At 69.8% G+C, this 57,671-nt stretch carries 44 protein-coding genes and 8 pseudogenes (1 of these 52 running past the window's edge); 15 read left to right on the top strand and 37 right to left on the bottom strand.

Translation table 11 applies throughout. The features are described from left to right. Positions 1 to 165: pseudogene (locus tag ACYVLT_RS26100) on the top strand (IS630 family transposase); its annotated part reaches 1,131 nt to the left of the window's first position; the annotation flags it as partial. Positions 166 to 403: 238 nt separating this feature from the next. Here the strand turns inward: ACYVLT_RS26100 and ACYVLT_RS26095 are convergent. The 7 genes and pseudogenes from ACYVLT_RS26095 to ACYVLT_RS26065 form a co-directional block, all read right to left on the bottom strand. After that, positions 404 to 751 carry a transposase gene (locus tag ACYVLT_RS26095; RefSeq protein ID WP_461122841.1) on the bottom strand — a complete coding sequence of 116 codons (348 nt, stop codon included), beginning with the start codon at positions 749 to 751 and terminating at the stop codon, positions 404 to 406. 463 nt (positions 752 to 1,214) lie between these two features. Next, positions 1,215 to 1,685 carry a hypothetical protein gene (locus tag ACYVLT_RS26090; protein ID WP_461122867.1) on the bottom strand — a complete coding sequence of 157 codons (471 nt, stop codon included), beginning with the start codon at positions 1,683 to 1,685 and terminating at the stop codon, positions 1,215 to 1,217. Positions 1,686 to 1,691: 6 nt separating this feature from the next. After that, positions 1,692 to 1,934: pseudogene (locus ACYVLT_RS26085) on the bottom strand (recombinase zinc beta ribbon domain-containing protein); the annotation flags it as partial. 94 nt (positions 1,935 to 2,028) lie between these two features. Continuing rightward, complete coding sequence (locus ACYVLT_RS26080; RefSeq protein ID WP_461122840.1) at positions 2,029 to 2,526, bottom strand: integrase core domain-containing protein; 498 nt, start codon at positions 2,524 to 2,526, stop codon at positions 2,029 to 2,031. A gap of 150 nt (positions 2,527 to 2,676) precedes the next feature. Continuing rightward, positions 2,677 to 3,126 carry a helix-turn-helix domain-containing protein gene (locus ACYVLT_RS26075; protein WP_461122839.1) on the bottom strand — a complete coding sequence of 150 codons (450 nt, stop codon included), beginning with the start codon at positions 3,124 to 3,126 and terminating at the stop codon, positions 2,677 to 2,679. A 131-nt stretch (positions 3,127 to 3,257) separates the two neighbouring features. Further along, positions 3,258 to 3,389, bottom strand: coding sequence for a hypothetical protein (locus ACYVLT_RS26070; protein ID WP_461122838.1), 132 nt, complete (start codon positions 3,387 to 3,389; stop codon positions 3,258 to 3,260). A 62-nt stretch (positions 3,390 to 3,451) separates the two neighbouring features. Then, on the bottom strand, positions 3,452 to 4,333 hold the full coding sequence (locus ACYVLT_RS26065) for a lipase family protein (protein WP_461122837.1): 882 nt from the start codon (positions 4,331 to 4,333) through the stop codon (positions 3,452 to 3,454). A gap of 438 nt (positions 4,334 to 4,771) precedes the next feature. On the opposite strand from ACYVLT_RS26065, the gene ACYVLT_RS26060 reads away from it, so the two are divergent. The 3 genes from ACYVLT_RS26060 (at position 4,772) to ACYVLT_RS26050 (ending at position 10,796) form a co-directional block, all read left to right on the top strand. Further along, a complete protein-coding gene (locus tag ACYVLT_RS26060; protein WP_461122836.1) occupies positions 4,772 to 9,019 on the top strand; it encodes a hypothetical protein in 4,248 nt (1,415 codons plus the stop codon). A 505-nt stretch (positions 9,020 to 9,524) separates the two neighbouring features. After that, positions 9,525 to 9,944 (top strand): hypothetical protein, encoded by a 420-nt coding sequence (locus ACYVLT_RS26055; RefSeq protein WP_461122835.1) that lies wholly within the window; start codon positions 9,525 to 9,527, stop codon positions 9,942 to 9,944. Between the two features lie 49 nt (positions 9,945 to 9,993). Then, positions 9,994 to 10,796 (top strand): IS5 family transposase gene (locus tag ACYVLT_RS26050; protein WP_461122834.1). Its coding sequence is split into 2 segments (ribosomal slippage): positions 9,994 to 10,339 and positions 10,339 to 10,796, totalling 804 coding nucleotides; the frame shifts between segments, so codons are not numbered across the junction. A gap of 70 nt (positions 10,797 to 10,866) precedes the next feature. Here the strand turns inward: ACYVLT_RS26050 and ACYVLT_RS26045 are convergent. From ACYVLT_RS26045 to ACYVLT_RS26035, 3 genes are all read right to left on the bottom strand, one after another. Beyond that, positions 10,867 to 11,475: an antibiotic biosynthesis monooxygenase gene (locus ACYVLT_RS26045; protein ID WP_461122833.1), complete on the bottom strand. Its 609-nt coding sequence runs from the start codon at positions 11,473 to 11,475 to the stop codon at positions 10,867 to 10,869. A 150-nt stretch (positions 11,476 to 11,625) separates the two neighbouring features. Then, the gene (locus tag ACYVLT_RS26040; protein ID WP_461122832.1) at positions 11,626 to 12,021 is read right to left on the bottom strand and encodes a hypothetical protein; all 396 of its coding nucleotides are present in this window, start codon (positions 12,019 to 12,021) and stop codon (positions 11,626 to 11,628) included. 31 nt (positions 12,022 to 12,052) lie between these two features. Further along, positions 12,053 to 12,505, bottom strand: a complete 453-nt coding sequence (locus ACYVLT_RS26035) for a hypothetical protein (protein ID WP_461122831.1) — start codon at positions 12,503 to 12,505, stop codon at positions 12,053 to 12,055. A gap of 413 nt (positions 12,506 to 12,918) precedes the next feature. Here ACYVLT_RS26035 and ACYVLT_RS26030 point away from each other — a divergent pair, with 413 nt between their 5' ends. Beyond that, positions 12,919 to 16,623: an nSTAND1 domain-containing NTPase gene (locus tag ACYVLT_RS26030; RefSeq protein ID WP_461122830.1), complete on the top strand. Its 3,705-nt coding sequence runs from the start codon at positions 12,919 to 12,921 to the stop codon at positions 16,621 to 16,623. 248 nt (positions 16,624 to 16,871) lie between these two features. Here the strand turns inward: ACYVLT_RS26030 and ACYVLT_RS26025 are convergent, their stop codons facing one another. From ACYVLT_RS26025 to ACYVLT_RS26015, 3 genes are all read right to left on the bottom strand, one after another. Further along, positions 16,872 to 17,582 carry a hypothetical protein gene (locus ACYVLT_RS26025; protein ID WP_461122829.1) on the bottom strand — a complete coding sequence of 237 codons (711 nt, stop codon included), beginning with the start codon at positions 17,580 to 17,582 and terminating at the stop codon, positions 16,872 to 16,874. A gap of 180 nt (positions 17,583 to 17,762) precedes the next feature. After that, positions 17,763 to 18,014, bottom strand: coding sequence for a hypothetical protein (locus ACYVLT_RS26020; protein ID WP_461122828.1), 252 nt, complete (start codon positions 18,012 to 18,014; stop codon positions 17,763 to 17,765). A gap of 141 nt (positions 18,015 to 18,155) precedes the next feature. Then, positions 18,156 to 18,734: a hypothetical protein gene (locus ACYVLT_RS26015; RefSeq protein WP_461122827.1), complete on the bottom strand. Its 579-nt coding sequence runs from the start codon at positions 18,732 to 18,734 to the stop codon at positions 18,156 to 18,158. A gap of 1,036 nt (positions 18,735 to 19,770) precedes the next feature. On the opposite strand from ACYVLT_RS26015, the pseudogene ACYVLT_RS26010 reads away from it, so the two are divergent. Further along, positions 19,771 to 20,545, top strand: a pseudogene (locus tag ACYVLT_RS26010) (IS5 family transposase); the annotation flags it as partial. A gap of 24 nt (positions 20,546 to 20,569) precedes the next feature. On the opposite strand, the gene ACYVLT_RS26005 reads toward ACYVLT_RS26010, so the two are convergent. From ACYVLT_RS26005 to ACYVLT_RS25980, 6 genes are all read right to left on the bottom strand, one after another. Then, positions 20,570 to 21,244, bottom strand: coding sequence for an adenosylcobinamide amidohydrolase (locus ACYVLT_RS26005; RefSeq protein WP_461122826.1), 675 nt, complete (start codon positions 21,242 to 21,244; stop codon positions 20,570 to 20,572). 32 nt (positions 21,245 to 21,276) lie between these two features. Continuing rightward, positions 21,277 to 22,326: a phytanoyl-CoA dioxygenase family protein gene (locus ACYVLT_RS26000; protein WP_461122825.1), complete on the bottom strand. Its 1,050-nt coding sequence runs from the start codon at positions 22,324 to 22,326 to the stop codon at positions 21,277 to 21,279. Positions 22,327 to 22,347: 21 nt separating this feature from the next. Then, the gene (locus ACYVLT_RS25995; RefSeq protein WP_461122824.1) at positions 22,348 to 23,130 is read right to left on the bottom strand and encodes an ABC transporter ATP-binding protein; all 783 of its coding nucleotides are present in this window, start codon (positions 23,128 to 23,130) and stop codon (positions 22,348 to 22,350) included. Beyond that, positions 23,127 to 24,182 (bottom strand): FecCD family ABC transporter permease, encoded by a 1,056-nt coding sequence (locus ACYVLT_RS25990; RefSeq protein WP_461122864.1) that lies wholly within the window; start codon positions 24,180 to 24,182, stop codon positions 23,127 to 23,129. The genes ACYVLT_RS25995 and ACYVLT_RS25990 overlap by 4 nt, the downstream gene beginning before the upstream one ends. Positions 24,183 to 24,246: 64 nt before the next feature. After that, the gene (locus ACYVLT_RS25985) at positions 24,247 to 25,161 is read right to left on the bottom strand and encodes an ABC transporter substrate-binding protein (protein WP_461122823.1); all 915 of its coding nucleotides are present in this window, start codon (positions 25,159 to 25,161) and stop codon (positions 24,247 to 24,249) included. A gap of 119 nt (positions 25,162 to 25,280) precedes the next feature. After that, positions 25,281 to 26,189 (bottom strand): ABC transporter ATP-binding protein, encoded by a 909-nt coding sequence (locus ACYVLT_RS25980; protein ID WP_461122822.1) that lies wholly within the window; start codon positions 26,187 to 26,189, stop codon positions 25,281 to 25,283. Positions 26,190 to 26,218: 29 nt separating this feature from the next. Here ACYVLT_RS25980 and ACYVLT_RS25975 point away from each other — a divergent pair, with 29 nt between their 5' ends. Continuing rightward, entirely contained in the window at positions 26,219 to 26,980 is a 762-nt protein-coding gene (locus ACYVLT_RS25975) for an ABC transporter permease (protein ID WP_461122821.1), read from the top strand. Between the two features lie 12 nt (positions 26,981 to 26,992). Here the strand turns inward: ACYVLT_RS25975 and ACYVLT_RS25970 are convergent, their stop codons facing one another. From ACYVLT_RS25970 to ACYVLT_RS25960, 3 genes are all read right to left on the bottom strand, one after another. Continuing rightward, positions 26,993 to 28,411, bottom strand: a complete 1,419-nt coding sequence (locus ACYVLT_RS25970; RefSeq protein ID WP_461122820.1) for a B12-binding domain-containing radical SAM protein — start codon at positions 28,409 to 28,411, stop codon at positions 26,993 to 26,995. 431 nt (positions 28,412 to 28,842) lie between these two features. After that, positions 28,843 to 29,961: a hypothetical protein gene (locus ACYVLT_RS25965; protein WP_461122819.1), complete on the bottom strand. Its 1,119-nt coding sequence runs from the start codon at positions 29,959 to 29,961 to the stop codon at positions 28,843 to 28,845. A 103-nt stretch (positions 29,962 to 30,064) separates the two neighbouring features. Beyond that, entirely contained in the window at positions 30,065 to 30,802 is a 738-nt protein-coding gene (locus ACYVLT_RS25960; RefSeq protein ID WP_461122818.1) for an SIR2 family protein, read from the bottom strand. Between the two features lie 324 nt (positions 30,803 to 31,126). On the opposite strand from ACYVLT_RS25960, the gene ACYVLT_RS25955 reads away from it, so the two are divergent. Continuing rightward, entirely contained in the window at positions 31,127 to 31,675 is a 549-nt protein-coding gene (locus ACYVLT_RS25955) for an ABC-three component system protein (RefSeq protein WP_461122817.1), read from the top strand. Positions 31,676 to 32,119: 444 nt separating this feature from the next. Then, positions 32,120 to 34,372, top strand: a complete 2,253-nt coding sequence (locus ACYVLT_RS25950) for an RCC1 domain-containing protein (RefSeq protein WP_461122816.1) — start codon at positions 32,120 to 32,122, stop codon at positions 34,370 to 34,372. A 112-nt stretch (positions 34,373 to 34,484) separates the two neighbouring features. Here the strand turns inward: ACYVLT_RS25950 and ACYVLT_RS25945 are convergent. Continuing rightward, positions 34,485 to 34,721 (bottom strand): annotated as a pseudogene (locus tag ACYVLT_RS25945) (IS630 family transposase); the annotation flags it as partial. 81 nt (positions 34,722 to 34,802) lie between these two features. On the opposite strand from ACYVLT_RS25945, the pseudogene ACYVLT_RS25940 reads away from it, so the two are divergent. Beyond that, positions 34,803 to 35,952 (top strand): annotated as a pseudogene (locus ACYVLT_RS25940) (IS3 family transposase). A 247-nt stretch (positions 35,953 to 36,199) separates the two neighbouring features. On the opposite strand, the gene ACYVLT_RS25935 reads toward ACYVLT_RS25940, so the two are convergent. The 10 genes and pseudogenes from ACYVLT_RS25935 to ACYVLT_RS25890 form a co-directional block, all read right to left on the bottom strand. Continuing rightward, complete coding sequence (locus ACYVLT_RS25935) at positions 36,200 to 38,431, bottom strand: WD40 repeat domain-containing protein (RefSeq protein WP_461122863.1); 2,232 nt, start codon at positions 38,429 to 38,431, stop codon at positions 36,200 to 36,202. Positions 38,432 to 38,479: 48 nt separating this feature from the next. Then, positions 38,480 to 38,713, bottom strand: a pseudogene (locus tag ACYVLT_RS25930) (nSTAND1 domain-containing NTPase); the annotation flags it as partial. A 379-nt stretch (positions 38,714 to 39,092) separates the two neighbouring features. Continuing rightward, positions 39,093 to 40,166: an MSMEG_0565 family glycosyltransferase gene (locus ACYVLT_RS25925; protein ID WP_461122815.1), complete on the bottom strand. Its 1,074-nt coding sequence runs from the start codon at positions 40,164 to 40,166 to the stop codon at positions 39,093 to 39,095. Further along, positions 40,163 to 40,987: a carbon-nitrogen hydrolase family protein gene (locus ACYVLT_RS25920; RefSeq protein ID WP_461122814.1), complete on the bottom strand. Its 825-nt coding sequence runs from the start codon at positions 40,985 to 40,987 to the stop codon at positions 40,163 to 40,165. Before ACYVLT_RS25920 ends, ACYVLT_RS25925 begins: the two co-directional genes overlap by 4 nt. Positions 40,988 to 40,994: 7 nt before the next feature. Continuing rightward, positions 40,995 to 41,840 carry a carbon-nitrogen hydrolase family protein gene (locus tag ACYVLT_RS25915; protein ID WP_461122813.1) on the bottom strand — a complete coding sequence of 282 codons (846 nt, stop codon included), beginning with the start codon at positions 41,838 to 41,840 and terminating at the stop codon, positions 40,995 to 40,997. Next, entirely contained in the window at positions 41,837 to 43,243 is a 1,407-nt protein-coding gene (locus ACYVLT_RS25910; protein WP_461122812.1) for an MSMEG_0567/sll0787 family protein, read from the bottom strand. Before ACYVLT_RS25910 ends, ACYVLT_RS25915 begins: the two co-directional genes overlap by 4 nt. Next, positions 43,240 to 44,313 (bottom strand): MSMEG_0568 family radical SAM protein, encoded by a 1,074-nt coding sequence (locus ACYVLT_RS25905; RefSeq protein WP_461122811.1) that lies wholly within the window; start codon positions 44,311 to 44,313, stop codon positions 43,240 to 43,242. The genes ACYVLT_RS25910 and ACYVLT_RS25905 overlap by 4 nt, the downstream gene beginning before the upstream one ends. Before the next feature lie 10 nt (positions 44,314 to 44,323). After that, entirely contained in the window at positions 44,324 to 44,836 is a 513-nt protein-coding gene (locus ACYVLT_RS25900; protein WP_461122810.1) for an MSMEG_0572/Sll0783 family nitrogen starvation response protein, read from the bottom strand. Positions 44,837 to 44,848: 12 nt separating this feature from the next. Continuing rightward, positions 44,849 to 45,664 (bottom strand): amidohydrolase family protein, encoded by an 816-nt coding sequence (locus tag ACYVLT_RS25895; RefSeq protein WP_461122809.1) that lies wholly within the window; start codon positions 45,662 to 45,664, stop codon positions 44,849 to 44,851. Between the two features lie 13 nt (positions 45,665 to 45,677). Then, complete coding sequence (locus tag ACYVLT_RS25890) at positions 45,678 to 47,012, bottom strand: MSMEG_0569 family flavin-dependent oxidoreductase (RefSeq protein ID WP_461122808.1); 1,335 nt, start codon at positions 47,010 to 47,012, stop codon at positions 45,678 to 45,680. A 667-nt stretch (positions 47,013 to 47,679) separates the two neighbouring features. Between ACYVLT_RS25890 and ACYVLT_RS25885 the strand changes: the two are divergent. Further along, positions 47,680 to 47,751 (top strand): annotated as a pseudogene (locus ACYVLT_RS25885) (hypothetical protein); the annotation flags it as partial. Positions 47,752 to 47,811: 60 nt separating this feature from the next. Here the strand turns inward: ACYVLT_RS25885 and ACYVLT_RS25880 are convergent. After that, positions 47,812 to 50,010 (bottom strand): ATP-binding protein, encoded by a 2,199-nt coding sequence (locus ACYVLT_RS25880; RefSeq protein ID WP_461122807.1) that lies wholly within the window; start codon positions 50,008 to 50,010, stop codon positions 47,812 to 47,814. Positions 50,011 to 50,284: 274 nt separating this feature from the next. On the opposite strand from ACYVLT_RS25880, the gene ACYVLT_RS25875 reads away from it, so the two are divergent. After that, a complete protein-coding gene (locus ACYVLT_RS25875; RefSeq protein ID WP_461122806.1) occupies positions 50,285 to 50,761 on the top strand; it encodes a hypothetical protein in 477 nt (158 codons plus the stop codon). A gap of 589 nt (positions 50,762 to 51,350) precedes the next feature. After that, positions 51,351 to 51,773: an integrase core domain-containing protein gene (locus ACYVLT_RS25870; protein ID WP_461122805.1), complete on the top strand. Its 423-nt coding sequence runs from the start codon at positions 51,351 to 51,353 to the stop codon at positions 51,771 to 51,773. Between the two features lie 210 nt (positions 51,774 to 51,983). Here ACYVLT_RS25870 and ACYVLT_RS25865 read toward each other — a convergent pair whose 3' ends face one another. Then, positions 51,984 to 54,668: an RICIN domain-containing protein gene (locus ACYVLT_RS25865; protein WP_461122804.1), complete on the bottom strand. Its 2,685-nt coding sequence runs from the start codon at positions 54,666 to 54,668 to the stop codon at positions 51,984 to 51,986. 108 nt (positions 54,669 to 54,776) lie between these two features. After that, the gene (locus tag ACYVLT_RS25860; RefSeq protein ID WP_461122803.1) at positions 54,777 to 54,926 is read right to left on the bottom strand and encodes a hypothetical protein; all 150 of its coding nucleotides are present in this window, start codon (positions 54,924 to 54,926) and stop codon (positions 54,777 to 54,779) included. A gap of 324 nt (positions 54,927 to 55,250) precedes the next feature. Here ACYVLT_RS25860 and ACYVLT_RS25855 point away from each other — a divergent pair, with 324 nt between their 5' ends. Continuing rightward, complete coding sequence (locus tag ACYVLT_RS25855) at positions 55,251 to 55,535, top strand: hypothetical protein (protein ID WP_461122802.1); 285 nt, start codon at positions 55,251 to 55,253, stop codon at positions 55,533 to 55,535. A 72-nt stretch (positions 55,536 to 55,607) separates the two neighbouring features. Here ACYVLT_RS25855 and ACYVLT_RS25850 read toward each other — a convergent pair whose 3' ends face one another. After that, complete coding sequence (locus ACYVLT_RS25850) at positions 55,608 to 57,164, bottom strand: DUF5605 domain-containing protein (protein WP_461122801.1); 1,557 nt, start codon at positions 57,162 to 57,164, stop codon at positions 55,608 to 55,610. A gap of 203 nt (positions 57,165 to 57,367) precedes the next feature. Between ACYVLT_RS25850 and ACYVLT_RS25845 the strand changes: the two are divergent. Further along, positions 57,368 to 57,671 (top strand): annotated as a pseudogene (locus ACYVLT_RS25845) (helix-turn-helix domain-containing protein); the annotation flags it as partial.

Genomic DNA, 57,671 nt, shown 5'->3' with positions numbered 1-57,671 from the left:
CGGTGGTTCGGCCTGCTGACCGACAAACTCATCCGCCGCGGTGTGCACACCTCCGTGACCGCCCTGGAAAACGACATCACGGCATGGATCGACACCTGGAACGACAACCCGCGCCCCTTCACCTGGACCAAGACCGCCGACGAGATCCTCAACTCCCTCGCAAAGGTCACCGACCACCAGAAAACCCGCAAAACTAAAGCCTTGGATCTCCGGCGCACGACACTAGGTCATCGTCGACTTGCCCTGTCGTGGCACGTGGAGGCGACGAGGTGCGGTGAGGGCTTCGCTTCTTCACCGAGCCGTAGGGCCGTCCGTCGATCGTGCTACTCGCTTTGTGGATGTCGTCGGCCTACGCCAGGCAGTCGACCATGGCTGAGCTTCCCCCGATAACCCGAGGCGGGTTTTACCTGGCTGCGGTCGGTGCCGTCGGGATGGTAGCTGGCTGGGTCTGGGCGGCGTGCCAGGCGGCTTCGTACTCGTCGGGGCTGAGCCAGCCGAGGTCCTTCTGGATGCGCTCGGTGTTGTAGAACCCCTCGATATAGCGGAACAGGTCGTTCTCGGCCTCGTCGCGGGTGCGCCAGGAGCGGCGGTAGACCAACTCGATCTTCAGCGTGGAGAAGAAGTTCTCCATCAGGGCATTATCGTAGGAGTCGTCGACCGACCCCATGGAAGGCAGGACCCCGTTGTCCGCCAACCGTTCCGCGAAGCGGAACGCCGTGTAGGTCCTGGATTCAATTGGTCGTCGCAACACCGGATTGTCGGAGCGAGGATAGCTGATCGTTGAGGCTTCCGTAGAGAACCGGCTGCCGTTCGGACGAACACGCCGCCCTCGACGGAGCAGGCGGGGTGAGACCTCGTGACCGCTCCTGCTCCGCCGACCCCATCGCCGACGTCCAGGCTTGCCGAGGTTCGGCTGACCGGCGCGGCGGTGCTCATCGGCGACACTTCCGCGGCAACGACGCGTCGACCGAAAGGCACTTTTGTCCGACACGCGGTGTTGCCGTAGAAGCCCATCGCATCAAGAAGGCAACAGGCCAGTGACGCCACCATGTCAGGCCACCACCCATTGTGGACGGTGTGACACTGGAAGATCGTGTGTGCCAGGTTCTACGTGTGACACGTCCCCACAACGGGACGGGCGCCAACAAGATCATCGTGGTGACGAGGCGCGGGGATTCGACCCCCCGGTGGGGATGCATCCCACGCGTGGGGATTCAAGTCCCCCCTCGGACACGAGTACTATTCACATTGCCCACTGGCTTGATGATCACATCAGCCACGTGGGCATTGTTTTTGTAGCGGACTTGCAGGTCAAGTGCCCTGTAGAGGTCAGCCAGGCTCTCCACCTTGGCATCGTTGAGCACCGCTCGGACGTTACCCAGAGAGTCGATCATGGCGTGTACGTCTGCGGCCGTCAGAGTCTGCGGCGGTGGAGTGCCCTCCAGTTCAGCCTTGGCCGCCGCCCGCATGGCCTGAGCCTCATTCATGGGCTCTACCAACGCCATCGGGTCGATTCCCGCCTTGATCGCCGCTTGGAACCGGCTCAGTTCCTGTTCCGCCTTGGCCAACCGCTTCCGCGCCACCTCGTGGTTCGTGGGGGTCTCAGTCCCCTGTGAGGCAACCAATGCAGCCACGGTCCGGTCAACGTTCTTCGGCGCGAACAGCTGGCCGAGCCACTTGTTCACCGCCTCCTGAAGAACGTCCTCGCGGAGGTAGATCGTCGGTGGGTGGGTGCCCAGGTAGGGCGAACCGGTCGGAAGAGTCCTTGCAGGGCAGCGGTAGTACATGCCGCGTGCCCGCGGGCTTGCTTCCATCTTCCGTTCGCACACCGTGCACCGCACCCGACCACGGAACGCGTACGTCCGTTTCGTCGGCCGCTCCGAGCGTTCCGTCTTCCGGGCCGTCGCCAGCCCTGTGCCTGCCGAAAACCTCATCCATGCAGGTAGAAGACGCACGAAGCCCGATAACTCGAAGCGCTCGCGGGCACGGTTGTCATCCTGTCCTTGCCGAAAATGTCGTCCGTGCAGGTCAGGCGGCGTGGTGGTATTCGTTGAGGATGCCGCCCAGTCGTTGCCGTCGGCGGATGTCGAGTCGGGTGACCGCTGCTTGATCGGTGGCTGGCTGTGGTAGCGCATGTAGTGGTCGGGCGTTGGCGATGCCCTGGTGGGGTCGGTGGGTGTTGTAGAACCGCTCGTACTCGCGCAGGGCTTGGAGTAGGTGCGGTTGGTTCCAGATCAGCGTTCGGTCGAGGAGTTCACGGCGGCAACTGTGGATCCAGCGCTCCACGATCGCGTTCATCCGCGGAATGCGGACGCCGCTGAGGACGACCTGGACACCGGCGTCGGCGAGGACGGCGTCGAACAACGCCGGGAACTTGCCGTCCCGATCGCGGATCAGGAACCCTGCGGTGCTGCCCGCGTCTTCGAGGTCCATGACGAGGTTCCTGGCGGCTTGGGTGACCCAGGCTGCGGTCGGGTGTGCGGTGGCGCCGAGCACGCGGATCCGGCGGCTGGCGTGCTCGATCACGGCGAGTACATGTAGGCGGGCTCCGCTCAACGTGCGGGTCTCGAAGAAGTCGCAGGCCAGTAGCGCCTCGGCCTGTGAGCGGAGGAAGGCCGACCAGGTCGTCGAGGTGCGCTCGAGAGCCGGGGCTACCCCGGCGTCTTTGAGGATCTGTTAGACGGTGGAGGCGGCGACTGTGATGCCGAGAACGAGCAGCTCGCCATGGATGCGGCGGTAGCCCCAGCCGGGATTCTCGTGTGCCAGGCGCAGCACCAGGAGTCGGATCGAGCGGATGGTTCGTGGGCGGCCGGGACGCTTGGGACGGGATCTGGCTGCATGACGGCGGGCAAGGAGGTCTCGGTGCCGGCGCAGGACTGTTTCCGGGCGCACCAGTAATCGGAGCCGACGAAGCGTGCCGACCGGGAGTCGGTGCAGCAGTGCCGCGAGGAACGCGCGGTCGCCGGGGGAGAGCCGCGGCCGGGTCTGGCCCAGTTGGCGTTCCAGGACGGTGATCTGGTGCCGTAGCGCCAGGATCTCCGTGTCTTTATCCCGGTCGCTCATGGGCAGCAGTCGCAGTAGCGCGAACGCGTTGGTCATGCCCAGGTAGGCCAGTCGGAGCAGCACAGCCGGTCATCATGCCGCGTCAGCCGAGGGCGCTGCGGGCCTGCAGCCGCACCCAGGAGCACCTCGACCGCTCACGCTACGCACGGCTTCAACCTGCATGGATGGAGTTGTCGGCAGACACACCCTCAGGATTACGGTGGTTCTGAGTCGAGGGTGACGCCGGTCTGGGCGAGGGCCAGTGCGGCGGCGAACCGCTGGATCCGCAGCGGCGAGTCCGCCGCCTGGTAGAAATTCGTGGCCTGCACAGCCGCTGCCAGCGACAACTCCTCGAAGATTCACATCGCGGCTGTAGTGTCAAGGAGTTCTGCGCGACAACAGAGTTGCGTCATCGCAACCCGTCGAAAATCGCCGCGCCCGTGACCTTGTCGGTCAAATAAGGCACAACCGAATGCGCATTCGCGCCGTTGTGTACCAGCGTGTTACGGACCCGCTCCCCGAACTGCGGACGCAGGTCCTTGATCAGCGCTACGACGTCCTTCTTGTCGGCCACGTTCGTCCACATCAAGTCCTCGCTGCCGGGCCACGCCCCCGTTCCACCGGTGGGAGCCGGGTCGAGGCGGTCGAACACGAGGTTCGCGATGCCCAAAGGCGATCCCAACGTGACCAGGGCTCGCACCCCGTGGCCCGGCGTCGCGCAGAGCGCCTCGTAGGCCACCACCGTTCCCAAGGAGTGTGCCACCACCACCCGAGTCTCCTCGCCGAGGGCGCCGAGCACCCGTGCCCGCACGGCGGCCCGCACCTCGGGTTCGGTGAGGTAGCGGGCGACTTGCTTGAGGTCGAACACCAATGCTCGTAGCGCCACGTCGGCGAAGAACCGACTGTTCGACAGCTGCGTCAACGCCCGCTGCACCCATCCGGGCGTGGACGCCAGCGTGTCACCGTCTGGAGGAGCGACGCGCTCGTCCGCTTCGGCGGCTGCGGCCCACCACGCCGCAAGTAACTCCTGTTCCAAGCCCGGCGCCACGTCACCCGGACCGAGCATCGGGTCACCCACGCCCAGGAGCGACCCTCCAGGTCGGAACACATCCCCGTAGAACGCCATCGCCAAACTGGGTACCACGCCGCCGGGGTGAACCGCCGATTCACCGCTCACGGTCGCGGCGTAACGAGTGATTCCGTCCAGCAGAGCCGGTTCCCAGGACGTCAGCAGCGACCGCTCGCCCAGACTCTGTTGCCCGATACCGTGAACACACACCACTGACGCCACACAGCACCTCAGACCTTCGGCAAGTACGGGATCACATGGCATCGTGCAGGCCTGTTCCACCTGCGCCGTGCAGTTACCAGAGTCGATTTTCCGAACTGACGAGCTCCCGGACACAAAATATGACGATCGCTCGGGTAGTGTCCTGGCCGGTCGGCCGCAGCCAAAGTACCAGCGCTCGGTGGAGTCGGGACAGACGTTGGTAAGCTGGAGTAGCTGTGCATCGTGACCCTGATGCGCCGAGCCGCTCTCGGACCTCTGTCCAGCGAGGCGTCGAACTGATAGAGGTAGTTGGTGCCTTGCGAGGGTAGGTAACCGCCGTGAATAACGACTCGCCACCGGAGTCGGCGAACCGATGTGAGGTTTCCCGGTGCGCGACGGTATAAGGGCCTGCACGCCCGTTCCTTGCATGCCCTGTCCTGCGGTCGAGCGTGGTGTGCCGTGAATCCGCAGGATCCGCTGTACGCCGAGGGCAGACGCCTGCTGGTGGCGACAGCGGTCACACGGCACCGGCACCACCAACTGTGGGACCGGCCGACCTTGACCGCGGCCCGTCGAGACGTCATAGACCTGTTCACCACCCGCCTCGGATACCGGCACCTGTCGGATCTCGGTGTTGACCCGACCAGGGACGAACTCGCGGCAGGGTTGCGGGACGTGTGCTCCCCGAGGGCTCCCGATTCGCTCAACGAGCGGGACATGCTGGCCGTCTACATCACGTGTCACGGGCATGTGCTGGAAGAGACCGGCGAGCACGTTCTGATCACGTCTGACACCCATCCGGACGATCTCGGCGACGCGTTGTCCACCGCGGACCTCACGGCGAAGCTCCTCCGCGGCACCCGGGTGCGGCGGCTGCTGCTCATGCTCGACACCTGCCATTCCGGTCGAGGCGGCAACGAGATCGCGGCCCGGGCACTGAGCCTGCTGACTGACACCTGGGGACGAGAACCTGGGGCGGGAATGGTGGTGATCGCCTCTTCGCAGCCGAACGAGGAAGCCGTGGCCGGGATGTTCCCGAGGCTGCTGCGCGACGCCATCGACGCGGTGGCTGTGGCGGGCCACGGCCCTGCGACCCTGGACACTCAGGTCCTCGTCGAGCAGATGAACAAGCACGTGAACCGACCAGGGCACCAGCGGATCGGGATCGCGAAGGTCGGGATGACCGGTGCGGAACCGCCGTTCCTGGTCAATCCGCGGCACGATAACGAACTCGACGGCGTCGACCTGGTGGCTCAGAGGGTGGCCGAGTGGCGTGCCACAGCCGACAAACAGGAGATCGCATTCCGGGATGACGTGCTGCGCCGTGCTATGGGCAGCCACGACGCACCTGACGGGGGGTGGTGGTTCACCGGGCGTCGTGATGCTCTCCGCGACCTATCCGCCTGGCTGAACCTCCCTGACGCGTCCGAACCGTTGCGGGTGGTCACGGGCGCACCCGGATCAGGCAAGTCCGCTGTCCTCGGCATGCTGGCCGCGCTGTCCGACCCCGACCGGCGTCCATCGGTGCCTGTCGGAACCCTGGGCCTTCCGGTCGAGTCGCTGCCCTCTCGCGGAGCGGTCGACGTGCGGCTCACTGCCCGCGGCCTGACGTCCGGGCAGGTCCTGCACGCCGTGGCGTCGGCCGCCCGTGTGCACGCCTCGACAACAGATGAGCTGCTGAAGGCTCTGACAAGCCGGACGGTGCCGTTCACCGTCTTGTTGGACGGCTTGGACGAAGCCGCCGCACCCCTGGACCTCGCGAGTGGGCTGCTGGCCTCGCTCATCAAGTCCGCCCAGGGTCGGATCCGCTTCCTTGTGGGAACCCGCCCGCACCTCCTACCCGTTCTGGTCACCGACTTGAGCCGCGCCGACGAGCGGCTGGTGACCGACCTGGACGCACCCCGGTACGCCGACCGCCCCGCGCTGACCGCGTACGCCATCCGGAACCTGCTCGGTGCCACCGTCGACAGCGCCTACCGGGAGCTGCCACGCCGCCACCTCGTCAAGGTGGCGGAGGCCGTCGCCGAAGCGGCCGGGACGTCGTTCCTCGTCGCCCGGATCACCGCTACAACCCTCTCCACCCAGCCTCCGGTCGCCGACCCCGGCGACCGCGTATGGCAGGCGTCCCTGCCGAGCCTGCCCGGCGACGCCATGCGCCGCGACTTGGAAGCCCGCCTCGGCGCCGATGTCCTACGCGCCCGAGACCTCCTCGTCCCCTTGGCCTATGCCGAAGGCCAAGGCCTGCCGTGGGAGGACATCTGGGCTTCCCTGGCCACCCGCATCTCCGGGCGCGACTACACCGACGACGACATCGTGTGGCTACGCCACAATGCGGGCTCCTACATCGTGGAGAACACCGATCACGACCGCTCCGCCTACCGGCTCTACCACCAAGCCCTCGCCGAGCACCTCCGCGAGGACACCGACGCGCACCGCGTTCACGATGCCTTCACCACCGTCCTGCGCGAGCGCATCCCCCTCAGCCCCGAAGCCCGGATGGACTGGACGCGTGCCAGTCCTTACGCACTCACACACCTGGCGACGCACGCCGCGGCGGCCGGGCGGATCGACGAACTCGTTCTCGACGCCGAGTACCTCGTACACGCCGACCCGGACACGCTCCTGCCGGTGCTCCACCACACGGTCACCCCGACCGCGACCTCCGTCAGCGCCGTCTACCGAACGACGCTGCACCGCTCGCTCACCCAGGCACAACGCCGACTCGTGCTGTCGGTCGACGCGCTCCGGTTCGGCGACAGCACCCTGTCTCGGACGTTCGGACGTACCCACCCCTGGCGCCCGCGATGGGCAACCGGACACCAGACCAGCACCCACTTGCGGGCCACCCTCACCGGGCACACCGGTTCGGTCCGGGCCGTGGCCTGTTTCGACATGGATGGCCGCAGCCATGCCGTCACCGCCGGCAACGACCGGACGATCCGGGTGTGGGACCTCGCCGACGGCGTGTTGCGCTCGGTCGTCCCCTACCCGACCAGACCTGTCCACGCGATCGCCTGCATCGCTGTCGACGGCCGGCCCCATGCGGTCATCGTCGGCAACGACAGAGACATCGCCGTCTGGGACCTGGCCGACAACGCCCTGCGCGCGACCCTCACCAGCTATCGCAAGCCGGTTCTCGCTGTGGCGTGCACCATCGTCGACGGACTCCCGCACGCGCTCACCGCCACCGGCGGCATGCACATCCAGATCTGGAACCTGACCGACGGATCGCTCCGCAGGACTATCAACGACGCGGCGCTCCTGGCCCGGTCGCTCGCGGTCCTCACGGTGGACGGCCGCCCGCACGTCGTCACGACCGGGCGCGGAAACAGCGTCCAACTCTGGCGCCTCACCGACGGCGAACTGGTCAGCTACGCCGAAGTCGGTGGCCCGTCCCCGGTGCAGACCGTCACCTCCACCGTCGTTGACGGCCGCCCGCGTGTCGTCCTCTGCACCGCTGACCACACCGTATATTCGTGGGACCTCGCTTCCGCCGATGTCCAGCGCGAGTCGGGTGTCCAGTCCGCATCCCTGGTGAAGTCGGCGTCCAGCGTCATCATCAACCGGCAGCCTCACCTCATCACCAGCGGCACCGACCACACCGTCAGTGTCTGGAACTCCCAAACCTCTCGCAGTCACCCCCAAGCCACCTTGACCGGCCACACCGGAACCGTCCGCGCGGTCGACTGCACCACGATCGATGGTCACCCGCACGCTGTGACCGCGGGAGACGACGGCACCGCACGGCTCTGGAACCTGACGCTCCCCATCACCCCGTCCAGCCCGAGGAGCCCGGCCAAAGCCGGGTCGGACGTGACAGCCTTCGCCCCTGTACCCGTCGACGGACAGAACATGCTGGTGGTCAGCCGCCAAGACGGGACGTTCGGAATGCGGCACCTCGCCGACGGCACCACGCGGTCCTGGCCACCCGGTCACACCGGTCCTGCCGGTCAGATCCGCGCCCTAGCGGTCACCTCGATCAACGGACAACCGCACGCGATTGTGGCCAGCGGCGACGCGAAAGCCACCGCGTGGAACCTCACGAACGGCAGTTGGCACCTCACCCTTGCCGGGCAGGCCGCTCCCCTGCGGGCACTCGCCTGCACCACTCTCGACGGCCACCCGCACGTTCTCACCGGTGGCGACGACAGAAAGATTCGGCTATGGAACCTGACGGACCGGATGTGCCGGGCTGTGCTCTCCGGTCACACAAAACCGGTCCACGCCATTACCTGCACGACGATCGACGGCCGACCGCATGCCGTCACCGGCTCCGACGACCGCACCGTGCGCGTCTGGGACCTGCACGGCAATTCCCCCGGACAAGTGCTCGGCCAACTTCCAGGACCGGTCCGAGCCGTGTCGTGCACGCTCGTCCACGGCCAGCCGCATGTCCTAGCGGCCGGTGCCGACCGGACCATCCATGTGTGGAACCTCGCCGACCAGACCCTGTCCGCGACGCTTGCCGGTCACACCAAAGCCGTACGCGCCATCGCCTGCACCGTCATCGACGGCACACCTCATGCCATCACGGCCGGCAACGATAACACCGTACGGGTGTGGAACCTCCACGACCACACCGGCGAAGTCCTCCTCCAACAGAACGGCCTCCGCAACGTTCAGGTCGGCCCCGCCGGCGAAATCGTCATCAGCGCGGGATGGGACCTAACCGTGCTCGAGGCAGCCACACGCGAGCTTGACCACTGACGACGGCGCCGGGAGGACGGTAAATCGCTCCTCTGTCTGACAAGCGGAGATTGGATGGCGTCGATGCGCAGGGCGCGGTAGACGACCTCGGAGAGGCGCCGTTGAGCACGCGGAGGACTTCAAATCCGCCCGGTCGGCGAACATGGACGCCCGTGAGCGGGCCGAGTCGACCGCGAGGATATTCCGTGCTGGCACGGTGACTTCGAGGTCGGTGACTGGCGGTAGCTCGAGGCCGCGCGTATCGGGAACTGAGAGGCCGGTGAGGCGGTGTTGGGCAGACCCGCGGCATGGCGGGGCCCTGACCGCTTTCGGTCAGTGTTCGAGCCACCGACATCTGTGCCCAGTCCTGTGCTCGGGTGTCGGTGATCGAGGAGATGGTGTCGATTTGGGTGGTCGAGGTGTCCGGTTTTCGCCAGTGCCGTGACAACCTCGCGCAACGCCTGGTCACGGCGGTCGTTCGGCAGTGACTGGGCCGTCGTGATGGCACGGTGATGGAGTCCGAGGCGTGTCCACACCGCAGGTGTGGGCCGGTGGGCACGTGGGCGTTGCGATCGATGAGGTGGTCCCAATGCACAGCCAGCCGGATGACCGGGCACAGCTCGGTGGCGCCCGCGGTGGCAGTGGCGTGGGCGTGCGGGGTGCTGATGATCCGTCCGAGGGCGATGCGGTCTCCGCCGGTGAGTGGCAGCAGGCGGTCATGACGGCGTCTGTCGGTGCCCAGGGCTGTAGCGCAGTCGAGGTCGCCGGTGTTCAGCAGCATGGTGTGGTAGCCGCGCAGCAAGTACTCCGGAGTGTCGGCCGGCCAGCCACGATGCCGGTGGCGGTCCGCCCAGGCGCGGATGCCATCGCGATGGGCGGCCAGCTGCGTCGGGCCGAGCATGTCGACGGCGGTGACCTGGAGCTGTTAGTGATCAGTTCAGAATGAGTCGGCGTGTCTTCTTTGCCTGCAACACAGGGTGTTCCAAGATCTTCCCGTGCGTGAGGAGGTCTTGACCGACGAGCTGTGGGCGCGTCTGGAACCGCTGATCCCGGTGCGTCCGAGGCGTTTCCGTCATCCCGGCCGCAAGCGCGCGGACGATCGCGCCGCGTTGGAGGGCATTCTGTACGCGGTGCGTACCGGTATCGGCTGGAACCGGCTGCCCACCGCCCTGTTCGGCGCCTCGGGCGCTACCTGCTGGCGACGGCTGACCGAGTGGCACGAGGCCGGCGTCTGGCAGCAGCTGCACGAACGCCTGCTCGCCGAGCTGCGGGCGGCCGGTCTGCTGGACCTGTCCGCGGCGCTGGTCGACTCTACCCACCTGCGCGCTCTCAAAGGGGGGACCACACGGGGCCGAGCCCGGTCGACCGACGCAAGCCCGGCTCCAAGCACCACCTGATCACCGACGCCACCGGCATCCCGCTCGCCGTCACGCTCACCGGCGGCAACCGCAACGACGTCACCCAACTGATCCCGCTCATCGACGCCACCCCACCGATCCGCGGCGTGGTCGGCAAACCACGACGTCGACCTCGCCGGCTCTACGCCGACCGAGGCTACGACCACGACAAGTACCGTCGCCTGGTCCGAGCCCGCGGCATCACACCAGTCATCGCCCGACGCGGCGTCGACCACGGCTCCGGCCCGGGCAAGGTCCGCTGGCCGGTCGAACGCACCTTCGCCTGGATCAAAGGCTTCCGACGACTCCGCGTCCGCACCGAACGACGGGCCGATGTCCACCAGGCCATCCTCAGCTTGGCCTGCTCGATCATCTGCCTCCGCAAACTCATTCTGAACTGATCACTAAGCCGCCGCAACCACCACGGCCACAAGGAGCGCCGTGGCGCCGGTGAACACGATTAGGCCAGGCCTAGTCGGCGCGCAGCGCACCGTGCAGCCGGTAGAACCGGCCGCGGGTGGGGCGGACGCCGGGTGTTTCGAGGCTGATGCGGTAGATCTCGTCCAGTTTGGCGTTGTCCATCGCTCGGGCGTGGGCTTCTGGTGACGTCCACTCCGCGTAGTTCAGCACGCGCGTGCCGTCCGCGCTGGGGTGGAAGTGGGAGGACAGGGCGCCGGGGAACGGCTCGATGCCGGAGACGGCGTCGACCAGGGCATCGACGATGTGGTGCTGCCGTTCCGGGCCGTCCACGTCGAAGCCGGCGGTGATCACACAACCGGGCACCTCGCGGCCCTTGTTGTCGTCCAGGCTGCGGAACACCCGGTAGCGGACGCCGTCGGCCAGGTGCCAGTCCGCGTCGTCGGTCCACTGCGAGTAGGCGAGCAGCGCCTCGCCTTCGAGGCTGGTGAGCACGTTCAGCGACGGCAGTCCCCTCGGCCACGGCGCGCTCGACCACTCGGCCAGCACCGACTCGGCCGCCTCGCGCTGCCGCTCGGCGCTTCCCGCGTACACCGGGTTGATCACGACCACCCCGGCATCGGGTCGGGCGACATCGGGCAGGCGGTGCGTGACGTCGGTCAAGGTCCACCTCCGGGGTATCGGAACACGGACGGATCGCATTGTGGGCACCGGCCCGGTGTTGATCAACCGACTTGCCGACGGCCGCTTGGCGGGCGCACACGGGTGAACCGCCCCGGCCGGGGCCTGTCGCGGCCCCGGCCGGCGGCGGGCTCACATCAGGGGGTAGACCCAGACGGGCGAGTCGACCGAGCACTTGAACTCCAGGCTGGTCAACCAGGACGGGGTGTAGGTGATGTCCGCCCACGTGGTGAACGTGTTGTACCAGTACTGCGGGACGCCGTCCTGGAACCAGCGCCACTCGACGAAGACGCCGGGGTTCACCACGTAGCGCTCGGCGTGCGGGATGCCGAACGGGTGCACCCACAGCCTGACCTGGGTCCACTGGCCCGCGTAGCAGCGCGAGCTGTGCACGGGGTCGGGCATCTCCGCCTGGGTGCGGGTCCCGGTCGTGCCCGCCGTGGAGGGCTGCGCGATCGCCAGACCGAGCCCGAAGACCAGGGCGAGTGACAGGAACAGGACGCTCAGGCGTTTTCCGGGTGATTTCACGGGTTGTCCTTTCGTTGCGGAGGTGACGGGATCAGCGGAATCGGCACACGGCGGATTCGGCGCCGAAGAAAAGGCCGTTCGGGTCGTTCGGCGGAGAGCTGCCGAGCAACCGCGCCGTCGCGCAGGTGCCGACGGACGCGTTGTCGAGCCACGCGTGCGTTTCCCACTGGCGGTCGCCGTTCATGACCTGAGCCGGGAACACACCCGATTCACCGCGGTTGGTTTCCCACACCACACCGGCCTGAACGGGGTCGAGCGGGCCCCCGAAGTGCGTGTAACGGGTGCGGATGCTGTTGTAGTTGCCGAAGATGTCGTGGTCGAGTTTCACGCAGAAGACGTCCCGGCCCAGGCGGTCCACCGGAACGCAGTGGTATTCGTCGGCCGGCGCGCGGCGTTCGGCGGCCCGCGCGTTGTCCTCGCGTGCCTGCGCCCTGATGTCCGGCGTCACGCAGACGTCGTCGCCTTCGAACGCTTCCCGCCACACGAAACCTTCGACGCACGTGTGCGGCCCGAACGGGCCGTTCCTCCAACGACTCGGGGCCGCCGCGTTGTCCGCCCAGGTCCGGTCCCGCGTCGCGGGCGTCACGCACACGTGGTCGGAGGGCTTCGCCTCCCGCCACACGAAGCCGTGGGCGCACGAGTCCACACCCCACTGCACATCGGCGTGCGCGGGCAGGCCGAGCCCGAGCAGCACCGAGCAGAGCACTACGACCAGAGCCGCCGCTCGTCGAACGGATCTTTTCACGGATTCCTCCCATCGGTCACCGGAACGCGTCGACCGCAGGAATGCGGTCGGTGCGGCGCCCCGCTCCTCGCATCGTGTTGCGGATTGGTCGGTTCCGGTGATTTCCCGGATACGGGATGCCGGGCGCACACGGCGCTGCCACGATGGCCGGCGTGGACGGAAGAACGGTCGACCCGGACCGGGCCGCGGACCAGGCCGAGTTCCGGGGTCTGCTGCGCGAGCTGATGCAGGTGTCGGGACACGGTTCACTGAACCAGTTGCAGATCGCCGCGCAACGCAATGGCGTGCACCTGCCGGTGTCGACCGCGGACCGGGCGCTCAACGCGGACCGGTTGCCCACGGCCGACTTCGTCCGACGATTCGTGCGCGCCTGCGGGCGTGACCCGGAACCGTGGATCGCGGCCCGGGAGAAGATCGCGGACCGGAAATACGCAAGGACACCGCGGCCGGCGCCGGGAACGACCACCGTCCCGTGCCCCTATCCGGGCCTTTCGGCGTTCGACGTGGACCAGGAGAAATGGTTCCACGGTCGGGAGGCCGTCATCACGGAACTGCTCCGGCAGCTCACGTTCCGGCTTTCCGGCGGCGGCCCGTTGGCGGTCGTGGCGCCCTCGGGGACCGGGAAGTCGTCACTGCTGCGCGCCGGGCTCGTGCCCGCGGTGGCGCGAGGCGCTTTCCCCGGCTCCGAGGACTGGCCGGCCGTGGTGTGCACACCCACCGCCCACCCCGCGGCGGAACTCGCGCGCCGCCTCTCCGACGTGACCGCCGAGCGCTACCTGCTCGTGGTCGACCAGTTCGAGGAGACCTTCACGCTGTGCGCGGACCACGGCGAGCGGGCCGCGTTCGTCGCCGACCTGTGCGCACGCGCGGACGCGGGCGCGGTCGTCGTGCTGGGGCTGCGCGCCGACTTCTACGGCCACTGCGCCGGGTACCCCGAACTCGTGCGGTCGGTGCGCGGCGGACAGGTCCTGCTCGGCGCCATGACCGCCGACGAGTTGCGCGACGCCATCGGCAGACCGGCCGACGCGGCGGGTCTGCGGCTCGAACCCGGGCTCGCCGACGTCCTGCTGGCCGATCTCGGGGTGCGGGACGGCGTCGGGTACGAGCCGGGCGCGCTGCCGCTGCTTGCCCACGCCTTGTTCGTCACCTGGCAGCACCGGCGGGAACGGGTGTTGACCATCGAGGGCTACCGGCGCGCCGGTGGCATCGACGGCGCGATCGCCACCACCGCCGAACACGCCTACCTGGGTCTGGACGAACCGGGCCGCGACATCGCGCGCCGGCTCCTGCTGCGCCTGGTCGTCGTGGGGGACGGCAGCGACGACACTCGCCGCGGCGTCGACCGCGAAGCCCTGGTGTCCGAGACCGCCGACCCCGAACTCGCGTCGGCCGTGGTGGAGACGCTCACCCGTGCGCGGCTGCTCACCCAGGACGAACGGGTCGTGGAGATGACGCACGAGGCGCTGCTGCGCTGCTGGCCGCGGCTGCGGACGTGGATCGACGACGGCCGGGCGGCGCTCGTGGTGCGGCAACGGCTCGCCGACGCCGCCGACGCCTGGCGGCGGGAAGGGCGGCCGCCGGACAGCCTCCACCGAGGGCCTCGGCTCGCGGCCGTGCGCGAGTGGGTCGACCCCGGCGATCCCGACCTGCCGGTGTCGTCGCGGGAGTTCCTGGCCGCCTCCGTCGAGCACGAGCAGGCCGAACGCGCCGCCGTCCGCCGCCGCACCCGCCGGCTGCGGCAGTTCGCCGGTGCGCTCGCCGCGCTGGTCGTACTCGCCGCGACGGCCACGGTCTTCGCGGTGCGTTCGGAGCAGGATGCCACTCGGCAGCGCAACGAGGCGCTGGCCCGCGGCGCGGCGGCCGAGGCCACCGCCATCCGCGCGGCCAACCCCGCGCTCGCCGCCCAACTCGGCCTGGCCGCATACCGGGTCGCGGCCGGCCCGGAGTCCCGCGGCAGCCTGCTGAGCACTTCCGCGAACCCCTACGCGGCGAGGATCACCGGCCACCGGAACTTCGTCTTCGACGTCCGGTTCAGCCCGGACGGCGCGACGCTGGCCACCGCGAGCGGTGACCGGACGGTGCGGCTGTGGGACGCGCGCGACCCGTTCCGACCCGTCGAGACGGCGGTGCTCGACGGTCACGAGGACAACGTGCTGGGCACCGCGTTCACGCCGGACGGCACGCTGCTGCTCACCTGCGGCGCCGATCGGACGGTGCGGCTGTGGGACGTGGCGACCCGCCGGTCGCTCGCGGTGCTCGCCGGTCACACCGAGGCCGTGCGCGACATCGCGATCAGCCCGGACGGCCGGGTCGTCGCGTCGGCGTCCTACGACGGAACGGTCCGGTTGTGGGACCTGTCGTCCCGTGCCGGGATCGCAGTGCTGACCGGCCACGCGGGCGGCGTGGGCGCGGTCGCGTTCAGCCCGGACGCCACCCTCCTCGCGACCGGCGGCAACGACGGTTTGGTCCGGCTGTGGGACGTCGCCACCCGCCGTGAGACCGCCGTGCTGACCGACCACGGCGCACCGGTGCTGTCGGTCGCGTTCAGCCCGGACGGGCGGACGCTGGCCAGCGGCGCGTTCGACAACACGGTGCGGCTCTGGAACGTCACGGGACGGCCCACGGCGGTGCTCGACGGTCACGCCAACGGTGTGATCGCGCTGGCTTTCAGCCCGGACGGCACCACCCTGGCCACCGGCGGCTACGACATGTCGATCCGCCTGTGGCACCTGGCGGACGGCTCACCGCTGCTGACGCTGACCGGGCACAGCGAAACGGTGTACTCGCTGGCGTTCAGCCCCGACGGCCGCACCCTGGCCAGCAGCAGCCGGGACAACACGGCGAAACTGTGGGCGTTAGGCGGAGCGATGCTGACCGGGCCGGTCACCGGGTTCCTGTCGGTGGCGCACCGCCCGGACGGCCGGGTGCTGGCCAGCGGGGGCATCAAGGACATCGGGCTGTGGGACGTCGGCGACCCCCGGCGGCCCCGGCTGCTCGGTGTCGGACGCGGTCACACCGACGGGGTGCACGGCCTGGCCTTCAGCGCGGACGGCCGCACGCTGGCGACCTCCAGCCTGGACTACACCGCACGGCTGTGGGACGTCGCGGATCCCGCCGCGCCACGCGAAATCGCCGTGCTGAGGGGGCACACCGACAACGTGACGTCGGTGGCGTTGAGCCCGGACGGCCGGACGTTGGCGACCGCCGGCGCGGACGCGAGCCTGCGCCTGTGGGACGTGCCCACGCGGCGGGAACTGGCGGCGGTCCCGCTGACCGCCGACGTCACGTCCGTCGTGTTCACCCCGGACGGGCGCCGGCTGGTCAGCGGAGGGGACGACCGACTGGTGCGGCTGTGGGACGTCACCGATCCCGGCCGGCCCCGGGAAGAGGCCGTGTTCACCGGGCACACCGACGGCGTGCGGGCGGTGGCCGTGACCTCGGACGGCTCGCTGGTGGCGAGCGGGGGCTACGACCGCACCGCTCGGGTGTGGGACCTGGCTTCGGGGCGGGAGACCGCCGTGTTCACCGGGCACACCGACCGGGTGGTGGGGGTGGCGTTCAGCCCGGACGGCCGCACCCTGGCGACCGCCGCGTTCGACCGGACCGCACGACTGTGGGACGTGCCGACCCGGACCCCTTCGGCCGTCCTGTCCGGTCACGCCGAGCGCCTGTTCGCGGTGGCGTTCAGCCCGGACGGGCGCACGGTAGCCACGGCGGGCGCGGATCGCACGGCCCGGCTGTGGGACGTGGACCCGGTGTCGGCCGCCGCACTGACCTGCGCCCGTGCCCACCCGAGGCTGACGGAGGAGGAGTGGCGCAGGTTCTTCCCGGACCTGCGGTTCGAACAGCCGTGCTGACCGGGACGAGCGGTGATGACGCGACGCACGTACCGTTGCTAGGGGATCTGCGATTCGAACAGGGTGCGATCAGTGTGACGGAAAGGTGGTATCGGGCGACTGACGCAAATTGCTGTCCGACCGGCGAAGCGAGGGCCACCTGGCGACTGGTCAATGGTGGACTGGCCCCCGATCCGCCCGTGCAGATTTCGTGACAGTATTCCGATTGTTATGTTATGTTGTGCTTGCTGGAACTGCCGTCCGGTAGGTCAGGTGACGTGGTGCTCGTTGGGAATGCCGCCCGGTAGCTGCGGTCGGCAGCTGGTTTCGCTTGGTTGTGGGCACGAGCCCGCCCCGAGACCGGCTTCGCCACTGACTCGCCCATCCGAAGCTGGACCGATTACCCGACCAAGGTTGCGTGACGCAGTACCAGTAATTTCAGAACCAGTTCTGCGCATTTTCTGACGGCTGGGAACTTTTGCCGTGACGTCGTTTTTCAGGGCGATCACGGAGGTGTGCACGCTGCGGCGGATGAGTTTGTCGGTCAGAAGGCCGAACCATTCGTCATCGACACCGTCAGGGCGGCGTTCATCGCGACGGCGCCGTTGTGCTTGCCGAAAAAGCGATCCGCACAGGTCAGGCGGCGTGGTGGTACTCGCTGAGGATGCCACCGAGTCGCTGCCGTCAGCGGATGTCGAGTTGGGCGCCCTCTGTTTGATCGGCGGCGGTTGTGACAGCGCGCGTAGTGGTCGACGGAACTGCGCGCGTCTTCGAGGTCCATAGCGAGGTTCTTCGCGGCCTGGGCGACCCAGGAGGCCGCCCAAGGTGACTGTCTCGAAGAAGTCGCAGGCCAGCAGTGTGGCGGTCTGGGAGCGGAGGAAGTTCGACCAGGTCGTCGAGGTGCGCTGAGCCGCCGGATCGATCCCGGCGTCCTTAAGGATCTGCCCCACGGTGGACGCGGCGACCTTGATGCCGAGCACGAGCAGTTCTCCGTGGATACGCCGGTAGCCCCAGGCGGGGTTCTCCCGGTCGGTGCAGCAGTGCCGTGAGGAATGCCCGGTCGCCGGGAGAGAACCGCAGGCGGGCGTTGCCCAGTTGGCGTTCCAGGACGGTGATTTGGTGGCGCAGCGCCAGGATCTCCACGTCCTTGTCACGATCACTCATGGCAGGGTGCCCGGCGTGACCGGACAGACCGCCTGCCAGTGTCGACGATCCACCAACCCGGACAGGGCCGCGAGCCAGAGCCGATCGGCGGGCTCGTAGCGGACCCGACCTGCGAGGTGCCGACGGAGCACGGCGTTCTCGTGGCGCAGCACGAGCAGTTCGGCGTCCTTCGACACCTCGCTGCGGAGGAGCACCGACGGGATGGACAGCAGCTTCCGGGTCACCTTGTACAGCAGGGACACGATCACCCGGCCATGCTCCCAAAGACGGTGGTGCCCTCGCTCTACCAGCGGCGATGACTTTTCGAGCGGCACAAACCGCAACGACAACCGATCGACCACGGACAAAGATCATGGCAGAGAGCTATCAAACCCACATGAGACATGGTCTTAATAGCGCCACGCAAAGATGTTCGGCACGTTCGTCCGGACGGGGCATGGAAACAACACAATTTCGTAGTAAGATCCGACCACATGGGTGTTGTACGGTCGGAGGCACAAGAGGGTATTCGCCAGTTGGTAGACCACCCAGCCGTTCTGGCCCCACACGCTCCAGTACTGATCATTGTTATCGACATCGCAGGTGTCAATTGCGGCCCACCCGTGGATGTTCGTCAGGCAGTACACCCTGGGATAGCTGGACTCACTCAGCATGATCATGCCTGCCATCGGCCCGGTCGGCTGGACGGACCACAACCACCGCTGGCGGCTATCACTGTTGTTGCAGCTCACGAGCAACACTTTGCTGAGCGTCTCATCGCCGGCAGTGGCACTCATACACCAGCCCGGGTTACCCACGTTTTCGTAGCGCACGATTCCGTCCGCGCGTGCCGGCGTGGCACTCAGAACGACGCTCGCGATCACAACGGCGATCGCGAGGCCGAGCCTGCCGAGCTTTTCTGCCCCGTTCATAAAATCTCCTTGGGTCAGCACCTCTTGGTGAACACGAATCGCCTCCAGCAACCGCACCGCCGAGTCGGCGAGGCTCCTCGTAGGTCCGAGGAGGGGCGTACGTGACCCGGAATTCGCCAGCTTCGACCACCGAGCCGACCGCCGCCGAGTTCACTTCGTCGGTCCCGGCACACGCGACCTCCTCGGCCGCAGAAGGATCTGGTGGCCGGACGAACATCCGCTGAGGCCAGGAGCCGAACTCGGCCTCGTGCAGGGTGACGATCACGTAATCGGCTGATCCCAGCAGTTCGACAACCGCGCCGCGGAGAGACGTGCCGTCGTCGCCGGAGGTGTAGATCGTCACCTCACAGACGGAGCCAGGGTTGTCGGGTTGTTCCGGCTCGGGCGTTACCACGGGGGACACCTCTTGGTTCGACCGACGGCTGGTGCGGCCCTCCAGCGTTGCACCGCACCATCGGGATACAGGTCAGCATCGGCGGAATTCACCCGACCGCACCCTCTCCAGTCGGACCAGCCGACCTGGAGCAGCCAGCACGAATATGCGACACCGGAATACGCGGCTGTACCAGTCTCTCTGGATGGTCACGGCTGGCAACCCAGAGGAAGTCCAGGTCGGCGGAGGGCACCCACCGCCGCCTGCGCAACAGTGTGGCCAGCGCCACGCAGCCACGAACGATGCCCGTGCCTGTCCGCTCCGCCCGCCCGAACCCGCACCGGCGGCCCGATCCGTGCCCGTTTCGAGTGCCCGAATGCCCGATTGGGTCAGTTCGACCTCAGTCGCAGGACGCGGATGCGGAAGTCCGTGGCCGCCGCCAGGGCTCCCAAACAGTGCCCGATGACAGCCTCACGCGCCTCCCCACCCGCAGCGGCGCGACAATCGGTGATCAACGTCGCCGATCTGTCGTCGACATGGGCCAAGTCCACCGAGTCCGGCAAAGCAGCCTTCCTGGACTGCCACGCCTCTACCACGTGCGGGTCGACGAGACCGAGGATCCCGCCACACTCGCCAGCACTTTCGAAGAACCGCTGGTCGACCTCGACACCCCCGCCGGTCGAACGTCCCGACCGATCCCTGCCGCTCGGCTTGACCCAGTTGTGTGCACTCCCAGTCGTCGATCCCCTCCCGCAACTCACCGGTGTGTTGGCGGAGCCGTTGATCCCGAGGTTCAGGGCGCGTCCACAGGGTGGCGGGACGGCACCCGTGGACGATCGGGCGGTGTTCACCGCGATCGTCTACGCGTTGACCAGTGGGTGCGGGTGGCGGGAGTTGCCGCCGTCGTTCGGTGTCACTGTGCCGACCGCGCACCGCCGGTTCACCGAGTGGACGAAGGCGGCGTTGTGGCCGCGGCTGCACCAGGCATCCTGGACGAACTCGGCTCGCGTGGGGAGATCGACTGGTCGCGGGCGATCCTGGACGCCGCCGCAGTCCGGGCGAAAAAAGGGGCGATATGACCGGTCCGAACCCGGTCGATCGCGGCAAACCCGGCTCGAAGATCCACGTCGTGTCCGACCGGGCCGGTTTGCCGTTGGCGGTCGGGGTGTCGGCGGCCAACCTGCACGACAGCCAGGCGCTCAAGCCCATGCTGACGGCCATCCCGCGCATCCGCTCGCGGCGAGGCCCGCGCCGTTTCCGCCCTGCGAAGCTGCACGCCGACAAGGCCTACGACATCGACCACCTCCGCCGGTGGTTACGACACCGCGGCATTGTCCCGCGCATCGCCCGCAAGGGCGTCGACTCCTCCGACCGGCTTGGTCGCCACCGTTGGGTTGTGGAACGCACGATCTCCTGGCTGACCGGCTACCGGCGCCTGACCATCCGCTACGAACGCCACACCGACAACTACTGCGCCTTCGCCACTCTCGCCGCACGCCGCGGTCGTGGGTCGTGGCGGTCACGACGGTGTGCCGGACGGGAACGGGAATTCCGTGTCCGGTCGGGTAGTCCGCGGTACCGACCGACCGGGATCGGTCGGCGGAGTGGACCAGGTCATCGGCGAGGTGCGCAGACCCGCCCGCACCGCCGCGTGCACGGCGCGCGCCAGCCGTGCGCCCAGAACGGAACGCGGGCCACCGTACTCCTCCACCGGCCCCGTCGTCGGGCACAGCAGCACCGTGGCGTCAGTGGGCGTCCCGGTGCCCGGCACGCCGGCCTCCACCAGCGCTTGGACCTTGGCCTCCGCGGCCGTGGCCACGGCGTTGACCAGCGCCGCCGGCGTCAACCGCTCGGGGAACCACCCCACCACGTTGATCGTGCCCGGCCGCCACGCCAGTGTCCCGTCGCCCGCCGCCCAGGTCGGGTGGGCGCCGATGCCGGTGGTCGCGGTGACCGCCACCCCGCGGTCGGTTCTGGTCACCTCCTGGCGAACGTCCAAGGCGGTCAGCACGCCGGTGCCGTTCCCGACCAGACCGCACGCGGCGGCGAGGTCGAGCACGTCGGCGGCCGGGTCGTCGCGGTCGTAGTCCTGCGGCACGGTGGCGTTGAGCACCCACTCACGCTCGCCGATGCCGCCGCCGTGCACCGCGGACGAGATCGCCAGCCACGGCCGGTCGGTGCGCCACAGCAGCACCGGTCGGCCGTTAACCTGGCGGTGTTCCGGCTTCACGCGGCCCCGCCCGCGTCCCGGTCGAGCGCGGACAGCAGCGCGGCGGCCTCGGCCGCGACCGCCGGGTCGGCGCTGTGCGCGGCGGTGATCCGCAGCGCCCGGGCGGCGCGGGGGTCGTGGTTGCGGCCCGCGGCGATCGCCTCGCGTTCCCGGACCGAGTCGGCGCGCCGGTCGTAGTCGACGACGTCGAGCGGCAGTTCGTGCCAGTAGCGGGCCAGCGGGTCGTCCACCCCGCCGCCCGGCCAGGTCCGGTAGACCTCGTCCCACGAGTGGCCGACGTCCAGCTCGAGCGAGTCGCGGCACACCGGTTCGCGCAGCGGCTGGTATCGGCAGTCGGCGGACAGCCGGAGTCCCTGACCGGTGTTCCGGCCGCCGCCGTGCACGGTGTGCGCGGTGAACACCAGCACGTCACCCGGCCACATCGGGCCGCTGCGGACCGCGTCGACGGCGGTGTCGATCTCCCAGCCGACGATCGTGCCGGCGGACAACCGCAGTGGCAGGACGCCGTCGCGGTGGGATCCCGGTACGACCGCCAGCCCGCCCGACCGGGCCGAGACCGGGGCCAACGGGGTCCACGCGGTGAGCGTGCGCGCCGAGCCCTGCACACCGGGGTGGTCCTGGTGCCAGCCGCTCACGAACGAGCCCCCGGCGGCTTCCGGTGGCACGAGGCGCGGCACCTTGCGCGGGTGCGGGAAGACCGGTTCGCCCAGCAGGCCCTCCACCACGCCCAGCAGGGCGGGTGAGTGCATGAGGGCGTGGAACTCGCGGCGGTTCCACATCGCGCGCCGGGTGGCCTCGCGGTCCGGTTCGCCGCAGCGTGCCATCGCCTCGACGTCGACCGCCGGCAGACCGTCCTCGGCCGCTTCCGCGGCGTTCAGCCACCCGGCCGCCGCGGCGGTGGCGAGTACGAGGTCGCGCACGCGCTCCACCTCTGCTGCCGGCAGCACGCCGCGCAGGAGGAGGTAACCGTCCTCGGCCAGCCGGTCGGCCAGGCGCGGTGCGTCGTCGAGCAGGGGCGTGGAGTCGGTGTAGTCGTGGTGTTCCACAGCGGCCTCCTGTGCCTTCGGTCAGTCGCGGGAGCGGATCGGCACCACCAGCGGTCCGTCCTCGGCGTCGATGACCCGGACCCGCGCCTGGTAATGGGTGGCGATCATCGATTCGGTGATCACTTCGCGCGGCGTACCGGCCGCCACCACCCGACCGTTGACCAGCAGCACGACCCGGTCGGCGTACACGCCTGCGATCGACAGGTCGTGCATGGTCGTCAGCACGGTCAGCTCGTGGTCGCGGCGCAGGGTGTCCACGAGGTCGAGGACCTCCTGCTGGTGGCCGATGTCCAGGGCGCTGGTCGGTTCGTCGAGCAGGAGCAGCCGCGCCTCCTGAGCGAGGGCGCGGGCCAGGAACACACGTTGCAGCTCGCCGCCGGACAGCGTCGGCAGTGCGCGGTCGGCGAAGTCCAGTAGTTCCAGCCGGACCAGGACGTCGCGCACCACGTCGAGGTCGGCGGCCGACTCGCGGCCGAACCTGGGGATGTAGGGGGTGCGGCCGAGCAGGACGTAGTCGAGGACCGTGACGCCGGGCGGCACGACCGGCGACTGGACGACCAAGGCCACCACCCGGGCCCGCTCGCGGTGCCGCATCCGCCGCACGTCGCGGCCGAACAGCGCCGCGGAACCGGTCGCCGGTACCAGCCCGGTGACCGCGTTGAGCAGGGTCGACTTGCCCGCGCCGTTGGGGCCGATGACCGCCACCCACTCGCCGGCGCCGACGGTCAGGTCCACTCCGTGTAGCACGGCGTTGCCGCCCAGCTCCACCCGGAGGCCGCGGGCGTCGACCACCGGCGCGGTCACAGCCGTGTCCCCTGGCCGGTGGTGCGCAGCACCAGGACGAAGAACGGCGCGCCGAGGAACGCGGTGACCACGCCGATCGGGATCTCCGCCGGTGCTGCGGCGGTGCGCGCCAGCAGGTCGGCGAGCACCAGGAACGCGCCGCCGAACAGCATCGACAGCGGCAGGATCGTGCGGTACCCGGCGCCCGCGAGCAGGCGCACGGTGTGCGGCACGATGATCCCCAGGAACCCGATGAGCCCGGAGACCGACACCGCCGCCGCCGTACCCAGCGACGCCGCGGCGGCCAGCGCGTACCGCGTGCGCTGCGGGTCCAGCCCCAGCCCGGCTGCCTCCGAGTCGCCCACCGACAGCACGTCGAGCTGCCGCCGGTGCAGCAGCACGACCACCACCGTCACCACCGCGTAGGGCAGCACCAGCAGGACGTCGCGCCAGCCCGCCGTGCCGAGCCTGCCCAGCAGCCACGAGTAGATCTCCCGGATCGCGTCGGCGTCGCGCTGCATCAGGAACGTCTGACCGGCGGCCAGGAAGGCCGACACCGCCACGCCCGCCAGGATCAGGGTGGACGGCGAGCGGTCGCCGCCACCGCGCGCCGCGAGGAGGTAGGTCAGCGAGACGGCGGTGATCGCGCCGACGAATGCGGCGAGCGGGGCGGCCAGGGGCAACGCGGCGGTGGCGTCGGCGCTCGCACCGCGGCGCAGCGTGATCACCGCCGTGACGCCGAGGCCCGCTCCCGCCGCCACGCCCAACAGGTGCGGGTCTGCCAGCGGGTTGCGGAACACGCCCTGGTAGCAGCCGCCAGCCAGGGCGAGCAGCCCGCCGACCAGTAGGCCCAGCACGACCCTGGGCAGGCGCAGCTGCACCAGCAGCGCCCGTTCCCGTTCCGACAGCCCGCTGTCCAAGTCGATTCCGGGGAGCAGGTCGAACAGCTCGGCCGCGACAGCGGGCAGGGGGAGCGCCACCGGTCCGCTGCTCACGCCCACGACCGTCGCGACGAGCACCGACAGCAGGCCGATCCCCAGCCACACCGGCCGCAGCCGGGCGGGTCGCAGCACCGGGTCGGACGCCCGCCGCGCCGGTGTGCCGACCCCGGCGGGTCTCACCACGGCGGACGGTCCTTCACCCGACCTCGCCCGCCGCGTCCGCGATGGTCCGGACCAGCTCCACCACGCGCGGTCCCCAGCGCGACGCGATGTCGTCGTCCAGGGCCACGATGCGGTTGGTGCGCACCGCCGTGATGCCGCTCCAGCCCGGCCGCGCCTTCACGGTGTCCGCACTCTGCCCGCAGCACTTGGTGTCGGCGAGAAAGATCAGGTCCGGGTCGGCGTCGATCAGGAACTCGGCGGACAGTTGCGGATACCCCGCGTTCGTGCCTTGGAGGCCGGCCCGGTCGGCCACGTTGACCAGGCCGAGGCGGTCGAACAGCGCCCCGATGAACGTCGTGCCGGTCACCGTGTAGAGCGACTGGTCCAGTTCGTAGTAGTAGGTCGGTTCCTCCTTCCGCTCCGGCACGTCCGCCACGATCCCGGCGATGTCGTCGCGCATCCTGGTCACGACGTTGCCCGCCTCGGCGGCGTGCCCGGTCAGCCGGCCCAGGTCGTCGAGCTGCGTGTATGAGTCGTCCAGGGTCCGCGCCGGGCCCGCCTGGTACACCGGGATGCCCAGGGTGTCGAGCTGGTTCGCGATCTGGTTGATGTCGCTGGAGATCACGACCAGGTCCGGCTCGTGGGCGGCGATGGCCTCGGCGTTGGGCTGGAACCCGGACAGGTCGGACCGGGGCGCCTCGGGGGGATGGGTCGACTGGTCGTCCACCGCGACCACCTGCCCGCCCGCGCCGATGGCGAAGAGCATCTCGGTGGCGGTCGGGGCGAGCACCACGATCCGCGAGGGCCGCTCGTCCAGCGTCAGCGGGCCGACGGTGACCGGGAACCCCGCCGTGTCGTCGGGTCTCGGGGTCTCGGGGGCGGGCGTACCGCAGGAGCCGATCAGGACCCCCACCACGAGCACGGCCGCGACCCGAACGCGCAAGATCACCGGCACCTGGCCACCTCCCGGTTCGGACCTTACCGACCTGGACCGGCCCCGGAATGGGCCGTCCGACGTAGTCTCATGCGACCCGGGGCGGGATATTCCCCCTTGCAGGGAAAGGAAGTTCAGTCGCGCAGCTGGCGTCCGGTGAGGGTGACGAACACGTCCTCCAACGTGGCCTGCCGCGTGGTGATGCCGCCGATGCGGAAATCCGCCGACGCGGCCCGCGCGAACAGGGCCTCGACCGTCGTGTGGACCTCGGTCACGGTGAGCGCGTAGCCGTCGTCGAGCCGCTGCACCGATTGCACGCCGGGCAAGGCGGTGAAATCGTGCTCGCCGTCGACCGCGAACTCCACCACCCCGGTGCCGCCCAGCTCGGCGATCAGCGCCGCGGGCGTGCCCTGGGCGATCACTCGGCCGTGGTCGATCACCGCGACCCGGTCGCACAGCCGCTCGGCCTCGTCGATGTAGTGCGTGCTCAGCACCACGGTGCGGCCCCGCGCGCGCAGCTGCTCCAGCACCTCCCAGATCCGGCGGCGCGCCTGCGGGTCCAGCCCCGCCGTCGGCTCGTCCAGCAGCAGCAGCCGCGGGTCGCCGACCAGCGCGCAACCCACGGCGACCCGCTGCTTCTGCCCGCCGGACAGGTGCACGAACAGGGCGTCCTGCCGGTCGGCCAGGCCCAGCAGGTCGATCAGCGCGTCGACCGTCGGCCCCTGCCGGTAGAAGGAGCGGAACAGCCGGAGCAGCTCCCGCACGGTCAGGTGGTCGGGCAGGTGCGTCTCCTGCAGCGCGATGCCCACCTCGGCACGCAGCCGCTTGTCCCGACCCCACCGACCGTCGAGCACCACGACCTCGCCGCCGTCCGCGGCGAGGAGACCGGCGATGATCTCCATGGTGGTGGTCTTGCCCGCGCCGTTGGGGCCGAGCACGCCGAAGCACTCGCCCTCGCGCACGTCGAGGTCGAGACCGTCGAGCGCGGTCACGGCACCGTAGCGCTTGACCAGTTCCCGGCACCGCACCGCGAGTGACGACATGATCTCGCGACGCTACCATCGGCGGCGCCATGAACTTCCACGCATTCCAGTTCGGCCAGCTGACCCTGGCGCGGTTGCGCACCTACTACCGCGAGCCGGGCAGCGTGTTCTGGACGTTCGCCTCGCCGGTACTGCTGGCCCTGGTGCTGGGTCTGGCGTTCCGTGACGTCGGCTCCGGCTCCGGTCGCGACGAGGACTACGTCCACTTCCTGATCCCCGGCCTGATCGGCATGGGCCTGATGACCAGTGGGCTGTGGGGCGTGGGCTACTCCGTCGCCGACCTGCGCATCCGCAAGCTGGTCAAGCGGATGGTCGCCACGCCGATGCACAAATCGGCGTTCCTGTTCAGCTTCGTCGTGGTGCGCGCCCTGGTGATGCTGCTGGAGCTGCCGATCCTGCTGGCGTTCGGCGTCCTGGTGTTCGACCTCCCCGTCCGCGGGTCGCTGGTGCTGCTGGTCGCGGTGACGGCGCTCGGCGCGCTCGTGTTCGCAGGCATCGGCCTGCTCGTCGCGGCACGCGTCCGGAGCCTCCAGACGGTCAGCGGCCTGCTCAGCTCCGCCACCATGCCGATGTACCTGGGCTCCGGTGTGTTCTTCCCGTCCACCCGCTACCCGGAGGCCCTCCAACCGCTGCTGGAGTTGCTGCCGCTGACGACGGTCAACGACGTGCTGCGGGCAGTCGTGATCGAGGGTGCCGGCCCGTCCGCCATCGCCGGCGGCGTGGCGGTGATGCTGGTGTGGGTGGTGGGCAGCTTCACGGTGGCGACGCTGATCTTCCGCTGGTCGGGCTGACCGGCGAGGTCCTCACTCGTGCGGCTTGAGGTGGCAGCCGCGCTCCACGTGCACCACCTCGCCGGTGCGGTCGAGTTCGAGCATCCGGCGGTGGTAGGACAGCACCCGGTCGTAGTCGACGCCGAGCAGCGGGCCGTGACCCCTGGTCCGGATCTGGTCCGCGGTCCACGACCGGTAGTGGCCGGGGTCGCGCAGCAGCCCTTCGTCGAGGCAGCGCCGGTACGTGTCGGTGCCCGGCAGGGGGGTGAGAATATTCGGGTTCGGGCTGTGCGGCCGGGTCTCGGCCAGGAACTCCATGGTCAGCTCGTAGTCCTCGGTGGTCTCACCGGGCACGCCCAGCAGGAGGTTGGCGCCGAAGCGGATGCCGTGCTCGGCGCACAGCTCGGTGGCCCGGAGCTGCGTGCGCGCGTTCCCCGGCTTGCGCAGCGCGCGCAGCAACCTGGGCGAGGCGGTCTCGAAACCGAACCACACCAGGCAGTTCGCACCGGCCAGCGCCTCGGCCACGGCCGGGGTGAAGTGCGTCGAAGTGCAGTTGAAGCTGAACTCCACATCGGGCAGGTCGGTCTTCATGAACTCGGCGAATCGCGCGAAGTCCGGGTAGGCGGGCGCGATGGAGTCGACCAGGATGACGTAGTTCGTGTCGTAGCGGTCGACGAAGTACCGCACCTCCGCGACCACGTCGGCCAACGGCCTGGCGCGGCCCGCCTTGGGGGCGAACCAGTCGTTCTGGATGGTGCAGTACCGGCAGTGGAACGGGCAACCGCGCCCCAGCTCCAGGTAGATCGACCGGAACTCGCGGGTGGCCGGGAAGCGCTCGGCGGACAGGCCGTGCAGCGCGCCCACGTCGACCAGGCCGTCGTCGCGGCTCGCCAGCTCGGCCACCGCCTCCGCGGTCAGCCCGGTCAGGCTCGCCGCCCGCGACGTCGACACGAAGGAGGGCGGGCGGTACACGTCCCGGTAGGCGGCGTCGTCGCGCGGCTGTGGGTAGTCCAGCAGGTCGAACGGCTCACCCTGGAGGACCTGCTCCTCCGGGCGGCGCCCCCGCTCGATGTCCGTGACGAGGCGGGGCAGGGTGCGCTCGCCCTCACCACGCACGACGTGGTCGAACAACCCGCTGTCCACGAGTTCCCCGGGTAACACGGTGGGGTGTGCCCCGCCGCCGATGGTGATCCGGCCCTGCTCGCGGCACAGCGCGGCTACCTCGAACGCCTCGTCACGCGAGTGGGACATGAAGCTGATCGCCACGACGTCCCCGCTCGTCGCGGCGAGCTCGTCGGCCAGAGGCGCCTCGCACAGCCGGGTGTCCAGCAGTTCCACCTCGTGCCCGGCAGCGGTCAGGCAGGAGGCCAACAGCGGTGTGGTCAGCGGTGCGGTCCACAGCGGGAAACCGACCTGCTCGGGTTCGGCGACGAACGCCAAGGTCACCTTCACGACTTCCTCCCAGAAGCGACTCGTCGTTTCTCCCGCCACCGTTCGCGCGGCCGGAGAACTCGTTGAACTGGTAGGGCACTCCACGCTCAACGGCTACCACCGGCCTGCCGGCCGCGGACACGCCACGAGGTGGCGCGCGCCCCGAGTCGGGGGGAGAGCACTGGAGATCGGCGGCGGCGTCGGAGGGATCTGCCCTGCGCCACCTGCCCTGCCCACTCGGCTCCAGCAACCTGCAATCACTACCACACGGTCGTGACTCTCCTCCATGCAAAGAGAGCGGCTACCGCATGAGCAGGCGTCGACACCACGGCGCGGTGGTCCTTAACCTCCGGACCGCGGGTTCGGCGATGCCGGTGATCGGCCGTGCTCCGATCCGGGGAATGCGGGGTCGTGGGATCCCGGACAGACACCGGGCAGGTGCCAACCCTGGCTCACCAGCTGTGCAGCGGGTAGTAGCCGGTCGCGTTGCCGAGCAGTCGATCAACTTCGCTGCCGTAGTCATAGCGGCGACACCGGTCCAGCAGACCTATCGGTGGGTCAGGAGCGCCTTCGTTCAGCCAAAGAGCGACTTCCATGCGCACGGCGCTGTGGCGCCACTTGCCCGTACGGAACCGGTCCCTCGCCTCGCGGAGCAGGCGCCCAGCGTCCCCGTCGCCTCCGTCCCGTGCGATTTCGGCTCGGACCGCCAGGAGGTGTGGTGTCATGTACGGGATGGCGATCCCGAAGTTCGGATCGGTGATACGCGCCTCCAAAGCATCGATGCGTCGGAGGGCTTCGTCGGGCCGACCTTGGGCGCGGGACAGTTCGGCGTGTTCCCATTCCAGTCGCACCTCGCACACCGTCATTGGCGCCCCGTGGGCACGGATCCCGTCACGGCAGGCGACCAGATGCCGCGAGGCGGCAACCTGGTCGGTCGCTTTCAGATAACTGGCCAGGGCGACGTCGGACCAGGCAGCGGCCTGGTGGTTGCCGGTGTGGACGGCCGCGTCGCGGCAGGCGCGCAGATCCTCAAGACCCTCATCTGAACGCCCTGTGGAGCACAGCACCAGGCTGCGGTAGAAGTTGCCCCATACACGGGTCTGCGGCCGGCTGTAGAGGGTGTTGTCGTCCATCGTCTTCGCCAACCGGCGCAGCGCTTGGACGTAGTGGCCCCGGCTGTGCAGCACGTCGCTGCCGAAGATCAAGGCGGTGACCCGGCCGTCGAGGTCGTCGTTGCGGCGGGCGAGTTCGGCCGATTCGCGGTAGTCGCGCGCCGCCACGTCCTCCTGGTCGGTCATGACGTGGATACGTCCCCGGAGATTGGTGATGCGGGTCAGCAGCCTGCGTCGCACGCGCGTGTCTGACACCCGGTTCGCCGCCTTGGCAGCTCGTTCCAACTCGTCCAAGGCCGTGGTGTAGTCGGTACCGTTGGCGTTGACATGCGCGCGTCCCAGCAAGGCCGAGGAAAGCAGGGCAGGCTCGACGGCCAGCGACACCGCGCGTGCGTACCGGTGCAAGGCTTCCGGCCTGCGTTGGACGACTTCGGCCGTCGCCGCCAGGCGCAGGTGCACGCGTGGGTCCGCCGGCCACGACCGTAGGCACCTTTTCAAGCCGTCGTACGCGTGTTCGGCTTCGTTGCTGTGGACGAGCACACGAGCGATTGCGAGCCGCCGGTCACGCAGCGGAATTGCGTCGAACGCCGCCTCGGCCGCTGCCGACAGCGCGGGCGTGTACGTCGAGGGCGGCGCAGGCAGCGTCGACCTCGTGTCGTCGGCGAGCGGACAGTCGCTCGTACAGCCATTGCGGCGGGTCGGGGTGGTCGATCACGCGCATGCGCATCCGGAGTTCGTCCTTCAGCCGCTGGGCTTCGGGAGAGAGCGGGACCGGCCCGTTGCCCCCTTGGAACTGCAGCCAGGTGATCCGGGCGGCGTCGTACAGGTACGGCATCACATCACGATCACGTCCGCTGTAACCGATCACGATCACGTGGCGTCCAGCCACCAGCGACCTGAAGCGCGTGGAGATCGCCCGGGGCAGTCCTTCGACGTACTGGCTGAGCATCGTCACCACGGAATCCACATCCGAGGCCAACCCGTGCAGGTGCAGCACGTCGGCTGGTCGACCATGCGGCGCCGCCAGTTCGATCAATTCGTCCTGGTTGGTGGTGACGACCGGAACGCCGAGCCGCGCCAGCACGTGGTGCGGTCGGGTGGACCGTGCGCCCACCAACATCGAGTAGACACCCGCCAGCGTCCTCGCAGGCACCTCGCGGGCCATCAAATCCAACGCGACTTCCAACCGCAACGGATCGTCGGACTCGCGTTTGCCGAACTGCCGCACGACCGATTCCATCGCGGCCCGCCGATAGGCACCGCTGCCCTTGGCCACCCACTCGAACGCCAGTACGGCCAACCGCTGCCCATCAGGAAGACCCGACCACCGGGATACACCGGCACCACACAACACCGTCGCACGAGCAGGCAGACGCGGCACTACCGCACTATGCACCCACCTACTGATCGCCGCAGTTCCCCGACACGCGTGGAACCACCTGAGTTGCGGTCACGGTTCGTAAGAGAACTTCCGATCCTGACCTTCGACCGGCTCGCCGGGCACTCGCCACCTGACCTTCGTACGTCGCAACTCATCGTGAACCGGCGGTCGACAGCGCGGCGCGGGGGACCGACAACCTCCCAGCTTAGTCACCGATATCGACGTGACACCCGATTCACCCGAATGGGTGTTCTCGGTGTTGCCCCCGAACCGCCGTTCGTGCAACGACTGGGCGGGTGGTTCCTCCAACGGGTGCTGGCCCAACTGCGCGACCGGTCGACGGAGCCGGTGGCCGGTCTGGAGTTCGACGAGGTGTTCAGCGAACGCCGTGACGAGTTCCGACCCGACAACCTGCCCATCGACACCGACATCGCCGAGTTGGACGGGACCGGCCTGGAGCACGGTGACAAGACCTTCGTCCATCAGCTGCGCCTGCTGGGAGTGGGCGACAATCGTGTTCGTCGCGCGGTGCGGGACTACCTGCGCGCCTTCACACAACGGTCACGGTGGTCCAACGACAACCTGCTGCGGCCGGGCGAGTTGGGCAAGTACGAACGTCGCCTGGTCGACGAATGGGAAACCCACTTCGACATCATGTCCGACGAGCTGGGCGAACAGGCCGCCGAGGCGGACAAGCTCCGCGAGGCGAAGGCGATCTACCGTTGGGTGGAGCAGGAAGCCCGGTTCGCGATCCGGCCGGGTTGTGGAGGCCGCAGATGCCAGGGCACCTGACGGGAACACCCGACCTCGAAGTACTCCCCCATGATCCTGCCGTGCCCGCCGGTGAACCGGCGGGAGACATCCAGCTGCCACGCCCGCGAGGTGCGCGGGTCCTGGTGTTCATGGGTAGAAGCGCGACCGTAGAATAGGAAGCGCAGACTTACGGCCGGAGCGGCGTCCAGGGCAGGGATACCCGGTGGGATGGTCGCGGTGATCCACTCGGCGAGCGTGGTCGGGCGTGGCAGGTCGGACACCGTCATGCTTGGTCCTCGACGTCGGAACGGGGATGACGGCGAGGGTGCTCAACGTGACCGTCGTCGGCGTGACCGCGGACACCTGCGTCACCGCGTGGCCCTCCTGCGCCCGCGTGAATTCGCCGAAAGGTGGTGTGCCGTCGGGATTTGAGCTGTAGCGTCCCGCGCGGGTCGGGGGATCCGTGACCTGTGGGGGTGTTCGATGCGGTTCCTCACCGCTGTTCTGTCGGCGGCTGCCCTGGTGGCGGTCGTTCCGGCCGGTTTCCCCGCGGTGGCTCAGGCACAGGCCGCCGCGGGGTCGACTTACACGGCGTTGTCGCCGACCCGGGTGCTGGACACCCGTTCGGGGGGTGGGCCGATCGGGACCGCAGGCACGATCTCCCTCGACCTGGCCGGGCGGGTGCCTGCGTCGGCCACGGCGGTGGTGTTCAACCTGACCGGCACCGAGCCGACCGCGAACACCTACGTCACGGTCTCGCCGCACGGCCAGGCCCGGCCGGCGGTGTCGAACCTCAACCTCCGGGCGGGCGAGACGCGGGCGAACGCGGTGACGGTGGCGGTCGGGGCGGACCGCGTGGTCGACCTGTACAACAACGCGGGCAGCACGCACGTCATCGCCGACCTGGCCGGGTACTACGCGACCTCGGGCGGGTCGAAGTTCATCCCGGTGCGGGCGTCCCGTGAGATGGACGAGTACCGCGGCGGGCGCGTCGGGCCGGGGGGCACGACGACGCTGGACCTGTCGCGGACCGTGCCCGCCTCGGCGACCGCGGTTGTGCTCAACGTGACGGCCGCCCGCGCCACCGCGAACACGTACGTCACGGCGTGGCCCGCGGGCACCGCCCGGCCGACCGCCTCGACGGTCAACGTGCCGATCGGCGGCACCAACCCGAACCTCACGACCGTCGCGCTGGGCGCGGGACGGCTGGTGAACCTGTACAACAACGCCGGTGAGCTCGTCCTGGTCGTCGACATCCAGGGGTTCTACACGCCGGAGTACGGAGCGGTGTTCACCCCGATCGCACCGCGGCGGATCTTCGACACCCGCAACGGCACCGGGAACCCCAACCAGAACTCCACGCCCATCGGGCCGCAGCGGTCCCGGGGTGTCAGGCCCGACGCGGCGGTGCCGGCGGAGGCCATCGGCGCCGTGGTCAACATGACCGGGATCGCACCGACGGCAGACACGCACGTCACGGCCTGGCAGCTCGACCGCGATCGCCCGGAGACGTCCAACCTGAACCTGGCGCGCGGCCAGACGGCGGCGAACCTCGCCGTGGTCGTGATCCAGTCCGACGTCCACGAGTCGCGCTTCTACACCTACAACAACGCGGGCGAGACCCACGTCGCCATCGACCTGGCCGGGTACTTCTCGGTGCCGCCCGTGCCGTGCCTCCGCGACTGCGCCTACGTGTGGGGCGGTAACTACGGGCGGCTCGGCAACGGGACGACGACGTCCTCGTCGTTGCCGAAGCCGCTGCACGGGTTGTCCGGCGTGGTGTCGCTGACGTCGAACACCGCGGCGCTGGCCGACGGCTCGGTGTGGGTTTGGGGCGGCAATGGCCCGTACTTCGGTGAAGCCTGGTACGCCTCCGCCGCCGTCCCGATCCCGGTGCGGGTGGCCGGGCTCACCGGGGCCGTCGCGGTCGCCGACGCGTTGGCCGGCAACCACTACGCGTTGCGGGGCGACGGGACCGTCTGGTCCTGGGGCAGCGACGGCTCCGGCGCGCGGGGCCTCGGCGTGGGCGCCCACCCGGTGGAACCCCGGCAGATCCCCGGGCTCACGGGTGTTACCGCCATCGCGGGCGGTTGGGAAACCGGATACGCGTTGCGCAACGACGGCACGGTCTGGGCCTGGGGTTGGAACCACCGGGGCCAGCTCGGCACCGGGTCCACCTCCGAGTCGTCGAGCGTGCCGACCAGGGTCAGCGGGCTCACCGGTGTCGTCAAGATCGCCGCGGATGGGACGACCGCGTTCGCCGTCACCGCGGACGGCACCGCGTGGGCGTGGGGCGACAACTACGAAGGCGCCCTCGGCAACGGCACGACCGGCGACTTCTCCCGGGTCCCGGTGCGCGTCTCCGGGTTGACCGGGGTGGTCGAGATCGACGGTGACAACTACAACGGCTACGCCGTGCGCAGCGACGGCACGGTCTGGTCGTGGGGCGACGGCTCGTTCGGCGCGCTCGGCGACGGGAGCGACTGCTTCGACTGCGTCAAGAACGTGCCGGTGCGCGTTGACGGCATCACCGGCGCGGTCGACGTCGTCAGCCACACCTACGGCGGGCAGGTGCTCGACGCCTCGGGTCGGCTCTGGATGTGGGGTTCGAACTCCAGCGGCGACCTCGGCACCCCGCCCAGCGGCATTCCCGCGCTGCGGCCCGTCCAGGGCCCGGACCTCGGCACCGTCACCGCACTGGGCGACGGTGGGCAGGCGCTGGTGCCGAACCCGTGAGAACCGGGTGGGCGCCGGCGATCACCGGCGCCCACCCGCCTCTTCCGCGTGAACGCCCAGGAACCGCGTCGCGCAGCCGTCGTGCGTCGGTAGCCGGCAGCTAAGCACCCGATCAGAAGTCTTGTCCGTAACCTTCGGGGAGCCAGGGTGACGTCCAGGGTGCGGCGGTGGTGACCATCTGGCGGTTGGTGCGGTCGCGAAAGTAGGCGTGGGTCTGGCGGACGCGATCGTCCATGGTGGCGGGTGCGGTATTGGCGGTCCAGTGTTTGAGGCCGGTCCACACGCGTTCGACGGGATTGCCCTGCGGGCTGTATTTCGCGCCCTCGACCAACATGAGGCGGGGTGTTTCGCGAGCCTGATCCTCCCCTGGTTGTACGGAGTCGGGTTACTGGATGATCACTCGTCTCAGTAGCCCGGAGGACAACCCGCGATGCCCAAGAGGTACCCATCCGAGTTCCGTCGCAAGGTGCTCGACCTGGTCGCGTCCGGTCGCCGTGTCGCGCAGGTCGCGGCGGATCTCGACATCAGCGAGCAGGTGATCTACACCTGGCGCCGCCAGGAGCTCGTCGATACAGGGCAACTACCCGGGACGACCAGCGCCGACAACGCCGAACTGGTCGCCGCGCGTCGTCGGATCACCGAACTCGAGGCCGAGGTCGCCGTCCACCGCCGTGCCGCCGAACTGCTCAAGGAGAGCAGCACCCCAAAAGACGCTACGAGGCGGTCACGGTGATCGCCTCGGAAGGGCGGGCGCTCCAGCCGGCCTGCCGAGGGCTCGGAGTGTCCGCGTCCGGCTACCACGACTGGCGAGGCCGCGCGCCGTCGCCGCGGGCGGTCCGCCAGGCGTGGTTGACCGATCTGATCCGCGAGATCCACGTCGAGTCGTTCCAGGTCTACGGCGCTCCGCGGGTGCATGCCGAGCTCACCCTCGGCCGCGGGATCGTCGTCGGGCACAACACGGTCGGGCTTCTCATGCGCCGCAGCGGGATCAAGGGTCTGCCCCACCGGCGCAGACCACGGCCGAAACATGACACGCCCACCGCGGTGGACCTGGTCGACCGAGACTTCGTCCGAACCGCACCGAATCAGTTGTGGGTCACCGACATCACCGAACACCCCACCCGTGAAGGCAAGGTGTACTGCGCGGTCGTGCTCGACGTGCACTCCCGCCGCGTCGTCGGCTGGTCGATCGACTCCGGTCAGACCGCCGCCTTGGCGACGAACGCGCTCGGCATGGCCATCTCGAACCGGTCCCCGCTGTCGAACACAGTGATCCACTCGGATCACGGCGTCCAGTTCATATCATGGACTTTCACCAGGCGTGACAAGGAATCCGGGCTTCTACCGTCGATGGCTTGATCGGCGATTGCTTCGATAATGCCATGATCGAATCGTTCTGGGGACGAGTGCAGACCGAGCTGCTCGACCGTCAGCGGTGGCGAGCCCGCCTCGAGTCGGCCAACGCCCTGTTCGAGTACCTCGAGATGTTCCACAACCGCCGCCGACGCCACACCGCACTCGGGATGCTCACCCCGATTGAGTACGAACTCCTACACGCCAGGATCGCTCCAGTAGCCTGAACTCCAGTAACCCGACTCCGCGCAACGGGGTGAGGATCATCCGAGATCAGGGGACGCGGGCGCGGGCATCGCCCGTCACCTCGACCAACAGGGCGTGCCCAGTCCATCGCACGCGACGCGGTCGAGGCGTGTGCGGACCTGGTGGAGGCTGTGGTCGATGTGCACGCGGTCGGCTGGCCGGGAGCTGGACCCGCCGCTGACCTCGGGCGGTGACGTCACGGCGGCGTTGCGCAAGGGCACCTGAGGTTCACGGGCACAGGTGCTGGTTCGGCCAGGACGGCGCGTACCGCCGCCACTCCTCGTCGGTGAGGTTGGCGCTGGTCGCGGCGCAGACCAGGGCCGCGGCCCGGGTCACGTCGGTGCTCCAGCGCAGGACGTTGCCGGTCACGCCACCAGTCACCAGGCCGTCGGGGGTGAACGCCACGCCGGCCAGGCCGGAGGTCGCGCTGAACGTCGTCATCGAGCGGGTTTCCAGCTCCCACAGGCGGGTCGTCTTGTCCAGGCCGGTGGTGGCGAGGTGGCGGCCGTCCGGGCTGAAGGCGGCCTTGAGGACTTCACCCGTGTGCCCCAAGAGGACGGTCGTCTGGGCGCGGGTGGCTGTGTCCCAGAGGCGGACGGTCTTGTCGTCGCCCACACTGGCCAGCTTGGTGCCGTCCGGGCTGAACACGACATCACGCACCACGCTGGTGTGGCCCGTCAGCGGCTCGCCAAGCGGGGTGCGGGTCCGCACGTCCCACAGGCGCACGGTCTTGTCGTGGGCGGCGGTGGCCAGGGTGCGGCCGTCGGGGCTGAAGGCGACACCGGTGACGGAGTTGGTGTGGCCGGTGAGCGGAGCGCCGAGCTGGGTGTGGGTCGTCGGGTCCCACAGGCGGACCGTGGTGTCCATGCCGGCGGTGGCGATCAGGGTCCCGTCGGGGTTGAAGGTCACGCCGCGGACCCAGCCGGTGTGGCCGGCGAGCGGGGTTCCCACCTGGGTGTGGGTCGTCGGGTCCCACAGGCGGAGGGTGCCGTCCCAGCCGCCGGTCGCCAGGAGCCCGCCGGTCGGGCTGAACGCCAGGGCGCGGACCTCGGCGGTGTGGCCGGCGAGCGGGGTGCCGACCGGTCGGTGGCCCGGGAGCTCCCACAAGCGTGCGGTCCGGTCGTCGGAGGCGGTGCCGAGGAGCGAGCCGTCGGGACTGGGCGCCACGCCGTAGACGGCGTCGGTGTGGGCGGGCAGCACGGTGGTCCGCAGCGACCACACGAGCGCGTTGCCGTCCGAGTCGCCGCCGGCGAGCGCGGTGCCGTCGGGGGTGAAGGAGACGTTCAGGACGCTGCTGGTCGAGCCGGTGAGCGGGGTGCCGAGCGGCCGTCTGGTGGCCACGTCCCACAGGCGGACCGTCTTGTCCCAGCCGCTGCTGGCCAGGGTGCTCCCGTCGGGGCTGAACGCGACGCCGTGAGTGACGTTGGTGTGCCCGGTGAGGGGGTCGCCGACCGGGGCGCGGGTCGCGACGTCCCACAGCCGCACCGCCTTGTCGCCGCTGGTCGTGGCCAGGAGGCGGCCGTCCGGGCTGAACGCGACGCCGTAGGTGACGTTGGTGTGCCCGGTCAGGGGGTTCCCGACCGGGGCGAGGGTGGCGAGGTCCCACAGCCGCACCGCCTTGTCGTTGCCGGCGGTGGCGGCCAGGGTGCCGGCGGGGTTGGTGGTGACGGCGGTGATCGCCCCGTCGTGTCCGGTCAGCGGGGCGCCGAGCGGTTGCCGGGTGGTGGCGTCCCAGACCCGCAGGGTGCCGTCGGCGCCGCCGCTGAGCACCAGGCGGCCGTCCGGGGTGAACGCCACTCCGGTGACGACGCCCGTGTGGCCGGTGAGCGGGCCGCCGACCGGTCGGCGACCGGCGACGTCCCAGAAGCGCAGCGCGCCGTCGGTGGACGCGGTCACCAGCGTGGTCCCGTCCGGGCTGAACGCCGCACCGTTGACCATGTCGGTGTGGCCGGTGAGCGTCTCGCCCAGGGGCGTGCGGGTCGCGGCGTCCCACAGCCGCACGGCACCGCCGTCGCCGGCGGTGGCCATGACCCGGCCGTCGGGGCTGAACTCGACGTCCCGGACCTCGCCGACGTGGCCGGCCAGCCGGGCGGGCAGGGCGGTCGCCTGGGTGCTGAGCAGGCTGTCGCGGGTGGCCGGGACGTCCGGGGCGATGCGCCACGCGGCCAGGCTGAGCTGGGCGGCGCGCAGCGGATCGACCTCGCGCGACGCGGTCGCCTCGGCGACGAGCTGGCGCGCCACCGCGATCCGGTGCGCTTCGCGGGCGTCGTTGCGCTGGAGGACGGTGATCACGGTGGCCACGGCCAGCAGTGTCACCACCGCCGCGGTCACGACCCGCAGCCGCGCGGCCCGCCGTCGCCGCGCCCGGACCTGCTGGTCGCGCAGGCGGATCGCCACGTCGAGGAACTCGCGTTCGTCGGCGTTGAGGGTCGCGGCGCGGTGCGGCTGCTCGGCCCACATCCGGGCCTGGTCGAGCTGGGCGGCGCGGTAGAGCAGGTCCGGGTCCCGGCCCGCGGCCTGCCAGGTGCGGGTCGCCTCGGTGATCCGGCGGTGCACCACGATGCCGTCGCGGTCGTCGGTCAGCCAGCGCCGCAACCGGGGCCAGGCGCGGATCAGCGCCTCGTGCGAGACCTCGACGCTCTCCTCGCCGATCACCACCAGCCGGTCGGCGGCCAGCCGGTCCAGCACGCGGGTGACCGTCGCGGAGTCGGCGATCGTGGCCAGTTCCGCGTGCGCGGCCCGGCAGCGGCCACTCGTCCTGGCTCTACTCCGTCGAACTCGGCCTCTACGTGTCGGTGCAGCTCGACTACACCGGGACCTACCACGCGAGCCTGCGCGCCCGGCTCACCGAGGTGGGTCCCTGGGAGTGGTTCACCTGGTGACGGACTGCGGGTGAACCGAGCTGGGCTCCGTGGCCGTGGAGCCCAGCTCGGCGCGGGTGCCCATGCTCGAGCGGATCCGGCGCTCATTGCGTGATCAACTCTATGGCACCTGCTGAGACACCAGGCTCAACATTGATGATCATGGTCGGTTTGCGCCCTGATGACGGGCCAAGGCTCAGGACGCGGTGAACAGCACGTCGAGGAGGCGGACCGCGGGGTCGTCAACCCGGAACCCGGGCCTATAGAACACCCCGGTCGAACAATGATCGGTAGAACGCCAGGTGGCGTTGGGCGGCCTGGCCCCACGTGTGGCGGTCCGCCAGCGCCCTGCCGGCCTCGGTGAACGCACCACCGTCGACCAAAGCCTCGGCCATCGCCGCCGCGAACTGCGCCGGCGTGACGGCGAAACGCGCGGCGCCGTCGAACACCTCCCGCAGCACCGGCAGGTCACGCGCCACCAACGGCACACCGGCGGCCAACGCCTCCATCGCCGCCAGCCCGAACCCCTCCTTCGTGGAGGGGAAGGCGAACACCGCCGCCGAGGCCACCAACGACGGCAGAGCATCGTGGTCCACCGGCCCGAGCACGACCGGCTCCACCTCCAACTCGCGCGCCCGTTCCTCCCAGCGAGCACGGTAGTCGCGGTAGTCGAACAACGTCTCCCCACCCGCCACCACCAACCGCACATCGGGGTGTCGAGCCCGCAACAAGGCACAAGCATCCAGCAGCTCGATCGACCCCTTGCGCGGCTCGATCCCACCCACCGCGAGCACGTAACGCCCCAAGTGCTCCCACCCACGCCGCTCTGCACCGGCGAACCGTGCCGCGTCCACCCCGTTGGGGATCACCTCGGCCGCGACACCCCACCCGTCCGCCAACTCCCCCGCCACCGCCCTGGACACGCACACGTGCGCGACCGGCGAGGTGATCGCCCGCTCGTGGCAAGCCGCCAGCTCCGGTGTCGTGAAGTGGTCGATGTGGTGCACCGTCCGCACGCACAAGTCCACCGCGTTGGCGCTGATGCAGTCCTGCGCGTGCACGACGTCGAACCCGGACGGGTCGAACGCCTCCCGCAGCACCGCGATAGACCGCAGGATCCGCGCGCCGACCCCCTCACCCTCGACCTCCGGGAACGGCACCACCCGCACCGCCACCCGCCGGTCCACCGGCCGGAAGAACCCGGTGTCCCCACCGCGCCCCAACGTCCACACCGTGACGTCCGCGCCGGCGGAAGCCAACGCCTCCGCCAACGCCAGGGTGTGCACCACCCCGCCGCGCGGCTTGGACGAGTAGGTCAGCAGCGCGACCTTCACGCGTACGCCGCCGGTTTCCGCTCGGCCAGGTGGCTCAGGACCCGCCGCGCCTTGGCGATCTCGGCCGTCGGATCGATCTCCGCCACCGCGATCCCGGCCTTGGACCACGTGCGCGCCAGCACCTCACCACCCGGACCGACCACCTTGGCCTGCCCGAGGAACTTCATCCCGCCCAACGCGCCGGTCTGGTTGGACGACGCCAGCACGACCTGGTTCTCCGCCGCCCGCGCGCAGTCGTACAGGTCGAACAGCCGGGACTGCCGGTCCTGCGCCATCCGCGGCGCGCGGTTGGTGATGCTGGTGGGCCACGCGGACAGGCACGCCAGGATCTCCGCCCCGTCCAGTGCCAACGACCGGGCCGCCTCCGGGAACGTCTTGTCGTAGTCGATGAGCATCCCGAGCCGGCCCACGGGGGTGTCGAACGCGGTGAACTCGTCCCCGGCCCGGTAGGCGATGGACTCGCCCGCGGGCTGGTGCACCTTCCGGTGCCTGCCGAGCACCCCGTCACCGTTGACGCACACCGCGCTGTTGTACCGGTCGTCGTCGTCCGCCTCGCAGTACCCCACGCACACCACCATCTCCGCCGCCATCCGCGCGACCTCCCCGATGAGCGGACCGTCCGGATCCAACGCCGGCGGCAGCGCGTCGGGGTCGGGGTGCCGCAGGTCGGCGAGGTAGCCGCCGAGCGCGGCGTCGGGCAGCACCAGCAGGCCGACGCCGGACCGGCGGGCGTGGTCGACGAGGGTGCCGATGCGGCGCAGGTCGAAGTCGAGGTCGCGGCCGAACGCCGCCGCCGCGGCCCCGATGCGGAGGGTGCTCACGCGTGCATCATGCCCGTGCGAGGTCGGCGGCCGGCGGCTGGTAGGCCTCCGGTCGGCGGTCCCGCAGGTGCCCCATCGACCGGCGGGCCGACTCCAACGCCGCCGCCACGTCGATCTCCGCCACCGCCACCCCCGCCGCGACCCCGGTGGTCGCCAGCACCTCACCGCCGGGGTCGACCACCTTGGCGCAGGCCACGAACCGCAGCGAGCCGAACTGCCCGGACTGGTTCGACGACACCCACACGACCTGGTTCTCCAACGCCCGCGCCCGGTCGAACAGGTCGAACCGGCGGGTCCACCGGTCCTGCGCCAGGTCGGCGGCGGGGTTCGTGCGGCTGGCCGGCCATGCCGACGCGCACACCACGATCTCCGCGCCGTCCAGCGCCAGGGCGCGGGCCGACTCGGGGAAGGCCTTGTCGTAGCAGATCATCATGCCCAGCCGGCCGACCGGCGTGTCGAACGCGGCGAAGCCGTCGCCCGCGCCGTAGCTGGCGTTCTCGTTCAACGGCTGGTGCACCTTGCGGTGGTTGCCCAGGACGCCGTCACCGTTCACGCAGACGACGCTGTTGTAGCGCACGCCGTCGGCCAGTTCGCAGTACCCGGCGGTGACGACCAGGTCGCCGGCCAGCGCCGCCAGCCGGCCGATCTCCGGACCGTCCAACGCCAACGCGGGCGGACCCTCCGCACTTCCATCCAAAGTGGACAGGTAGCCGCCCAGACACGCCTCCGGCAACGCCAGCAGGCCGACGCCGGCCGACTTCGCGTCGTCGACCAGCTCGGCCACCCGGCCGAAATCCGCTTCCAGGTCGCGGTCGAACGGCGCCGCCGCGGCGGCCACGCGCAGGACGCTCATGCGATCCCCATTCCCGTCACGGCGTCCGTGACAGCTTCGGTGACGTCTCCGTCCGGCCAGCGCAGCACGACACCGCGTCCGGCGACCAGTTCGCCGCACACCGCGCTGTGCGCCGGGCCGGCGGGTGGAGCGGGGGCGTCCGGTTCGTCGGCGGTGAGCATGGCGAAGCCGGGGAAGCAGGTGAGCCAGTCACCCGCGCTCGCCGCGGCCGGCCGCGGCACCGCCGCCACGTCGAGCACGGCGGCGCAGCCACTGGCCTCGGCGAGCATTCCGAGCGTGCCCACCACACCGGCCATGGACACGTCCTTGGCGGCTTTCGGTCGCGCGACGGCCACCGAGCCGAGCATCGCGCGCAGTTCGGACGTGCGGCGGGTGGACGTCGAGTCCCACTGGCGACCTTGATAACCGGCCCGCCAACCACCACCCAGATCGGCGGTGAGCCGGACCCGGTGCCCCGGCTTCCCACCACCGGCGGGCACCGGGTGCGCGGTCCGCCCCAGCGCCGTGACCGACAGCGCGGCGGGCACGCCGAACTGCGTGTGCCCACCCAGGACCGGCACACCGTAGGCGGTGCACGCCATCCGCAGTCCACCGAGGATCCTGGACGCGAAGGACACGTCCCGCGCACCGATCGTGTCCAACAACCCGACCGGTTCCGCGCCCATCGCGGCCAGGTCGTTGAGGTTCACCAGCACCGAGCACCACCCGGCCCACTCGGGTGAGCGCTCCACCATCGAGGGCACGATCGCGTCGCACGCCGCCACCAGATCGCTGCCGGGCACGGGAGCGCCGTCGTCACCGACGAAACCGGCCCCGCCGGGGTCCAGCCCGCGCAGCAGGCGCCCGAGGTCGCGCTTGGTGGCGGCGACCAGCGCGGCGATGCGACCGATCGGCCACCGCATCAACACGTGCGCACGCCCGGACACGACGACGTCCCGGACCCGTGTCCACCCCAACCTGGTGAACAGCACCTCGTTGCGCGCCTGCACGGTCGCGTCGAACCGCAACGCCCCGGCGGCCTCCGCGCGGGCGCACGCCGCCCGCACGAGGGCGGGCCCGATCCCGCTCGTGCCGCGACTGGCCGGGTCCACCACCAGTCGCCCGCCCTGCCACCAGCCGACGTCCGGCCCGTCGATCCGGGCGGGGTGCAACCGCACCCCGCCCAGCACCCGGCCGTCCCCGTCCCGCGCCACCAGCACGACCGTGCGCGGATCCTCGTCGTGCGCGTCCAGGTCGGTTCCGGAGAACAGCCCCTGCTCGTCCACGAACACGCGCCCGCGCAGCTCCCGGTAAGGCACGACGTCGTCCGCCTGCTCGATCCGGAACTCCGGCCGCACGGGCCGCTCACCGAGCAACGCGACGACCTCGGAGGTCGCCCGGGGCGTGCCGTCGAAGGCGATCATCCGCCCACCGCCTGCAACACCCCGCACGCGCCACACGCCGCGCACCCGGCCTCCTGGGCAGCACCGGTCATTCCGGCCGCACGCAGCAGCCCGGCGATCCGCGACGTCACCTCGGCGACCAGTTCGATCGACGGCCCCGCCACGCCGTCCCGCCGCGCCAACGTGCCCACCATCGGCCGGAACGGCACCGCGAACGGGTACACGCCCCGCTGTATCAACGACGCCGCGCCCGCGACGATCGAATCGGCGTCCTCGCCCAGACCAATCAGCAGGTAGGTGGACACCTTGTTCCACCCGAACACCCGCACCGCCTCGTCCCACGCCGCCCAGTACTCCGACAGTGGCACGGTCGACTTGCCGGGCATCCACCGCCGTCGCACCTCGTCGTCCAACGACTCGACGTGGATGCCGATCGCCGTCGCACCCGCCGCCCGCAACTCGGCGAGCACGTCCAGATCGCCCGGCGGCTCGATCTGCACCTGGATCGGCAGCCCCGGCACGGCCTCCAGCACCGCCCGGACAGCGCGCACCAGGTTGCGGGCACCGCGGTCGGGACCGGAGGTCGTCCCGGTCGTGATCACCATCTGCCGGACGCCGTCGAGCCGGACGGCCGCCGACGCTACCTCGGCCAACTGCGCGGGTGTCTTGGCCGCGACCGTCGCACCCGACCGCAACGACTCTTCGATCGTGCAGAACCGGCACCGCTGGTCCTCCACGTACCGGACGCACGTCTGCACGATGGTCGTCGCCAGCACGTCCTTGCCGTGCAACCGGGCGATCTGCTCGTACGGCACGCCGTCGGCGGTCGCCAGGTCGTAGAACTTCGGCCGGCGCACCACCGTCAGCGACAACCCGGTGTCCACCGCGCCGTGCCAGATCCTGCCGTCCCGCACCTCGTAGGGGCTGTCGGGGTTGCGGGGCAGTGCTGCGTTGGCACCGTCGACCAGGACGTGCCCGTCGTCGCTGGGCCCCGCGCCCTGCGGCCGTCGCACGGGCGCGTCCACCCGCACGCCTTGCACGGCGATGCCGACCCTCGCCGTGATCACGTCGTTCTCGGTGCCAACGCGCACGACGAACCTCCTAGAACATGTAGGTGGAGTTGATGATCGCGCCCTTGCGCGCGTAGTGGATCAACGCGTCCTGCACGTCCAGCGGGTGCGTGGGGATGACGCCCTCGATGAGGTCTTCCTCCCGCGCGCCGTGCAGCGACAGGCCGAACCGGCAGCAGAACACCTTGCCACCCTCGGCGATGAACGTCTTGAGCTGGTCGTTGATGTTCAGCTCACCGGGGAAAGCCGCGTTACCCGTGGTCGGGAACCCCCGGGTGGCCAGGCAGTTCAGCGAACCGGGTCCGTAGAAGTAGATCGCCGACTCGAAGCCCTTGCGCAGCGCGCGGGTCGCCTGCAGGATCGCCACGAAGCTCACCGACGACTCGTGCGCGATGCCGTGGACGAGGGTGAAGTACACCTCTCCCGGCTCGGCTTGGTAGTCGGGGAACACCTTGGTCCCGCCGTAGAGGGACGAGCCCTCGGGCAGCGACGGGTGGGGGATCTCGTCGAGGCTCTGCTTCTCGAGTTCGGTCAGGTCGGCCATCTCGACTCCTTGTCAGCCGTAGAGTTCTTCGAACGTGCCGCGGAAGACGAGGTCGGCGAGCTCGCCGTCCCCGACCGCCGCGCGCAGGCGGGCGCACTCACCGGGGTGGTCGCCCCACGGCTCGTCGCTGGCGAACAACACGCGGTCGTGCCCCGTGCCGCGCTTGTCGATCTCGTCGGCGAGCCAGCGCGGCGCGAAGCCGATCGCCCACGACAGGTCGGTGTAGACGCGCTTGCCCCGGTCGATCCAGTCGAAGAAGCGCGAGCCGGCCAGCTTGATGTGTCCGCTCGCGCCGCCGCCGAAGTGCACCAGGTGCACGGCGACGTGGTCGCCGTACCAGTCGACGAGGTGACCGACCTCGTCGACGTCGGACGCGGCTCCGGGCGAGGTGTGCACGTGCACCACCAGGTCGTGCTCGGCCGCCACCGCGAAGATCCGGTCCAGGCCGGGGCGGCACGCCGGGTCGGTGGGCCTGCCGCCGAGCAGGAAGCTCAGCTTCAGCGCCCGGACCCCCGGCTCGCCCGCCAGGTGCAACGCCTCTTCGGTGCGGTCCGCGTCGCGGCTCAGCGGTGACACCCACAGCCCGGCCCTGATCCGGTCGTCCACGCTCGCCGCCTCCACGCACAACTCGTTGAAGGAGAACGCGATCGCCGGATCGGGCACGCCGTAGTTGGGTATCACCAGCGCGCGTTCGGTGCCTTCCGCGTCGAGGTCGGCGATCAGCTCGGCGATGGTGGCGCGGGAGTTGCGGTCGGGGCGCACGGCCGGCCCTCCGTAGAACGGGTGCGCGGGCAGCACGCCGAGGTGTCGGTGCGCGTCGAAGACCATGGTCACCTCCGGGTCAGGCCACGGTGCGCGGCGCGGTCCAGTCGTCATCACGGGGCCAGGTGTCGGTGCGGGTGCCCGCGATCCAGCGGACCTCGGCGGGCGACGGCGCCACCCGCGGCCGGGTGATCTCGCGGGCCAGGTGCTCGGCGTCGTCGCCGACACCGCAGAACCGGCCCGAGCCCCACGTGTGCTGCCAGGGCAGGCCCAGGAAGTACAGGCCGGGGCAGCTGGTCGCACCGCGCACGTGCGTCGGGTAGCCGCGGCCGTCGAAGACCGGCACCTCGATCCATCGGTGATCGGTGCCGAAGCCGGTGGCCCAGACGACGGCGGAAAGCGTTGCTGCGTCGACTTCTCCGGGACCAACGGGCGGCACCCACACCGGTTTGTAACGAGTCTCTTGTGGAGCGTCGATACCTTGTCGAGCTATGTGCGCGTCGATGGTGTCCTTGATGCCCTCGGACACCGCGTCGGCGTTGTCGAGGCTGGCCTTGAGGTCGTCGGCGAACCGCAGCACACCCCTGGTGACCCCGACGAGCCTGCCGTGCAACCGCATCCCGTTCCGGGCGAACGCCCGCAAGTCGATGTCACGCCCGCCGTCGCGCCCCGTGACGTAGTGGTTGACCCGGAACCGAATCGCGTCCGAGTCGTCGAACTCCTCGATCCCGCGCCGGTAGTAGCCCATCTCGTCCAACCACGCGACCACGTCCCGACCCCGGTAGGAGCGGGCGACCCGCGGCGCCGAACCGACCGCGAGGTGCACCCGGCGACCGGCCAGGTACAGGTCTTCGGCGATCTGTGCGCCGGACTGCCCGCTGCCCACGACCAGCACTTCGCCGTCGGGCAGCTGTTCGGGGCTGCGGTAGGCCGAGGAGTGCACTTGCACGACGGTTTCCGGCATCCGTTCCGCCAGGCGGGGAATGCGCGGCACCTGGTACGGCCCGGTGGCCAGGACGACCTGGTCCGCCGTGAGCACACCGCTCGTCGTGGTGAGCTGGAATCCCTTGTCGGTGCGTCGAAGCCGGGTGACCGCGACACCTTCGCGCAGTGGTGGTCCGAACGAGCGAACGTAGTCACGGATGTAGGCCACGACCTCCTCGCGCCCCATGAACCCGTCCGGGTCGTCACCGGAGTACGGGAACCCCGGCAACCGGCACTGCCAGTTGGGTGTCACGAGACAGAACGAGTCCCACCGCCGGGAACTCCACTCGCCGCCCGCGGTGTTCTTCTCCAACACCACGTGCTCGACGCCGCGCTCACCCAACCGATGGCTCATGGACAACCCGGCCTGCCCACCACCCACCACCACCACGGGCAGGTGCACGCCGTCCAGTTCGTCGTGCTCGACCACTGTTCGATCCCTTCGGACAGCGCGGATACCGCGTCGGACCAGGGTTCTCGAAGAGTTCGCACCGCGCCGGCGGGGTGCGGTTCGACGGTTGAAGTACAGCGACGGCCGATGTCGAACGTGTTTCATCCGGAACGCCATAACGTTACCTTGCGCGCACCCACCGTAGTCGTGAACCAGTTGCTCTGTTGGGGTGGTCGCCGCAGCCACATCTCACATCTGAGGGGTCTCGATCTCGTCCAGGGTGCTCGAACTTCCATCGCTGCCGGTAGAGCGCGGCCAGTTCGGCCGCGGCGGCGTGGTCGGGATCGGTGATCGTGGTGATCAGCCGGATCAGCTGCTGACCCACTACGCCGTGCGTGAGCTGATGCACGAGGCCGCCGACCCGGTCGACCGGGACTTCACCACCGGGAGGCCGGACGCCTTGTGGGTGGCGGACTTCACCTACGTGCCGACCCGGTCGGGCACCGTCTACGCCGCGTTCGTGATCGACGTGTCCTCCCGCAACACACGTCTCCGGCCTTCACCGACCACCTCCTCGCAGCCGGGATCGACGCCTCGATCGGCTCCGTCGGCGATGCCTGCGACAATGCCCTGGCCGAGTCGGCCATCGGGCTCCACAAGACCGAACCGATCAATCGGCAAGGGCCCCTGACGCACCCTTGACCAGGTCGAATACGCCACCCTGGAGTACATCGACCGGTACAACAACCGGCGGCTGCACAGCAGCATCGGTCACCTGGCGCCCGCGAAGCCGAGGCCGTCTACCACCGTCGACACCAGCCGACCCCGGCTGGAGCAGTCAACTGAACGAGTTTCCATCGAACCCCGGGCGGTTCAGGTCGAGGTCGTCGAGTTGCCGTTGGAGATGTTGGGCTTCGGTGTCGCGGCCTTGTTCCCGGTACAGCTCCAGTGCCTCCCACCACACCGCCCGTGCCCGGTCGTGTTGGCCGAGGGAGGCATGGGGGTGGCCGAGGTTACCGAGGGTTTCCGCGACGTCGTAGGCGTTGCCAAGGGTACGGAACAACGTGAGTGCTTGGTGGTAGTGGCCGATGGCTTGATGGTGGTCGCCGGTGCGGTGGGCGATGAACCCGAGGCTGTCCAGGGTGGCAGCCTCGCCGTCGGGGTTGCGGTGGTGTCGGTGCAGGGTGAGGGCGGCGCCGCAGTGGTCGCGGGCGGTGTCGAACTCGCCCAGGCGGGCGGCGAGCCAGCCGACCGAGTTGAGCACGTTGGCTTCCTGCACCGGTTGGTCGAGGGTGCGGTGGAGGTCGAGGGCGTGTCGGGCGTGGTCCAGGGCCCGCCGGTCGTCGCTCAGCCGTTCCAAGGCGACCGCGAGCTCATGGTGTGCGTGTGCTCCTTCGGTGGGGTCGTGGTGGCGCACGGCCAGGTCGAGCGCCCGGTTCAAGTGCCCGGCGGCCTTTTCGTGTAAGCCCAGCAGTGAGCACGCGCGGCCGAGGAACCGGTGAGCGCGGCTGCGGGTGGCGGGGTCAGGCAGGTGTGCGACGACGTCCAGCGCGGCCCGCCACGTGGCGAGTGCGTCGCGCCGGTGCCCCCGCCGGACATGGAAGGTTTCCAGGACCCAGGCGAGGTGCCAGACAACATGGTGGCGGCCGAGGGCGACCGCGGCGCGCTGGGTGGCCAGCAGGGTGGCGTGCTCGGCCTCCAACCAGGCCATCGCGGTTGCGGCGTCGGGCAGCGGGTGTGGGTGGACGCCGGGCGCGGGTGGGTCGGGCCGCAGAAGTTCGCGGTGGGGGAACAGGAGGCGGTCAGCGGCGTGCGCGGTGTGCAGGTGGAAGTCCCCCACCCGCACCAGGGCCACCTCCCGTACGTCGTCGGGCCAACCACGGGCGGTGGTGGCTGCGTAGGCGCGGACCAGGTCGTGCATCGCGTACCGGCCGTGCGGCCGCCGTTCGAGCAGGGACGCCTCCTCCAGCGCCGATAGCGCCCTGCGTGCGCGGGCCGGTGGCAGGTCGGTGAGGCAGGCTGCGGCGGGCAGAGTGGTGTCGGGGCCGGGTGCGATGCCCAGCAGCCCGAACACGGTGCGTTGTTCGTCGGTGAGCGGGCGCAGGGACCAGGACAGCACGGCGGACAGGCTGGCGACGGGGTCGGTGTCGTGGTCGAGCGTCTCCAGGCCCAGCTTGCGCAGCTCGGCGGCGATCTCGGCCAGCGCGATGCCGGGGTGGGTGGAGGCGTTGCGCGCCGTGATCGACAGAGCCAGCGGGTAGCCACCGCACAGGTCGACCAGATCGTTGACGGCGTCGGGCTCGGCGGCGACGCGGTCGGTGCCCAGGCGCCGGGCCAGCAGGGCATGAGCCTCGGCGTGGGCCAGCACGCCCAGGGTCAGGTGGCGGGCGCCGTGCCGGTCGATCAGCGAGACCAGTTTTCGGCGGCCGGTGACCAGCACGGTGCAGGTCGGGCTGCCCGGCAGCAGCGGCACTACCTGGTCGGCGGTGGCGGCGTTGTCCAGCACGATCAGCATCCGCCTGCCCGCGACCAGGCTCCGGTACAACGCGGCCTGCGCGTCCGGGTCGGTCGGGATGCGGCAAGGATCGACGCCCAGGGCGTCGAGGAACCCGCGCACCGCCACCCCGGACGACATCGGCTCGCCCGCAGGGCTGAACCCGCGCAGGTCCACGAACAGCTGTCCGTCGGTGAACCGGTCCAGGTGGCGGTGCGCCCAGGCCAGTGCCAGCCAGGTCTTGCCGATCCCTCCGGCCCCTCCGATCGCCGAGACCATCACCGTCGTGCCCGCGACGGGCAGCTCGGCGCGGGCCGGTCCCGGCACGGCGACGTCAGCTCTGTCGGGTGGGGCGGTGGTCGTCAGGGCGCGGTCCAACTCGGCCAGGTCCGCTGCCCGTCCGGCGAACAGCGCCGGCGCGGCGGGCAGTTGACGCGGTATCACCTGCGTCGGTGGAGGGGGTGCCGCGTGCAGGTGCACGTCACCGTGGACCACCCCGGCCTGCACTACGCCGCCCGCGCCACCTGATGCCGTGTTGCGCACTTCAAGTTCGTGTGCGGTGTGGGAGGCGTCGGGCTTGTGGGACTGCGGAGCCTCGGGCGTCACCACCCTTTGAACACCCCCTCGGCCTGGTCGCTGGTCGGCGAGTCGCAGCGTCGCACCGTGACCACCGGATGCCGGCCGGTCCCTGCGAAGTTCACCCGACCGTTCGAACTCGCTCCGAAGAAAGACGGACACCACCGGCTGTCGGCGTACCGGTCAACGTCCGCAGCCCGGTACGGATGTTCCCGTACTTACCTGTGCACACCAGTTCGGTGTGCCGTTCGGGTCGTTCTCGCTCACGGACCTGTGCGGGTTGGCGGTCGCGCAGCTCGACCTCGTTGCGCAGTCCGTCGATGCGCCTGGTGAGGTGGTGGTGTTCGGCGGCGAGGCGTTCGGTGCGGTCCTGGGCGTTGGTGAGGGCGTCGAGGTCGCGTTGGTGGGCACTGTTGGCGAGCGGGATACCGAACACGCACATCAGGCCGAAGCCATGGCGGAGCTCGTCCGCCTGCGCGTCGAGCAGGGCGAGGTCGACTGCGCGGAGAGCCTGACGCAATCGATAGCCGATCCCGCGTACACGGCAAGGGTGCTGGCCGGTCTGGACTGCCTGGTCGACCCGGGGAAGATCACCGCGCTGATGATCGAGCTCACGGTCCGCGACCACTGGTCGACCCTCATCCCCCTGGCCGCTCTACCCGACCGCACGAGCCTGCTCGAAATCCTGAGCGACGAGGTGACAGCGGCATTGCGGTGAAACCGCTCCTCCTCGCCCGCGCCGCCCGCCCATCACTCACCGGAACGTACCGACGGGTTCAGCCAGCCGCTCCATCCTGTGGGGTGTCAGAACTCTGCGCTGGACCGCTGAGCTACGGGGATCGCGTAGCACGAACCGCAGGAGCATGATCGTGAGACGTGGCGTTACGACTGCTGTACCTGATCTTCGGTCGGCTCGTCGGTTGGCTGGTTCTGCTCGGCCGGTCCTCCGCAGTGAAGGACGCCGAGCTGTTGGTGCTGCGGCATGAGGTCGCCGTGCTGCGACGGACGAATCCTCGTCCCCGGTTGGAGTCGGCCGATTCGCGCGGTGCTCGCCGCGCTCGTGCGGCAACTCCCTCGGCTGCTGCGCCCGCGCCGGTTGGTGACACCGGACACCGTCCTGCGGTAGCACCGGCGCCTGGTCGCGAAGAAGTGGACCTATCCGAGTCGGCCCGGGCGCCCGCCGGTCGACGACACCGTGGTGGCGTTGGTCGAGCGGATGGCGCGGGAGAACACCGGCTGGGGCTACTGCGGGATCCAGGGCGAGCTGCTCAAACCAGGGCACCGGGTAGCCGCGTCCACGGTTCGCCGTGGACTCAAGCGCCTACGCATACCCCCCGCGCCCAAGCGTGACACCGACACCTCGTGGCGACGGTCCTGCGTGCCCAGGCCACGAGCATGTCGGCCTGCGACTTCTTCCACCTACTCATGGACCTCGACGACAGGGCCGATCACTTCCGGCTCCTCATCCGAGACCGAGCCGGCCAGTTCACCCCTCGTTCGACGCCGTCCTCACCGACTCCGGCATCGAGGTCGTGAAGATTCCGCCACGCTGCCCGCGGGCGAACTGCTATGCCGAACGGTTCGTCGGCACCGTCCGAGGCGAAGCCACCGACCGACTGCTCGTCATCAACGAGCACCACCTCAAGTCAGTGCTCAACCGATGCGCGGCTCACTACAACCACCGCCGCCCACACCGAGCCCACGAGGTGCCGCCGGCCGACGGTTGCTGACGAGCGCCTACCGCTCGCGAGCGAGGCGGTTCGATGCGTTCACTGCGGTGGTCTGCCGGCCCGTGCCGATGGGAGTGGAGACAAGGTGCTCGGTGGTGGTCGCTTGCCGACGTTCGGAGTCGACATCCCGCTGCTACCCCTGGCCGCAGGGCCGAGCGGCCAGGGGTAGCGGTCGACGCCGCGGCAGCAGGCGAGAACCGGGTCGTCCGGTCAGGCCCGGATCAGTTGCCACTGCTGGTTGGGCCCGCCGTTGGCGGTCCACTGCACGACCTGCGCCCCGTCGTTCGTCGCCGCACCGTAGACGTCCGCCACCAGTCCGCTGTCGTGGCTGACGATGGTGTAGTAGCCGTTGCCGGTGGACCGCAGGTACCACATCTGGTTGGTGCCGCCGTTGGCCGTCCACTGCTGCAGTTGCAGCCCAGCCGTGCTGCTGTTGGCGTTGACGTCGAGCACCTTTCCGCTCGGGACGTACCGGAGGGTGTAGGAGCCGTCGGAGGTCGTGGCGACGGTCCAGGTGCCGGTGCCACTCTGCTGGACCACCTTGGCACCGTCCGCGGTGGAGTTGCCCGCGACGGCGAGCGGCTTGCCGCTGTTGCGGTTGACGATGCGGTAGTTGCCCGGTGCGGGTCCGTCTCCGCCGCTTCCGCCGAGGTTGAAGTACTCCACCGCGTCGGTGAAGACGGGCCTACCGGACTTCGTGGTCGACAGCTGCAGGTACACGCGGTTGCCGGTGGCCGGGGTGGTGAAGGACACCGGCTGGGTGACCCGCGAGCCGAGCGGGACGGTCAGGGTCGTGCTTCCGGACGCGACGACCGCGCCGTCCGGCGCGTCGAGCCGCGCCGTCCAGGTGAAGCCCACCGAGGTGTCGGCGAAGTCGTCGTTGAAGACGGTGATGTTGCGGGTGACCGTGGCGTTCCGGGCGTAGTTGGGCACGGCCTGCGGCAGGGGGAAGGTGCCGTTGGAGTCCGAGACGCCGGAGGCCGACCAGTAGGGGAGGTCGACCGCGGCCACCGGGTTGAACGCCGCCTGCACGCGCTGGAACTGCGGGTTGCTCCAGGGGTCCGGGAGGTTGTCCGCGCCGTAGACAGGGCGACCGCCCTCCTCCGTGACGAAGTCGGTGGTCCGCACTCCGGGCACGACGCCGGCCCAAGCGGACAGCAGCGTGTACGGACGCAGGTCGGTGGCGTTCTTGCCGCGCTTGGCCAGGGTTGCCGTGGCGAACCACTCGAAGCCCTGCTTGGTGCTGCATGCCGGCCAGATGTACTCGCCCTCGCCGTCGGGGCGCCCATTCACGGTCTTCAGGCCCTCCCCGTACTTGCCGAAGCCGTCGACGTAGTGCGGGATCACCGCGAAGTTGGCGTACGTCATCCCGGGATACGCGTTGAGATTCCCGTCGACACCCACCTCGACAATGATCGGCCGGGTGCCATCGGCGCCGTTCATCGCCGCGTACAGGTCCTTCTCGAACTGTTCGGAATCCTGGCCGCTCTGGTTCGATTCGTTGGCCTGGCTCCAGCGGATGACCGCGGGGTGGTTGCGGTCGCGCAGGACCAGCGCACGGGCGTGGTTGACCATGTTGTCGTGCCCGGCGATCCAATCCTGCTTGCCGGAGGAGCCGCGGATCGCGGTCTCGCCGATGATCATCAGGCCCATCTCGTCGGCGACATCCAACATGTACGGGCTCGCGGGCTCCTGGTGGATGCGCACCACGTTGAAGTTCAGCCGCTGGTAGTTGTCCACCGCCTGCGGCCAGCCGCCGTTGCCGGGCGACGGGGGCAGGAAGCCGGGCAGGGTGTCGTAGGCGTCGCCCTTGCCGCCGTTGTTGATCCGGTCATAGTTGGCACCCTGGAGGTTGTCGCCGCGGAAGTTCACGCGCACGCCGTTGAGGTAGTAGTAGTCACCGTTCTGGGTGGCCTCCCGGAACCCGAACCGGTACGTGGCGTCGCTGGTGCGCCCGTCGGCGACGGCATGCACCGTCAGCCGGTGCAGCTGCGCCCGGTACCCCGACCGGTATGGCACGTTGGGCCACCAGTACGAGGTGCTGTCGAGGTTCCACGCGACCGGCCCGACGGTCACGGTCACGGTCGAGTTGGCCGCCACGGTGACCGTACGGCTGGGCAGTTCCGGGTAGCTGAAAGCCGTGCCGTTGATGGACGACAGCGACCCGGTCAACGTCACCGACCGGGAACTGCCCGAGGTGTTGCGCACCGACACGTCGTAGCTCAACGTCTTGTTCGCCACCGACGTACGCACGAATGTGTCGCTGACGTACACCGCCGGGTATACCTGCAGGAACGCGGATCGGAAGATCCCCTGCGGTACCGCCTCGGACCAGTCGGCGGCGTCGGGCACCAGGTACCGGCCGTTGGATGCCTTCAGCGCTCCGCGGCCCTTCACGGCGACGCTGATCGTGTGGGTGCTACCGGGGGCCGCGTAGGCGGTGATGTCGAAATTCGACGGCGTGAACGCCGTGGTCTGCGTCGCCACCACCCGGCCGTCGACCGACAGCGTCGCCTGGTGGTTGACCGCCCCGAACTCGATCCACGTCGACTGCGGCTGACCCGAGTCGGGCACGGTGATGCTGCGCGAGTACACCGCCTCGTTCACGTCGGTGAAGCCCTGCTTGTACCAGCCGCCGCCGGGCACGGTGATCGAGGTCGCCCCCCGGCCCGCTGGGGTGAAGCTCCACGTCCCGGCAAGGTCGACCGAGGCGATCGCGGCGGCGCCGGCTGCCGCGGCCGCGGCAGCCGCGGCCGTGACGGCCGGTTGTCCTGCGGCGGCCGGCTGTTCTGCGGCGGCGGGTTGTACCGTGCCGATGGCCGCGAGGAGCGTTGCGCCGGCCAGCGCTGCGCGGACGAAGCGCTGGAATAGCGTGCGAGGGCTGTTCTGACGCATCAAGAAACCCCTTTCGCGGGTGTCGCGTCTACGGGGATACACCGATCATCGGACCCATCGTCACTACCGCCGGGGCCGCCGAACTGGATAGGTCCACTACGGACTCGTCTACCGGCTCGTGCCCGCGGGGCAGGGCATCGGTCGGTGGTTCGAGCCGGACGTGATCTGCTGGCTGCCGATGTAGGTCCAGGTGGCGACCGGCGCCCCGTTGTTGGTGACGGCGACGTTGGCGGCGAGCACGCGCGACAACCTTGGCACGGTGACCCCTTCGGAGCTGGGAGCGTTCCCAGGCACAGACTGTAACGGAGCCCTCACAGGTTGGAAAGCGGCCGGTCGTTGCGACCAGTGCTAATTATTTTGAGCAGAAAGTATTGAGCTGCCTACATGATGGCGTAGCGGACGTGCGGGGCCCGGATGTAGCCGCGGACGATGTGCGGTCGGCGTTGGCGGCGGTGCAGGAAGCGTCGGGTCTCGTGGGCGAGGTGGTCGACGTTGTGGGTGCGGGAGGCGTTGACGTTGCGTTCTGAGGTCGGCGTTGGGCAACTCGTCCGGGTTGGGCTCGGGGCTGTAGCCGGGCACCAGGTGAAGCTCGACCCGGTCGGCGACGACGTGGACCTTCCGGCCCGCCTGGCGTGCCACGCGGTCCAGAAACGCGGTGAACCGCTCGGTGAACACGGTGAACCACAGCGCGCCTCGGTGTGCCCATTGACCACCTTGGACACCGTCGCCGCCGAGACGCCCGCCAACTGGGCGAGCCTGGCGATGGTGATCACCCCGCCGCTCGTCTCGGGAGCCGGCGGGTCGGAGGTCGAAGCCATGTCAGAGGTCCCACCGGAGGACGATCAAGGCGAAGTCGACCATTGGTAAATGCCGTCCCTGCTCTGCGGCGTGCTGTGGTATTGGACTGAAGTGCGAACCCTTGCGGACCGGGGTCGGCTGTCAGGACCTCGTGACCGGCCCGTCGGACAGTGACCGATTTGTCGGAACAGAGTCCAGACGGGTCAGGCGGATCGCCATGTACGGGCGGGCGGGCAGTTCCACGCGCAGGGTGGTGCCCGTGGACTCGGCGACGCGGTGCACCGTCATGGCCCAGGTGTCGATCACATCGATCGCGAACGTCCCGTTCGTGGGCAGGCTGACGTTGCGGAACCGCGGGCGGTTGAAGCCGAAGTAGACGAGTTCGTACTCGCCCCGGACTCCGCCGCGCGGTGCGTCCCAGTCGGAGTCGAGGGGGTCGAGCACGCCGGTGGGGGACTCGCGGATGATGTCGTGCAGGAACCCGATGCGCTCGGGGCTGGTCCCGACGAGTCGGCCGCCCTTCGACCACCACAGTTCCTCGGCGTCGTTGAGGTAGGTCTCGCCGTGTTGGACGTACCCGCCGCGGACCGCGCCTTCCCAGCAGCGCCGCACCAGCTCTTCGCCGGTGATGTTGCCCCAGCCCGGCTCGATGTCGCCCTCGTAGGCGCACTCGTCGACCACGACGGGCTTGCCCCACTGCTCCCGCCATGCGTCGGTGTTCTCCGCGGTGCGGTACACGTCGACGCGTTGGATGCTGCAGTGGGTGATCCACGGCTTCGCGTAGTCGTAGAACGGGCCACAGTTGTGGATGGAGTTCAGGTGGCCGACGGTGTCCTCCTCGGCGACGATGCCGGCCAGGCGTTCCCAGTCCTCGTCGGTCTTGGTCCGCACCATGTCGTACTCGTTCGCCATCGACCACCACACGTTCGACAGCGCCGACAGCCGCCTCACCGCGTACCGCGTCAGCCGGTTGTCGACGTCACGGCCCAGATCGCTGAAACCCCAGCGGTCGTAGGGGTGGAAGAGGATGACGTCCGCCTCGATCCCCAGCTCCCGCAGCACACGCACCTCGTCCTCGAACCGCCGGAAGAACCGGGGGTCGAACCGGGTCGTGTCCCAACCGGCCTCGACGGAGCCAGGGAACGGGTACAACTCGGGCTCATCGGTGTTGTACACGTACCACTTCGGCAGCAGGCACATCCGCACCTTGGTGAACGTGGCCGCCGCCAGGGTGCGCCGGGTCGCGGCCCGCAGCCGTTCCGGCTGGTGCGTCCACGCATAGGCGGTGGTCCCCAACGGCACGTACCGCGTGCCGTCGGCGTGAGCGAAGTGGTGCCCGTCGGCGACCCGCACCGGACCGTGACGCCCGTCCGCGGCCGGAGTGCACATGAACCGGCCGGAGAGGCGGTCGAGAGAGCGCGCTGTCGAGGACGTGACGAACGTCCAGGCACCCTCGCTGTCCGGCATGAACCGGATCCGGTACGTTCCCTCGCCGTCGTAGAAGCCGCCGACGCGCAGCTCCCGGTCCCCGTCGCTGAACGTCGCGCCGAGGTCCACGTCGACGAACGGATTGCCGTGTGACGGCCCGTCGATCTCGATCTCGAACACGTCCCAACGAGCGCATCGTTCACCGTGACGCAAGAGGGCTGTGCCTCCCGTGAGGTCAGCGCTGTCGTAGGACGGACGTGGGTGTGTCACACGTAGCCTCCTGTCGTCGCGGCGTTATCGCACAGTATTCGAACCGCGCGACCTGACGCTCTCGGACGAGGGGTTGACCAGTGAGCCATTTTCATCGTGACGTCGCAGGTCACGGCGCGAGCTGAGCAGTGGGGAGCGGTGGGCGAGGCTCCCGGTAAGACAGCAGTCGACCAAGATCCGATGCCCCAACCGGGAGCCTCGTCGTGCTGTCTTACCCTGCCGCGATTCCGCTGTCCAACCACACCCTCGTCCGCCTGGGCGACCTGATCCGCGCGGAGCGGACTCGGCGTCGGTCTCGTTGGCGGCGACTTGACCCTGGTCGTCAGGCGTTGCTCGTGCTCGCGCACCTGCGTAACGGCGATACCCACGCCCGCCTCGCCGCCGGGTTCGGCATCTCCCTCAGCACCGCCTGACGCTATGTCCGTGAAGCGGTGGACCTGCTCGCCGGCCTGGCCGACGACCTCCACGCCGCGGGTGAACGCGCCGCCCGCCTGGCCTACGCGATCC

Source organism: Saccharothrix stipae (genome assembly GCF_054781895.1).
The sequence above is the reverse complement of the archived record's forward strand: the minus strand, read 5'-3'. Positions and strand labels throughout refer to the sequence as shown.

Coding starts and splice junctions, on each gene's coding strand:
- ACYVLT_RS25915 (WP_461122813.1), bottom strand. CDS start 41,840: ATGAGCGTCCTGCGCGTGGCCGCCGCGGCGGCGCCGTTCGACCGCGAC.
- ACYVLT_RS25900 (WP_461122810.1), bottom strand. CDS start 44,836: ATGGCCGACCTGACCGAACTCGAGAAGCAGAGCCTCGACGAGATCCCC.
- ACYVLT_RS25955 (WP_461122817.1), top strand. CDS start 31,127: ATGGGTGTTCTCGGTGTTGCCCCCGAACCGCCGTTCGTGCAACGACTG.
- ACYVLT_RS25975 (WP_461122821.1), top strand. CDS start 26,219: ATGAACTTCCACGCATTCCAGTTCGGCCAGCTGACCCTGGCGCGGTTG.
- ACYVLT_RS25935 (WP_461122863.1), bottom strand. CDS start 38,431: ATGTGGGCCGAGCAGCCGCACCGCGCCGCGACCCTCAACGCCGACGAA.
- ACYVLT_RS25950 (WP_461122816.1), top strand. CDS start 32,120: ATGCGGTTCCTCACCGCTGTTCTGTCGGCGGCTGCCCTGGTGGCGGTC.
- ACYVLT_RS25865 (WP_461122804.1), bottom strand. CDS start 54,668: ATGCGTCAGAACAGCCCTCGCACGCTATTCCAGCGCTTCGTCCGCGCA.
- ACYVLT_RS25910 (WP_461122812.1), bottom strand. CDS start 43,243: ATGATCGCCTTCGACGGCACGCCCCGGGCGACCTCCGAGGTCGTCGCG.
- ACYVLT_RS25895 (WP_461122809.1), bottom strand. CDS start 45,664: ATGGTCTTCGACGCGCACCGACACCTCGGCGTGCTGCCCGCGCACCCG.
- ACYVLT_RS25980 (WP_461122822.1), bottom strand. CDS start 26,189: ATGTCGTCACTCGCGGTGCGGTGCCGGGAACTGGTCAAGCGCTACGGT.